The 55,771-nt window shown below is 67.5% G+C and carries 52 protein-coding genes, 1 tRNA gene and 3 pseudogenes (1 of these 56 running past the window's edge); 34 read left to right on the top strand and 22 right to left on the bottom strand.

The genetic code is table 11. From position 1 onward, the window contains the following. A protein-coding gene (ilvA, locus tag ACH4YL_RS26505; protein WP_398509936.1) for a threonine ammonia-lyase crosses the window boundary here: on the bottom strand, positions 1–878 show its 5' portion. The gene continues 352 nt to the left of window position 1, outside the view; 878 of the gene's 1,230 nt are visible here — the first part of the coding sequence; it begins with the start codon at positions 876–878; its stop codon lies off the left edge, out of view. 147 nt (positions 879–1,025) lie between these two features. Between ilvA and ACH4YL_RS26510 the strand changes: the two genes are divergently transcribed. The 4 genes from ACH4YL_RS26510 (at position 1,026) to ACH4YL_RS26525 (ending at position 2,598) form a co-directional block, all read left to right on the top strand. Next, positions 1,026–1,538, top strand: a complete 513-nt coding sequence (locus tag ACH4YL_RS26510) for a MarR family winged helix-turn-helix transcriptional regulator (RefSeq protein WP_398509937.1) — start codon at positions 1,026–1,028, stop codon at positions 1,536–1,538. A gap of 32 nt (positions 1,539–1,570) precedes the next feature. Further along, positions 1,571–2,074, top strand: a complete 504-nt coding sequence (locus ACH4YL_RS26515) for a sigma factor-like helix-turn-helix DNA-binding protein (RefSeq protein WP_398509938.1) — start codon at positions 1,571–1,573, stop codon at positions 2,072–2,074. Beyond that, a complete protein-coding gene (locus ACH4YL_RS26520) occupies positions 2,071–2,322 on the top strand; it encodes a hypothetical protein (RefSeq protein ID WP_398509939.1) in 252 nt (83 codons plus the stop codon). The genes ACH4YL_RS26515 and ACH4YL_RS26520 overlap by 4 nt, the downstream gene beginning before the upstream one ends. Positions 2,323–2,406: 84 nt before the next feature. Further along, entirely contained in the window at positions 2,407–2,598 is a 192-nt protein-coding gene (locus tag ACH4YL_RS26525) for a DUF1059 domain-containing protein (RefSeq protein ID WP_398509940.1), read from the top strand. Positions 2,599–2,727: 129 nt separating this feature from the next. Here the strand turns inward: ACH4YL_RS26525 and ACH4YL_RS26530 are convergent, their stop codons facing one another. After that, a complete protein-coding gene (locus ACH4YL_RS26530) occupies positions 2,728–3,882 on the bottom strand; it encodes a cystathionine gamma-synthase (RefSeq protein WP_398509941.1) in 1,155 nt (384 codons plus the stop codon). 139 nt (positions 3,883–4,021) lie between these two features. Here ACH4YL_RS26530 and ACH4YL_RS26535 point away from each other — a divergent pair, with 139 nt between their 5' ends. From ACH4YL_RS26535 to ACH4YL_RS26545, 3 genes are all read left to right on the top strand, one after another. Beyond that, the gene (locus ACH4YL_RS26535) at positions 4,022–5,125 is read left to right on the top strand and encodes a hypothetical protein (protein ID WP_398509942.1); all 1,104 of its coding nucleotides are present in this window, start codon (positions 4,022–4,024) and stop codon (positions 5,123–5,125) included. 122 nt (positions 5,126–5,247) lie between these two features. Beyond that, a complete protein-coding gene (gene msrA / locus ACH4YL_RS26540) occupies positions 5,248–5,949 on the top strand; it encodes a peptide-methionine (S)-S-oxide reductase MsrA (protein ID WP_398509943.1) in 702 nt (233 codons plus the stop codon). A 49-nt stretch (positions 5,950–5,998) separates the two neighbouring features. Beyond that, complete coding sequence (locus ACH4YL_RS26545) at positions 5,999–6,280, top strand: hypothetical protein (RefSeq protein ID WP_398510020.1); 282 nt, start codon at positions 5,999–6,001, stop codon at positions 6,278–6,280. A gap of 72 nt (positions 6,281–6,352) precedes the next feature. Here the strand turns inward: ACH4YL_RS26545 and ACH4YL_RS26550 are convergent. The 4 genes and pseudogenes from ACH4YL_RS26550 to ACH4YL_RS26565 form a co-directional block, all read right to left on the bottom strand. Beyond that, positions 6,353–6,472: pseudogene (locus ACH4YL_RS26550) on the bottom strand (flavoprotein); the annotation flags it as partial. A 23-nt stretch (positions 6,473–6,495) separates the two neighbouring features. Then, complete coding sequence (locus ACH4YL_RS26555) at positions 6,496–7,950, bottom strand: P-loop NTPase fold protein (RefSeq protein WP_398510011.1); 1,455 nt, start codon at positions 7,948–7,950, stop codon at positions 6,496–6,498. Further along, positions 7,938–9,426, bottom strand: a pseudogene (locus ACH4YL_RS26560) (Clp protease N-terminal domain-containing protein); the annotation flags it as partial. The pseudogene ACH4YL_RS26560 and the gene ACH4YL_RS26555, both read right to left, overlap by 13 nt. Before the next feature lie 459 nt (positions 9,427–9,885). Next, entirely contained in the window at positions 9,886–10,428 is a 543-nt protein-coding gene (locus ACH4YL_RS26565) for a flavoprotein (protein WP_398509944.1), read from the bottom strand. A gap of 132 nt (positions 10,429–10,560) precedes the next feature. On the opposite strand from ACH4YL_RS26565, the gene ACH4YL_RS26570 reads away from it, so the two are divergent. From ACH4YL_RS26570 to ACH4YL_RS26620, 11 genes and pseudogenes are all read left to right on the top strand, one after another. After that, entirely contained in the window at positions 10,561–11,745 is a 1,185-nt protein-coding gene (locus ACH4YL_RS26570) for a helix-turn-helix domain-containing protein (RefSeq protein WP_398509945.1), read from the top strand. A 111-nt stretch (positions 11,746–11,856) separates the two neighbouring features. Continuing rightward, positions 11,857–12,264: an ATP-binding protein gene (locus ACH4YL_RS26575; protein WP_398509946.1), complete on the top strand. Its 408-nt coding sequence runs from the start codon at positions 11,857–11,859 to the stop codon at positions 12,262–12,264. Between the two features lie 752 nt (positions 12,265–13,016). Then, entirely contained in the window at positions 13,017–13,304 is a 288-nt protein-coding gene (locus ACH4YL_RS26580; RefSeq protein ID WP_398509947.1) for a hypothetical protein, read from the top strand. Positions 13,305–13,611: 307 nt separating this feature from the next. Beyond that, a complete protein-coding gene (locus ACH4YL_RS26585; RefSeq protein WP_398509948.1) occupies positions 13,612–13,902 on the top strand; it encodes a hypothetical protein in 291 nt (96 codons plus the stop codon). A 1,638-nt stretch (positions 13,903–15,540) separates the two neighbouring features. After that, positions 15,541–18,150: a hypothetical protein gene (locus tag ACH4YL_RS26590; protein ID WP_398509949.1), complete on the top strand. Its 2,610-nt coding sequence runs from the start codon at positions 15,541–15,543 to the stop codon at positions 18,148–18,150. Positions 18,151–18,302: 152 nt separating this feature from the next. After that, a pseudogene (locus ACH4YL_RS26595) lies at positions 18,303–18,554 on the top strand (site-specific integrase); the annotation flags it as partial. Positions 18,555–18,903: 349 nt separating this feature from the next. Beyond that, positions 18,904–19,485 (top strand): DUF6932 family protein, encoded by a 582-nt coding sequence (locus ACH4YL_RS26600; RefSeq protein ID WP_398509950.1) that lies wholly within the window; start codon positions 18,904–18,906, stop codon positions 19,483–19,485. Continuing rightward, the gene (locus ACH4YL_RS26605; protein ID WP_398509951.1) at positions 19,482–20,390 is read left to right on the top strand and encodes a hypothetical protein; all 909 of its coding nucleotides are present in this window, start codon (positions 19,482–19,484) and stop codon (positions 20,388–20,390) included. Before ACH4YL_RS26600 ends, ACH4YL_RS26605 begins: the two co-directional genes overlap by 4 nt. Continuing rightward, positions 20,391–20,487, top strand: a tRNA-Ser gene (locus ACH4YL_RS26610). It abuts the gene before it with no gap. Between the two features lie 131 nt (positions 20,488–20,618). Beyond that, a complete protein-coding gene (locus tag ACH4YL_RS26615) occupies positions 20,619–21,074 on the top strand; it encodes a hypothetical protein (RefSeq protein ID WP_398509952.1) in 456 nt (151 codons plus the stop codon). Between the two features lie 398 nt (positions 21,075–21,472). Next, positions 21,473–21,886: a hypothetical protein gene (locus ACH4YL_RS26620; RefSeq protein ID WP_398509953.1), complete on the top strand. Its 414-nt coding sequence runs from the start codon at positions 21,473–21,475 to the stop codon at positions 21,884–21,886. A 398-nt stretch (positions 21,887–22,284) separates the two neighbouring features. Here ACH4YL_RS26620 and ACH4YL_RS26625 read toward each other — a convergent pair whose 3' ends face one another. Then, complete coding sequence (locus ACH4YL_RS26625; protein ID WP_398509954.1) at positions 22,285–23,061, bottom strand: GntR family transcriptional regulator; 777 nt, start codon at positions 23,059–23,061, stop codon at positions 22,285–22,287. A 180-nt stretch (positions 23,062–23,241) separates the two neighbouring features. On the opposite strand from ACH4YL_RS26625, the gene ACH4YL_RS26630 reads away from it, so the two are divergent. From ACH4YL_RS26630 to ACH4YL_RS26645, 4 genes are all read left to right on the top strand, one after another. Next, on the top strand, positions 23,242–23,604 hold the full coding sequence (locus tag ACH4YL_RS26630; protein ID WP_398509955.1) for a hypothetical protein: 363 nt from the start codon (positions 23,242–23,244) through the stop codon (positions 23,602–23,604). Next, complete coding sequence (locus ACH4YL_RS26635; RefSeq protein ID WP_398509956.1) at positions 23,604–24,908, top strand: FtsK/SpoIIIE domain-containing protein; 1,305 nt, start codon at positions 23,604–23,606, stop codon at positions 24,906–24,908. The genes ACH4YL_RS26630 and ACH4YL_RS26635 overlap by 1 nt, the downstream gene beginning before the upstream one ends. After that, positions 24,905–25,099, top strand: a complete 195-nt coding sequence (locus ACH4YL_RS26640; RefSeq protein WP_398509957.1) for a hypothetical protein — start codon at positions 24,905–24,907, stop codon at positions 25,097–25,099. Before ACH4YL_RS26635 ends, ACH4YL_RS26640 begins: the two co-directional genes overlap by 4 nt. Before the next feature lie 265 nt (positions 25,100–25,364). After that, positions 25,365–26,780, top strand: a complete 1,416-nt coding sequence (locus tag ACH4YL_RS26645; RefSeq protein WP_398509958.1) for a replication initiator — start codon at positions 25,365–25,367, stop codon at positions 26,778–26,780. A gap of 137 nt (positions 26,781–26,917) precedes the next feature. On the opposite strand, the gene ACH4YL_RS26650 is transcribed toward ACH4YL_RS26645, so the two are convergent. Continuing rightward, positions 26,918–28,369, bottom strand: coding sequence for a recombinase family protein (locus tag ACH4YL_RS26650; protein ID WP_398509959.1), 1,452 nt, complete (start codon positions 28,367–28,369; stop codon positions 26,918–26,920). Positions 28,370–28,437: 68 nt separating this feature from the next. On the opposite strand from ACH4YL_RS26650, the gene ACH4YL_RS26655 reads away from it, so the two are divergent. Then, the gene (locus ACH4YL_RS26655; protein WP_398509960.1) at positions 28,438–29,040 is read left to right on the top strand and encodes a hypothetical protein; all 603 of its coding nucleotides are present in this window, start codon (positions 28,438–28,440) and stop codon (positions 29,038–29,040) included. 128 nt (positions 29,041–29,168) lie between these two features. Here ACH4YL_RS26655 and ACH4YL_RS26660 read toward each other — a convergent pair whose 3' ends face one another. Next, positions 29,169–29,942, bottom strand: coding sequence for a polysaccharide deacetylase family protein (locus tag ACH4YL_RS26660; protein ID WP_398509961.1), 774 nt, complete (start codon positions 29,940–29,942; stop codon positions 29,169–29,171). Between the two features lie 257 nt (positions 29,943–30,199). Between ACH4YL_RS26660 and ACH4YL_RS26665 the strand changes: the two genes are divergently transcribed. The 5 genes from ACH4YL_RS26665 (at position 30,200) to ACH4YL_RS26685 (ending at position 34,981) form a co-directional block, all read left to right on the top strand. Continuing rightward, positions 30,200–30,379, top strand: coding sequence for a hypothetical protein (locus ACH4YL_RS26665; protein ID WP_398509962.1), 180 nt, complete (start codon positions 30,200–30,202; stop codon positions 30,377–30,379). 326 nt (positions 30,380–30,705) lie between these two features. Beyond that, positions 30,706–31,938, top strand: coding sequence for a CmpA/NrtA family ABC transporter substrate-binding protein (locus ACH4YL_RS26670; RefSeq protein ID WP_398509963.1), 1,233 nt, complete (start codon positions 30,706–30,708; stop codon positions 31,936–31,938). Further along, complete coding sequence (ntrB, locus tag ACH4YL_RS26675) at positions 31,935–32,831, top strand: nitrate ABC transporter permease (RefSeq protein WP_398509964.1); 897 nt, start codon at positions 31,935–31,937, stop codon at positions 32,829–32,831. The genes ACH4YL_RS26670 and ntrB overlap by 4 nt, the downstream gene beginning before the upstream one ends. Continuing rightward, complete coding sequence (locus tag ACH4YL_RS26680; RefSeq protein ID WP_398509965.1) at positions 32,828–33,616, top strand: ABC transporter ATP-binding protein; 789 nt, start codon at positions 32,828–32,830, stop codon at positions 33,614–33,616. Before ntrB ends, ACH4YL_RS26680 begins: the two co-directional genes overlap by 4 nt. A 1,083-nt stretch (positions 33,617–34,699) precedes the next feature. Next, a complete protein-coding gene (locus tag ACH4YL_RS26685) occupies positions 34,700–34,981 on the top strand; it encodes a hypothetical protein (protein ID WP_398509966.1) in 282 nt (93 codons plus the stop codon). Between the two features lie 464 nt (positions 34,982–35,445). Here the strand turns inward: ACH4YL_RS26685 and ACH4YL_RS26690 are convergent, their stop codons facing one another. Then, positions 35,446–35,781 (bottom strand): hypothetical protein, encoded by a 336-nt coding sequence (locus tag ACH4YL_RS26690; protein WP_398509967.1) that lies wholly within the window; start codon positions 35,779–35,781, stop codon positions 35,446–35,448. A 2,063-nt stretch (positions 35,782–37,844) separates the two neighbouring features. Here ACH4YL_RS26690 and ACH4YL_RS26695 point away from each other — a divergent pair. Further along, positions 37,845–38,447 (top strand): GPP34 family phosphoprotein, encoded by a 603-nt coding sequence (locus ACH4YL_RS26695; RefSeq protein WP_398509968.1) that lies wholly within the window; start codon positions 37,845–37,847, stop codon positions 38,445–38,447. A 33-nt stretch (positions 38,448–38,480) separates the two neighbouring features. Here ACH4YL_RS26695 and ACH4YL_RS26700 read toward each other — a convergent pair whose 3' ends face one another. Then, entirely contained in the window at positions 38,481–39,431 is a 951-nt protein-coding gene (locus ACH4YL_RS26700; protein WP_398509969.1) for a hypothetical protein, read from the bottom strand. A 316-nt stretch (positions 39,432–39,747) separates the two neighbouring features. Here ACH4YL_RS26700 and ACH4YL_RS26705 point away from each other — a divergent pair, with 316 nt between their 5' ends. Together ACH4YL_RS26705 and ACH4YL_RS26710 are read left to right on the top strand one after the other, a co-directional pair. Continuing rightward, entirely contained in the window at positions 39,748–40,560 is an 813-nt protein-coding gene (locus ACH4YL_RS26705) for a class I SAM-dependent methyltransferase (RefSeq protein ID WP_398509970.1), read from the top strand. A 218-nt stretch (positions 40,561–40,778) separates the two neighbouring features. Next, positions 40,779–41,177, top strand: a complete 399-nt coding sequence (locus ACH4YL_RS26710; protein ID WP_398509971.1) for a helix-turn-helix domain-containing protein — start codon at positions 40,779–40,781, stop codon at positions 41,175–41,177. An 8-nt stretch (positions 41,178–41,185) separates the two neighbouring features. Here ACH4YL_RS26710 and ACH4YL_RS26715 read toward each other — a convergent pair whose 3' ends face one another. The 3 genes from ACH4YL_RS26715 to ACH4YL_RS26725 all read right to left on the bottom strand — a co-directional run bounded on the left by ACH4YL_RS26715 (position 41,186) and on the right by ACH4YL_RS26725 (position 42,980). Next, positions 41,186–41,785 carry a ClpP family protease gene (locus ACH4YL_RS26715; protein WP_398509972.1) on the bottom strand — a complete coding sequence of 200 codons (600 nt, stop codon included), beginning with the start codon at positions 41,783–41,785 and terminating at the stop codon, positions 41,186–41,188. 1 nt (position 41,786) lies between these two features. Then, positions 41,787–42,446 carry a ClpP family protease gene (locus tag ACH4YL_RS26720; RefSeq protein WP_398509973.1) on the bottom strand — a complete coding sequence of 220 codons (660 nt, stop codon included), beginning with the start codon at positions 42,444–42,446 and terminating at the stop codon, positions 41,787–41,789. A 135-nt stretch (positions 42,447–42,581) separates the two neighbouring features. Next, positions 42,582–42,980, bottom strand: coding sequence for a PPOX class F420-dependent oxidoreductase (locus tag ACH4YL_RS26725; protein WP_398509974.1), 399 nt, complete (start codon positions 42,978–42,980; stop codon positions 42,582–42,584). A gap of 280 nt (positions 42,981–43,260) precedes the next feature. Here ACH4YL_RS26725 and abc-f point away from each other — a divergent pair, with 280 nt between their 5' ends. Beyond that, on the top strand, positions 43,261–44,892 hold the full coding sequence (abc-f, locus tag ACH4YL_RS26730; protein ID WP_398509975.1) for a ribosomal protection-like ABC-F family protein: 1,632 nt from the start codon (positions 43,261–43,263) through the stop codon (positions 44,890–44,892). Between the two features lie 181 nt (positions 44,893–45,073). After that, entirely contained in the window at positions 45,074–46,570 is a 1,497-nt protein-coding gene (locus tag ACH4YL_RS26735; protein WP_398510012.1) for a hypothetical protein, read from the top strand. Between the two features lie 50 nt (positions 46,571–46,620). On the opposite strand, the gene ACH4YL_RS26740 is transcribed toward ACH4YL_RS26735, so the two are convergent. The 3 genes from ACH4YL_RS26740 to ACH4YL_RS26750 form a co-directional block, all read right to left on the bottom strand. Continuing rightward, the gene (locus ACH4YL_RS26740; protein WP_398509976.1) at positions 46,621–47,208 is read right to left on the bottom strand and encodes a TetR family transcriptional regulator; all 588 of its coding nucleotides are present in this window, start codon (positions 47,206–47,208) and stop codon (positions 46,621–46,623) included. 244 nt (positions 47,209–47,452) lie between these two features. Further along, positions 47,453–48,718, bottom strand: a complete 1,266-nt coding sequence (locus ACH4YL_RS26745) for an Ig-like domain-containing protein (RefSeq protein ID WP_398509977.1) — start codon at positions 48,716–48,718, stop codon at positions 47,453–47,455. A gap of 152 nt (positions 48,719–48,870) precedes the next feature. Next, the gene (locus ACH4YL_RS26750; RefSeq protein ID WP_398509978.1) at positions 48,871–49,272 is read right to left on the bottom strand and encodes a hypothetical protein; all 402 of its coding nucleotides are present in this window, start codon (positions 49,270–49,272) and stop codon (positions 48,871–48,873) included. 109 nt (positions 49,273–49,381) lie between these two features. Here ACH4YL_RS26750 and ACH4YL_RS26755 point away from each other — a divergent pair, with 109 nt between their 5' ends. Then, positions 49,382–49,654, top strand: coding sequence for a hypothetical protein (locus ACH4YL_RS26755; RefSeq protein WP_398509979.1), 273 nt, complete (start codon positions 49,382–49,384; stop codon positions 49,652–49,654). 22 nt (positions 49,655–49,676) lie between these two features. Here ACH4YL_RS26755 and hutH read toward each other — a convergent pair whose 3' ends face one another. From hutH to ACH4YL_RS26780, 5 genes are all read right to left on the bottom strand, one after another. After that, positions 49,677–51,218, bottom strand: coding sequence for a histidine ammonia-lyase (gene hutH, locus ACH4YL_RS26760; protein ID WP_398510013.1), 1,542 nt, complete (start codon positions 51,216–51,218; stop codon positions 49,677–49,679). 99 nt (positions 51,219–51,317) lie between these two features. After that, a complete protein-coding gene (locus ACH4YL_RS26765; protein ID WP_398509980.1) occupies positions 51,318–52,484 on the bottom strand; it encodes a diguanylate cyclase domain-containing protein in 1,167 nt (388 codons plus the stop codon). 49 nt (positions 52,485–52,533) lie between these two features. Then, positions 52,534–53,328 (bottom strand): enoyl-CoA hydratase/isomerase family protein, encoded by a 795-nt coding sequence (locus ACH4YL_RS26770; protein ID WP_398509981.1) that lies wholly within the window; start codon positions 53,326–53,328, stop codon positions 52,534–52,536. A 72-nt stretch (positions 53,329–53,400) separates the two neighbouring features. Further along, complete coding sequence (locus ACH4YL_RS26775; RefSeq protein ID WP_398510014.1) at positions 53,401–54,495, bottom strand: adenylate/guanylate cyclase domain-containing protein; 1,095 nt, start codon at positions 54,493–54,495, stop codon at positions 53,401–53,403. A gap of 267 nt (positions 54,496–54,762) precedes the next feature. Continuing rightward, entirely contained in the window at positions 54,763–55,656 is an 894-nt protein-coding gene (locus tag ACH4YL_RS26780; RefSeq protein ID WP_398509982.1) for a biotin--[acetyl-CoA-carboxylase] ligase, read from the bottom strand. Positions 55,657–55,771: the final 115 nt, after the last annotated feature.

The following is a 55,771-nucleotide window of genomic DNA, read 5'->3' on the forward strand; positions in this document are numbered from 1 at the left end:
GCCACCGGACTGGCCCCGGCGGGCTCGACGACGAGCTTGGCCCGCTCGAGACAGAGCAGCAGTGCGCTGGAGAGCGCGTCCTCGGAGACCGTACGGACCTCGTCGACCAGATCGCCAATGATTTTGAACGGCACGTCCCCGGGACGGCCCACCTTGATGCCGTCGGCCATCGTCACCGGAGCGTCGATCGAGACCGGATGCCCGGCCGTCAGCGAGGGCGGATAGGACGCCGCGCCCTCCGCCTGCACGCCGACCACCCGCACATCGGGACGCAGCGCCTTCACCGCCACCGCGATGCCCGCCGCCAGTCCCCCGCCGCCGATGCCGACGATGATCGTCCGCACCTCCGGGCACTGCTCGAGGATCTCCAGACCGACCGTGCCCTGCCCGGCGATGATGTCGGGATGGTCGAAGGGGTGGATGAAGACCGCGCCCGTCTCGTGCGCGTACTCCTGGGCGGCGGCCAGCGTCTCGTCGATGACATGTCCGTGCAGCCGCACATCGGCGCCGTACTCCCGCGTCGCGGCGACCTTCGGCAGCGGTGCGCCGACCGGCATGAACACGGTCGAGTGCACTCCGAGCAGGGACGACGCCAGCGCCACACCCTGCGCGTGGTTGCCGGCCGAGGCGGCGACGACACCGGCCGCGCGCTCCACCGGGGAGAGCCCGGAGATCCGTACGTACGCGCCGCGTAGCTTGAAGGAGCCTGTCCGCTGAAGGTTCTCGCACTTGAGGTGGACAGGGGCGCCCACCAATTGCGTCAGATGCCTGCTGCCTTCCATCGGGGTCGTCCGCGCGACACCCGAGAGCATCTTCTGCGCCCCGCGGACATCGTCGAGGATGACGGGACGCAAGGTGCCAGGCGTACTGAAGCTCATGACAGCAAGTCTCGCAGCTCACCGGCGGGGCAGCTGCCCGGATCCCGTGCTTCCCCACTGGTTTGCGCAGCTCCGGTACGCACCGGGTTTTTGCCGCGTACTCTGTCCCCCACCAACCGACCACCGCACGAGAGAGCCCCCCTAGCCATGCCCACTTCTCAGGACATGACGACCCATCTCGACCCCGGCCTCCTCGATGCTCTCCAGCACCAGGTCGCCGTCTTCGCCCGCCGCGCGGAACAGACCCGGCTCGGTGGGGTCGGACAGGTCCGCAACTCCATGGACCGCGCCGCCTATCTGCTGCTCAACCGGCTCGACCGGGAGGGCCCGATGGGTGTGAAGGCGCTTGCGGCGGGCATGGGCATCGACTCGTCGACCGTCACCCGCCAGGTCGCACCGCTCGTCGACACCGGCCTGGTCAAGCGCACATCGCACCCGGAGGACGGGCGCGCCGTGGTCCTCCAGCTCTCGCCGCGCGGCCAGGCCAGGCTCGAAGAGGTCCGCTCCTCGCGGCGCGAACTGATGGCCCAGGTGACAGAAGGCTGGACGGAGACGGAGCGTGAGTCGTTCTGCACGCTGCTCACCCGTTTCAACACCGCGCTCTCGGCCCGGCAGGCCGGTCTGCCGCCGGTGGAGACGGAGACGCCGCCGACCTCTTGACCCCGGCCGCGTAACAGCCTCTATATGAAGAGGTGAGCGATCGGCAGACGGCAAGGGGGCGTCGGCGTGCCCGGGAGTTCGAAGCGTTCGTCGCGGGCGCGGCCGGCCGGCTGCTGCATGCCGCCACTCTCCTCACGGCCGAGCCCCCGGCCGCCAATCCGCACGCCCAGCAGCTGCTGACCGCCGCGCTGGCCCGTACATACGCCGACTGGGACCGGCTCCGCGGCGAGGATCCGTACGACCGCACCCGCCAGGAGCTGGCCACCCGCTTCGCGCGCGCCGCCTGGCGCTACCACCGCGTACGGGGCGGCGTGCTGGACCGCCTCACCCCACAGGAACGGCTGATCCTGGTGCTGCGGCTGTACGAAGGGGTGGCCGAGGAGCAGACCGCGGCGCTGATCGGGCTGCCGGCGGAACGGGTGCGCGCGATCTGCCTCCGGGCGGTCTCGACGATGCGCAGCAAGCCGCCGTCGAAGCCGGCGAAACCCACGAAGCCGACGAAGCCGACCGGCTCACCGGTCGAGGCGGCGCCATGAACCACCAGGGCCGCAAGGAGGACGAGGTCCGCCGCCTGCTGGAGGCCGGGCATCCGCCGGTGCCCGCGGATCTGGCGGCACGCGCCGCGGAGCAGGGCGGCCGGCTGCTGCGCCGCCATCGCACCGTGCGCCGGACCCTCTGGCTGCTGGTTCTCGTGGCAGCGCTGGCTTTCGCGGTCTGGGCGGCGGTGGCGGAGCCGTGGGCGGTGCCGCCGAGCGATACGACGCCTCCGTTCGAGGGCTGGTAGCCCGCCCGGTTTGCGCAGGTCGACCTGACCCGTCCGGATCTATCCTGGACAGAGCGGCGTACTGATCGAGCCGAGGAGGTCGCTATGACCAGGAAAGTCGCCGACTGCCGCAAGTACCCGAGCGAGATGAACTGCTCGCTCACCATCTCGGGTGAGGAAGAGGAAGTCGTACGGGCCGCGGCCGAGCACGCCGCTTCTGTCCACGGACACACGGACGACGCGGAGCTGCGCAAGTGGGTCCGTGAATCGCTGGAGGACGAGAAGATCCCCGCCTGAACCGGCTGAACCCGCTGACCGGTGTCGACTGACCGGCCTGTGTCTGCTGACGGATCTGTGTCTGCTGACGTTCGCCGGACGGGCTCGCGACTTGCGAGCCCGTCCGGCGTTCGCGTCGACAGGACTTGATCAGCCCAGCGCCTGCTGCATGTCCGCCAGCAGATCGTCGGCCGACTCGATGCCGACCGACACCCGCACCAGATCCGCCGGAACCTCCAGCGCCGAGCCCGCCACCGAAGCGTGCGTCATCCGTCCCGGGTGCTCGATCAGCGACTCGACGCCGCCGAGGGACTCGCCGAGCGTGAAGAGCTTGGCGCGGTTGCAGACCTCGACCGCCGCCTCCTCGCCGCCCTCGACCCGGAAGGAGACCATGCCGCCGAAGGCCTTCATCTGCTTCGCGGCGATCTCGTGGCCCGGGTGCTCGGGCAGACCCGGGTAGAGCACCTGCGTGACCTTGGGGTGGCGGGTCAGCATCTCGGCGAGCCGGCCTGCGTTCTCGCTGTGCCGGTCCATGCGGACGGGCAGCGTCTTGATGCCGCGCAGCACCAGCCAGGCGTCGAACGGCCCGGCGACCGCGCCCATCGCGTTCTGGTGGTACGCCAGTTCCTCGCCGACGGCCGCGTCCGCCGCGACCAGCGCACCGCCGACGACGTCCGAGTGCCCGCCCATGTACTTGGTCAGCGAGTGCACCACGATGTCCGCGCCGAGCGCGATCGGCTGCTGGAGATAGGGGCTGGCGAAGGTGTTGTCCACGACCAGCCGGGCGCCCGCGCCGCGGGCGATCTCCGCCACCGCCGGAATGTCGGTGATACCGAGGAGCGGGTTGGACGGGGTCTCGACCCAGATCACCTTGGTCCTGGGCGTGACGGCAGCGCGTACCGACGCCGGGTCGGAGGTGTCGGCCACCGACCACTCGACGCCCCAGCGCGAGACGACCTTCGCGAAGAGCCGGAAGGTGCCGCCGTAGGCGTCGTTCGGGATCACCACATGGTCGCCGGGCGCCAGCAGCGTACGCAGCAGGCAGTCCTCGGCCGCGAGCCCGGACGCGAAGGCGAGCCCGCGCCGGCCGCCCTCCAGCGCCGCGAGGTTCTCCTCCAGCGCGGTACGCGTCGGGTTGGCGCTGCGGCTGTACTCGTATCCGCCGCGCAGTCCGCCCACGCCGTCCTGCTTGTAGGTGGACACCTGGTAGATGGGCGGGACGACCGCGCCCGTCAGCGGGTCGGCGGTGTTGCCCGCGTGGATGGCGAGGGTTTCGAAGTGGTGGAAGCTGTGCTGGTCGCTCATGAGCCCCGAGCGTAGTCCCGTGGCGGACGGCCCGCGGCCCGGGCGTGGCTGGGACCGGACGGCGCGGCTCGGACCGTAGGGCCGTGGCTCGGACCGTAGGCCGTGGCTCGGACCGTACGGCGTCCGGGACAATGGCTTCATGGAGATTCTCTGGTTCCTGATCGCGGTGGGTCTGCTGGCCGCGGCCTTCGGCCCGTTCCTGATGCGCCGCCGCCACGGCATCCGCCAGGTCGCGCCCGGCTCGCCCGACGCCGCCGACCCGGACACCTACGGATTCGTACGGCAGGAGGAGCTGGACATCCGGCTGCCCGGCCCCGACCAGGATCTTCTCGACGTGCTCGATGTCGTCCAGGCAACCCAGGAATGGCGGGCCGCGGCCCAGCTGCTCGCCGGCACGCCCCGGGAGGGCGAGGTGCGCTGGCAGCGCGTGCAGGCCTTCGCCGGCGCGGCCTCGCTGGAGCTCCAGCAGAAGCCGGGCGTCGGCGGCGCGTGGCTGCGCGCCTGGCGCTCGGAGTCACCGAAGGACGCGGGCGGCGCGCAGGTGCACGCGGAGTTCCTGGTGCAGCAGGCGTGGCGTTCGTCGACGGCGGGGACGGACGACTTCCGGATCATCCTGGAGGAGGCCCGCTCGGTCTGCGGCGACGCGGCGCTGCTCGCGCCCGGCGACCCGATCCCGTACATCGTCGAACTCGCCGTCGCGCGCGGACTCGGTTACTCACACGAGCAGTTCGACCAGGTGTGGGCCAAGGTCATCGACCGCGCGCCGGAGCACATGGGCGCGCACCTGGCGGCGCTGCACTTCCTGTGCGAGAAGTGGCACGGCTCGCGCGAGGAGGCGGACCACTTCGCAACGACGGCCGCGGCCCGCGCCCCGCAGGGCTCCCTGCTGGCCGCGCTCCCCCTGTTCGCGGTGTACGAGCACGTCCCGGACGTGATCCTGGTGCAGGGCTTCTACCAGAGCGCGGTGGTCACCAAGGCGATGGAGGGCGCGCTGTACGCGGTCAACTCGGCCCGCCCGGACGACCCGATGCTCGCGCACGTACGGCATCTGCTGGTCCTCTTCCTCGTCCGCTCGGAGCGCTGGGCGGAGGCGATGAACCAGCTGGTCCGGGTGGACGGCCATGTCGGCGCACTGCCGTGGACGCACAGCGGCGACCCGGCGGCGGACTACACGGTGTACCGGAACCTGGCGGTGGCGGGCTACGAGTCGAACGGCGGGAGCCCGGCGACGCTGCCGCACTGAGGTCGGTGCGGCACTGAGCTCGCTGCCGCAGGTCATGCGCTGACCTGCGGGTCTCGACCCGCCAGGAATCTCTGCGCGCCCCCGCACGTTCACCAGACACCGACCCCCGCGAGGAGCCCAGCATGTTCCTGTCCCGCCGCGTCCCCGAGCTCCCCACCGAGGCCCAGTCCCTCCCCGGCCGCGCAACCCCCGAATTCTCCGTCCCCGACCGCCACACGGTCCTCGGCAACCCTCTGCAGGGCCCGTACCCGGAGGGCCTGGAGGTCGCGGACTTCGGCCTGGGCTGTTTCTGGGGCGCGGAACGCAAGTTCTGGCAGACCCCCGGCGTCTGGACGACCTTGGTCGGCTACCAGGGCGGCCACACCCTGAACCCCACGTACGACGAGGTCTGCTCGGGCCGGACGGCCCACACGGAAGCGGTCCGCGTGGTCTTCGACCCGAAGCTCGTCCCGTACGAACAGCTCCTGAAGGTCTTCTGGGAGAACCACGACCCGACCCAGGGCTTCCGCCAGGGCAATGACGTGGGCACGCAGTACCGCTCGGCGATCTACACGCACTCGGAGGCGCAGGCCTCGGTCGCGGAGTCGTCACGGGAGGCGTACCAGAAGGTCCTGACGGGCTCGGGCTACGGCACGATCACAACGGAACTGCTGTCGGCGGAGGGTCGCCCCTTCTTCCCCGCCGAGGGGTATCACCAGCAGTACCTGGACAAGAACCCGGCGGGGTACTGCGGGATCGGCGGGACGGGCGTCAAGCTAGGTGACCCGTTCGAGACGAACTGGGGGGCGTCCTGCCCGACGGGCCTCACGCCGGCCGATGACTGAACCTGCTACGTCGCCCACCGGCCTGCTGCACGCTGCGGCAGTTCGGTGGGTGGACACAAGCGAATACCCCTCGGTTGTCGAGGTCGTCTTCGTCGATGCCGAGGGCGTGCGGCACTCGATCATCGACAAGACGCCCCTGTTCTGGGACGCGGACGAGGAGCCAGAGCCGAACGCAGAGCTTCCCATCGCGATCCGTCTGGATGCGATGCTTGTCGAGTCGGGCCTACCTGGCAACCGAGTGCGCGTGGCCGTTGACCACCGATCTGTCAGCGACGACGGGCACGCGGAGTTCACGGTCTTCGCCCATCAGGTCACCGCGGAAACCTCCTGAGCGGCACCCAGGGCAGGCGCCCCTGGCCAGGACGGGCGTCAAGCTAAGTGGTCGGCTCCGGAAGTCCCTCAGGGTGATCCCCAACGCCCATTGGTTGATCGTGTTGAAGGTGGCGGGGGCCAACACGGCGACATCAGCCGGCGGCCACACGTCGGGGTCCTTGGGCAGCTTGTAATCGTGAGCGAGAACCATTCCGTGATCCGGAGCTCGTCGAATCAGCTATCGTCAACCGCATCGTTTGAAAGGCGACCGCTGACCAATTCGGCAAGTAGCGCTTGGCGAGTTTCCTTGTCTCCAATGCTTCGGAGCAATGAAATGAACGCGCTATTGCGGGCGAGGATCGGGAAATCTTCGGGAAGCGCAGCCTCCAGTCGTCGAACCTCTCGCATCAACTCTTCGCCGGTCGCGGATCTATCTGGTGCAGGGATGCCGTGCTTCTGGAATGTCCTACGCGCAACCGTCCACCACGTATGATTGGATGACGGAGGGGCTGATGCCTTGGCGCGCACCATCGCATAGTCGAGAAAGTCTCCAATAGGATCATTGCTCGATTCATCGGTCACCATAAAATCGTAGAACGATGTATATAGGTGCTGCAGGAGTATCGCCGTTGTAAGCAACGAGCTGTCCAATGGCATTGTGTGCCATGCAGGATTCAGGCGATACTCCAGAATGAAGCCGTTTATGATTCGCTTGATTCTGCGCGGGTTACTGCCGGCGCGCTCAAGGAGAATTCTTGTGACTATATCGTCCATCAAATGCGATGTTCCAGATCGTTGTCCGTAACCTGCTATTAGTCTCTTGAGTTGCTCCTCGTCGGGTGGCGAGACTCTGTACGCAACCTGGACAATCTTCTCGAGGTAGGCGCGCCCCTCGCCCACCTCTCCACGGGCTGATGTGGAAACACTCCGGGCAAGGACTGAAAAGTCACATGCCAAGATGAAGATGAGCCCGGGGGCATCCAGATACAATTTCACGGCTTCGCACACTTCGATGACTACACTGTCGGAGCATCGATCGAGATCGTCAACAAAGACCACTAGGGCGCGATTGGGGCGACCTGTGTCCTCCACCCAATCTGACAGCATGCCTGAAATCAGGTCACGCATTTCATTGCGCGACTTCGCGTCGATAGTCAGCGTCTTCCACATTTCATCAATCAACCGTGAGACGCCAAAAAATCGAGCAATAATCGCCGATATGATCCAGGCAATGCCAAGCATGCGTCGCCGTTCAGCCAAACGGCGTACCGAGCGTCGCACCACGTTGCGGTCAAGGCGTCCGAGAACCGACTTAATCAATCCTTCGAGTGCACTACTGCCATGGGCTGTCCACGCATTGAATCGAACGCAAAAAATTTCTGGCTGGTCGACTAGTCGAGACTCGATCAGCCGCATTAGTGTGCTTTTGCCTACCCCCCACCCTCCGTCAATGGCCAGCACGAAGGGGGAAGCCGTTCTCGAGGCAGTTACTATCGAAGCGATGCCCGTGGCGATCTCGTCGGCGCCCAGAAGGTCATCGTCAGACTTATCGGGTGGCTCGTCATTCAGTAGTACATAATGTTGACTAATGTCACCGCTTTCACTCTCGTTCGAGGTGGAGGACCGACTGACGTCGGAATGCAGTCCAAGGATTCTCCGCACTGGCACGCCGGATAGTGTGGATACCACTTCAGCGATGGCATCTTCATCAACCTCGGCGACGACGTCCATGTCGTCGGCCTTCCACTCCTTCTCCCGCGCGGCTTTGGCGGCTAGGAGCTGTTTCTCCTTGTCGCGCAGAGAGGCGGCCTTCTCGAAGTCCTGCGAGTTGATCTCGAACTCCTTGTCCCGGCGGACAGCGGCGATCTTCTCGTCGAACTCGCGCACGTCCGGTGGTGCGGTCCATCGGCGGATGAGTATCACGGAGCCCGCCTCGTCCAGGAGGTCGATGGCTTTGTTCGGGAGGAAGCGGTCGGAGATGTATCGGTCGGCCAGAGTCGCCGCGGCAATCACCGCGGCGTCCGTGATGGAGACGCGGTGGTGGGCCTCGTAACGGTCTCGCAGACCCTTGAGGACCTCGATCGTGTGCGGCACCGACAGCTCGGCGACCTGGATGGGTTGGAAATGGGGCTCCAGAGCCGTGTCCTTCTCCAGGTGCTTGAGGTACTCATCCGGCGTCGTCGCGCCGATGGTCTGCAGCTCACCGCGGACCAGCATCGGTTTGAGGATCGAAGCGGCGTCGATGGCACCCTCGGTGGCTCCTGCACTCACCAGGGTGTGAAGCTCGTCAAGAAACAAAATGATGTCACCGCGGGTGCGGATCTCCGCCAGGGCCCGCTTCAAGCGCTTCTCCATGTCATCGCGGCTATCGACACGCGCAGTCAGTGCGTCCCAGTCGAGGGTGTAGAGCTGTTTGTCCCGGAGCGGCCCGGGCACCTCACCTACAGCAATCGCCCGGGCGAGACCGTCCACGACGCTGGTCTTGCCAACGCCGGGCTCGCCGATCAGGACGGGGTTGTTCTTCGTACGGCGCGAAAGGACCTGCATGACCCGTCCGATCTCCTTCTCGCGCCCGATGACCGGGTCGAGCCTGGACTCACGAGCGGCCTGCGTCAGGTTGTGGCCAATCTGGTCCAGAACGAGTGAGGTCGAGCGAGCAACCTCGGCGAGGCCGCCCGCGCCGGCGGTCTCCACGTCCTGATCACTGGAGAGCAGATCGATGACCTGCTGCCGCACCCGGTTGAGATCGGCGCCCAGCTTCACGAGGACCTGAGCGGCGGCGCCCTCGCCCTCGTGGATCAGGCCGAGCAGGATGTGCTCGGTGCCGATGTAGTTGTGGTTCAGCTGAAGGGCCTCGCGGAGCGACAGCTCCAGGACCTGCTTGGCACTGGGAGTGAAAGGAATGTGGCCCGAGGGCGCCTGCTGACCTTGGCCGATGATCTCCTCCACCGGCTGGCCCTCGTCGACGATCTCCTCCACCTGCTGGCGGACCGCCTCGAGCGAAATCCCGAGGCTCTCCAGGGCCTTGGCGGCGACACCCTCACCCTCGTGGATCAAGCCCAGGAGGATGTGCTCGGTGCCGATGTAGTTGTGGTTGAGCATCCGGGCTTCTTCCTGAGCCAGGATGACAACCCGCCGCGCGCCGCCGGTGAACCTCTCGAACATTTCGCTGCTCCTCACAGAGCACGCGGGGCTGCAGCTGACTATTTCGACCACCCGAGCGTCGCTACAGCTGCTCGCACTGATCTGGATCTCGTCGGCGAGACCGGGCCACTCCAGCCATATCGCCACCGCCCGCCACGACGGGCTCCGCACGCAGCTGCGCGAGGCCGGGCTAGGTGCACAGACTGGTGGGCTCTATTGGACACGGCGACCTCGACGGCACCGACGGCTTCCCGTGATCATTGAGGGGCCCAGAGCACTCTGCGGGCCCACGCCCTCCTGATCACCACGCTACGCCGAATGTGTCGATGTGCATGTCGGCTGGTGATCAAGCGCTGACCGGACTTTGGTGTGCGCGTGTGTGACGTGATCGAGGTCGGCGGAACGGCTTTGGGCTGGAGCTGCTTTGCCCGGCTCCGACCGAGGAGTGACCCCAGCCCAGCCGTGTCACCGTGCGTCGCTTCAGCCGATGGCCGACTCAGCGGCTGCCAGCGCGAGGTGCCACGGGTACGCGTCCGGTCGGCCCTCGCCGGGCTTGTTCGGGATGAACCCGCCTTCCCCGTAGAGCACTTGGACGCCCATGGCGCGGAGGGCTACGACGCTCTGCTCGAACTGCGTGTGCTTCACGTACGCGGCGTTGACGCACGGCATCGTGATGACGGGGATGCCCTTGCCGGTTCCCTCGGCCACGAATCCGACCACGAACTTCTCTGTGATCCCCAACGCCCATTGATTGATCGTGTTGAAGGTCGCAGGGGCCAGGACGGCAACATCTGCGGGGGGCCACACGTCGGGGTCCTTGGGCAGCTTGTACCGGCTGCGCACCGGGTGCCCGGTCAGCTCCTCCAGCGCCGGCAACTGGTCGTCCAGCCAGCGGGCGGCGGTGGGCGTCAGTCCCAGACAGACATCCCACCCTGCCGTCTGTGCCGTATCGATGACACCGGCGACATTGAGCACCGGAGGGGCAGCGCTGGCCAGCAAGTACAGGACTCGGTTCGCAGTCATGGCCGCAGTCCACCTTGGATGTTCCGGCTTCCGCAACCGCAGTTGGCTGAGGTGTTGGGGACGGTTTGCAGTTCGGCGTATTGGTGGGACGGGTAGCGTTTCCCGTGAGCGCGTCACGGAATGGAGCCCGCAATGCCTCTCACCGAAGGTGAGCACACAGGCAACCGGATCGCGTACCACCGCAAGCGGGCCGGGCTGACCCAACGCGGCCTGGCGCAGAAGATCCCGTACTCGTACAGCCTTCTCACTCAGGTCGAGAGCGGTCACAAGCCTGCTAGTCCTGACCTGGTCGCGACGGTCGCCAAGGTTCTGTGTGTCGACGTCACATCGCTGACGGGTCAGCCATACGTGACCGAACTTCAGCAAGATCGTCTGGCCGAGCTGGTCCGGCCCATCAGGGAAGCCCTAGATCTTTATGACCTGGGGGCGGATCCCGCGATCACACCCCGCCCCACGCCTCAGCTCGTGGCGGCTGCCGAGAACCTGTGCCGATTGGTGCGCGCGACGAAGCTGCATGACGCTGCGCTCGAACTCCCTGATGTCATCGCCGAGATCACCACTGCCGCCTACCGTGCGCCGTCTTCGGAAGTCTGGGCCGCGCTGTCCAGTACGTATCGCACCGCTCACGACCTCACCGTGAAACTCGGCTACTACGACTTGTCCACCGTGGCGCTCGACCGCATGGACTGGGCCGCTGCACGTGCTTCCGATCCCTTGCTGGCGGCCGTCCGGCAGTACATGCGGGCGCTGGTGTACTTCCGGGAGGGCGAGTACACCATTGGCCAGCGCCTCATCATGGCTGGTCAAAACACGTTGAGTCAGGCTCACGCATCTCGGGAGCGCTTCGCCGTGGCGGGTCAGCTCCACCTCGGCGCTTCGATCATCGCCGCTCGCGCTCATGACCACAGTGAGGTCACGGCACAGCTGGCAGAGGCACGCGCGTATGCCTCCCGCGTCGGCGAAGCGTCAGACGTGCTGTGGCTGTCGTTCGGTCCGACCAACGTGAGGGTTCATGCGGTGTCAGCCCACATCGAGATGGGCGAATTCGGCGAAGCGCTGCGCCAGGCAGAAGAGGTGCGCATACCGAACGACTGGGCGGTGTCCCGGGCTTCTCACTTCTACGTGGACCAGGCTCGCGTACAGATGGAGGCCGGCCGCACTGAGGCTGCGCTGAAGTCCCTCGTCACCGCGCGGCGGTTGGCTCCACAGCAGACCCGATATCACGCGGGCGCTCGGGAGACCATCCGTGGCCTGGTGCATCTGGCTCGGCGCACTCCCGACACCCTTGATCACTTGGCCGCATGGGTGGGGCTGTAGGACTCTCACACCTGCCCCCGACTTTCACTGAACTGTGAAAGTCGGGGGCTTTGTATGTCGCCAGCATGGTTGAGGAGCCGGTTACCGATCACCGGACCAGAGGTGGGCGACATGCAGGCGAATGAGAGACCAGTGGTGCGGCGTTGGACTCGGCATCCAGCAAGCGTTGGCAGGGCGCGTACCGAGCTCAGGGAAACCCTGGCCAATTGGTGCCTGAACGCAGTCGAGGACGTGGCACTAGTGGTGCTGTCCGAGCTGATCACCAATGCGGTTCGGCATGCACGCGTTTCCCCTGGGCGCGAGATCGAGACGCGCTATGTGCGTGAAACGGACGGCGTCCGCATCGAGGTTCACGACGCTGCTGATGAACGCCCGGCAACTCGCGCGCCCGGCGAATCCGGCGGCTGGGGCCTTGGCCTCGTCGACGAGCTGTCCGACCGGTGGGGCGTCGACGATCGGGCTGGGGTCGGCAAGTCGGTCTGGGCCGTGATGACGGTCTCCGAGGGAGGTGAGGCGTGATGGCTCGTGTGATGGCGCTGCGGGTGCAGCGTGGGGACTGGGTGAGCGCTCACGGGCGGTGGCGTGAGGTCAAGGCGGTCCGCTCCGACCGGTTCTCCTCAGGAGGTCTGCAGGTTGTCCTGATCTTCAAGACGGGTGCTGCGCTACGGGTGAATGCGGCCGAATTGCTGACGGTGGATCGCGGTGGCCGCGTCTCCCTCAGCGAATCAAGAGGAGGGCGGCGCTGATGGCGGCGCGTGCGGTGTTCCGGTTCGTGGACTGGGTGTTGCAGGTCGATGCCTCAGGCAGCGGACCGATCTACGAGGCGGAGTGCACGACGTGTGGCGAGTCATCGGGAGCTGCTGACAGCAAGGAGGCTCCAGAGGTGTGGTGTCTGCGGCACGCGGGCCGGTCTGGCCATACGGGGTTCCGGGCACTGACGACCTCGTTCTTCCGGGCCTCGTGTGCCGAAAACGGCGATGCACGCTGATGAGGCAGCGATTATTCGCCTTCGGAATCGTCGTCTTCTGGATCGCGGTGTATCTGCCGTTGGCAGTAGTCAGTGATCCCGGTTCACGGATCCTCTAACTTCCGGTCCTCGTAAGCCCGTTGTGGGCCGGACCGCCCCATCGCCTGGACAGCATGCGGGGCGGTCCGGTTTGGGATGCAGATGCAACCCGGTGCCGATGGTACCGGGGTCGTCGTCGTGCCCACGCTCGATGCCTCCCGATGCTCGGAGTCAAGCCAACGTGCGTGGAAGGGATTTGAGGCAGATGCACGACCCAGAAGACGCTGGATTCGAGAACGAGCCGTTCGACCCTGACGACGTGCTGTGGGTGCGCGGGGTGGACTACCTGGCGGGCTGGCGGTACGCGACGGATGCCGGTAGCGCGCTGGTGGGTGCGTTGGCTGCGGCCGGTGTCGACACGACCGGGCTCATGTGGCAGGCAAGTACGGCTGCGGACGGGGGCGGGAGGCTGCGTGTGGTGCTGCCGGCCGCTGCGGCTCATGACGTGGCAGCACTGGTACGGGCGGTTGCTCGGTTGGGCAAGGCGGGCTGAGGCGGCTCGCTTCCTTCGACACCGCTCACCGCTTGCGCAGCGGAGACATCCTCGGCGCAGTCCTGGCCGTAGACATGGCGCATGCTGCCGCTTGTCACGACTGACGTGCGCACGCTTTCCAAGTCTGTTGGTGATCGAGCGGGCCCCATGCGGGGGCGTTCACCTGGGTTCATGAGCGGTTGGCCCGTGCGGCGAGCTGACTTGCGGTCCCGTCTGAACGGCCATGAACGGGGCTGAATGAGACGGAAACTGAGACGGAGTCCTACGGACGGGAGGTGTGTCAGACCTGTGGTGCATGCTCCCGAACATGGGATACGAGCTTCACATGACACGAGCCTCGCACTGGTTGGACAGCGATGAATGCCCCATCACGCTTCACGAGTGGATCGAGTTCGCACACGCCAGTGCCGCACTCCGCGAAGACGGCTACCTCGATCTGCGCAGCGTGGGCCGGCAGCCGATGTTCACCTGGAGCTCGGGTGGCGCCGCGGTTGGGCTCCACTGGTTCGAGGGGCGAGTGACCTTGTCTGGGGCCCACGCGCACCTTGTGGACCTGGTCGGCCTAGCTGACCTTGCTGCGGAACTGTCGGCGAACTGATCGGTGACGATGGGGAGCAGTACCAGAACTCCGGTCGCCATGGCGGCGGTAAGTGCTGAGCTTGGGAATCACCTGCCGCTTCCAGCGGAGATACTCGCTGACCTGTGGAAACGATACGAATCGGGGTGTGCTCCAGCCTCTCCTTGGTCCTTCACGATGCCCGGCCCACACGCTTTCATGGCCTGCGGTTGCTGGGGTCGCCGCTGCGTCGGGACCCACCTGAACGACGGGCTTCGGTAAGACGCGTGGGCAAGCTCGACAGGCTGTCGTCGATGGCACTGCCCGGAACGCTATCCGACAGTGATCGGCGCACTATCTAGCCGGGCGAGTTCCGTGTCGTTGGGTGCGTACAAGATGAAACGGACTATGTAACTACCAGGCGTGCTGATATTGATGTAGCTGTCAATTGCGCCTTCATCTTGGTCCGTGTCGGGCCGGTAATATCCGACGTAAAATGGCTCCCCTTGACTGTTGGTTGCCGGATTAGTAATAACCGCATAACTGTCGCACTCTTGACCGTCGTATCCTTTTATTGAAGCCTTAACGTTGAATGTGCAGCACGGACGTCCCTTGCTTAGCGTGACGGATTCGATCGACCCTCCCGTGGCGGGGGGATCTCTAAATGGACTATCGTCCGATGTGGCCAGCCAGACAACTAGGGCAACAATCACTGGCGCATCTATCAGACTAAAAATCGTAGCCAACCTATTCGATCCGTTGGGCTTCCCGCCGTTCGAACCTTCTCCCGTTGGGCTTCCTGAAGAGCTTCCTGCCACGCTGGCCCACCTCCGCATTCGGGGTCTATTTCCAGATGGAATTAGTGTGAAGTAGATGCGGCCGTAAGGTGGCTGGGGAACCAGAGATCGCTTCCATTCCCTGCGCATTTCATAGATGCCAGGTAACCAGCGAGGAGACACCGCGGACTTGAGTGTTTGGTAGCGGTGTTAGCGCCATCCTGCCTGGCGTCAGGGGAAACGCAAGTCTCCGTCGGCGGTACGCAGCGGCAGAAGGAATGCCCGCCGCCGTCGATGATGCGGCGCAACGGAATAGATTCCGACGTCTCATGGTGCCGTGCGCTAAAGATGATTCGCGCGAGAAAATCAATCCCGTCCTTCCCGGTGGCGTCGCTCGCCGCACTTCGGTCAAATTGAATAACTTATGGTCTCGATCAAATCGGTAAATGGGTGCTGCTATCTACATAAACACGGTGATCCCAAAATGGAGGCGGTGCACGCTGAGGGGCCGCCTTGTTACTCCCAACGGGTGGCTCGCCCCCGAGGTGATTGGGCCGAGTGCGTGGGTGCGGAGGTGAGCGCTTCAGCTGGTTGTGACCGCTCTTCCGTGTCGGCTAAAGGCTGGAGGAGGAAGGGGCTCTGAGCACGGCGAATGAGGCGCGGCCGCACATCTGGCGCTTGATCGTTCTGATCCCGGGCCTGGTGGCCCAAAAGTACGGGGCCGAGCATTCCAACGACGTGTTGTGATGGGCTCGACTGATTTTTCAGCGTGTTAGGACGCGGAAAGGCAGGTTCAGCGGCCGCCGAGGGTTCGGTACTTCGTCAGAGCGGTCCCCCTGCTGGCCCACGCGCATCGGACGTTCTTCGTATGGCACGAGTTGGAGCGGTCCCCGATCCTGGCGCTATGTCAGATGCGGTGGAAATTCGCGTGCACGGCGTCAGCGGAACACCGGCGGAGGCTCTGCTCCAGGTCACCGACCTGAGACAGGTCGACGGCGACGACACCGCACGGTTTCTGCGGCGCTCCACGCCGCCGCCCGAACCGCCGGTGAGAGAGGCATTCCACTGGGGGAACATGACGTCGGGGTCAGTGTCCAAGGCACTGTGGCTGCTGCTCGCGCCATTCGGGCTGGTGAATCTTGCTCGCTATACCCTCCCCATGGCCGTCAGAAAGGACCCGGGAGAAGAGGCTAAGGAACGAAGGCGCTGGGCGCGGGTGACGGCCGACGTGGCGCTGCGGCTGCTCGGACTCGCGCTGACACTGATGCTTACGGCGGCGGTCGCGTTCGTCGCGCTCGATCTCGTCGCCTGGCAGTGCGGCAACAGCACGCGATGCATCGCCGACAACGGCTGGCTGCCACTCTCGGACAAGCAGCCCACGAGTTGGGCGCTTCGGCTGCTGCTTGCGGTCGCCGCGCCGGTCGCACTGATTGCGCTAATGGTCCAGTTCGGCCGCCAGGTCTACCTGTACCCGCCGACCCAGGTGCCGCCGACGGAGGATCAGCCAGCCGATTCAGTGCAACGGCCTGAGGAGTGGCGCGACGGTGTGGGAGGCCTCGCCCACAAGGAGTTTTGGGCCACCTCTCCGCGTGCCCCCATGCTGCGGCTCTTTCACACGACAGGATCGGTTGCCCTGCTCGCGATCCTCGTCGCCTATGCGTTGGTCGAGCCGGTTGCCGGGCTATGCGGCGGCGACAGTTGGGCAGACGAGGCGCTCTACGCTGTGTTCGGCGCCGCCGCGCTGATCGGACTGCTCTGTGTTGCCTTAACGGCAGCGGGGTACCACCCCAAGGGCGATGAGCTCAAGTTCGATCCCACGGGCAAGGACGCCATTCAGGTCCCGCGCACATGCCGAGTGCTTCGCTGGATCGCGTGGGGCGTGTTGCTCGCTGGGATTGTTATTGCCGTCTTCTTCGGCCCGCATTACTCCTCCCAGGCCACCGGCGATGAACCTGTAAATCTGAACGGCTTTGAGTGGGTCTTCAACGTCTTGTATGCAGCCACCGCGGTGCTACTGATTCTGCTGCTGGTGATGACGCTGGTGCTGCGCCCCGTGCTGCGGGCCGACGGTCTGCCGAAGCCGTTCCGGCCGATGTGGGGCGGTATGGCATGCCCCGCACTCGCGAGTTTCGCGGTCCTTCTGGCTACCGGATTCACCGCCGGGTTCGCTATCCAGACGGCTCGGCTGCTGGGCCATCTCGTTCAGCCGAAGGAGGATCCACCGAAAGACAAGTTCTTGCTCGTCCTTCCCGACGTTTTCCATGTCACCGCGCTCCTATGGGCGGGCCTGGTGGTGGTCGCCGTGCTGTGCGGGTTCTACCTGGCCTTCCGGTATGTCGTCCACGGGCTAGGCCGCTCACTCAAAATCAGGGTCCGGACGGACTACCTAGACGTCCCCGCACAAGATCTCCCCGAACGCACCGTGTCGAGGATCGCTAAATCCTGGCGCCGGGCTTCCCTGAAGTACCGGCTGCCCGCCGTCCTGGGGTGCTTGTCCCTCCTCGGCTTCATCTTTTCGCTGGGCCAGGGATCCCTCGCCGGGAACGCGCTGCTGCCGGGGCAGGACGAGGGATTCGAGCGAGTCCAGGATGCGTTCTACGACCGCGTCTGGCTCGGCGTGAAGTTCTTTGGGCTGGCCGATGACGTTGGGGTTTGGGCACTGACCGGGCTGGCGGCCGGCCTCGTGTTCGTTGGCATGAGAGCCTTCCGCAGTCCTCAGTGGCGGCGCACAGTCGGCGTGGTGTGGGACCTGCTGGCATTCTGGCCGCGTCTGGCACACCCGATCGTGCCACCCCCGTACGGCGGTCGATCGGTATTGGCGCTGACCAAGCGGGTCCAGGACAAGACCGCCGACGGCGGGAAGGTCGTGCTGTCCGGACACAGCCAGGGCAGCGTCATCTGCGTGGCCGCCGTACTCCAAGTCGCCGCCGCAACGCCTGAGCAAGCAGGGGAACCGAGAAGGTCCAACAAGCCGACGCAAATCTCCAGAGTCGCTCTGCTGACGCATGGTTCGCAGTTGATGTGGGCCTACGCTCGCCTGTTCCCCGCGTACTTGGGACAGCCGCTGCTGCGAGACATGTACAACACACACCTGAACCGGCGCTGGCTCAATCTGCACCGCTGGTCCGACTACATCGGTGGCCCCGTCCTTGCTTACCCCGCCGCGGGACGTGTGCGCCCCGAACTGGACGAGGGGTGGACCGACATCGATGGGATTCCTCATACGCCCGACCCGGGTTGCACCGGGCAGGGCGCTGATGTTTGGTACCGCGCCGTGGGTCCGGAGATCCAGTTGCGCGACCCGCACCGGATCGTCGCCGTCGACGGCAGACCTGTGGCACCGCTGCTGGCACACAGCTCCTACTACGCCGATCCAGCCTATGACGCGGCCGTGCAGGAGCTGGTTCGTCAGATTGGTCAAAGCGAGTCTGCTCGGCCTAGCGCAGCATTCACGCGTCACGTGGGCAGACTTCGAACGTGGCTCCGTCGACTGCGATGGTGGTCCGGCAGCTGACGACGAAGAGTTCGCTCGTCTCGGTGTCCGTTCGGGGTGATCTCCAGCCGTATGGTGAGGAGTCGCAGTTGCCGGTTGGCCGACAAGGCCTAATAACGAGCCGCAGGCGAGGGCCCGGCGGGAGCAAGTGCGTTTGCTCGCTGCTGAGTTGACCGATGCGGCCGGAGGAACAGGCCGAGCTGCGTTGCAAGGACGTAGACCTGGATGCGATGACCGTTCGCATACGCAGGGCCGCGCCCGAGCTGACGACCGGCCGTCGCGCGCCTGGCGACACCAAGTCGGAAGCAGGCAAGCGGCTCGTTGTCCTGCCGGCCTCTCTCCGCACGGACCTTTGGCGGCATCTCGACTGGTACGCCAAGAAGGGGTCGGACGGACTGCAGTTCGTGGGGGAGAAGGGTAAGCCGCCGCTGGCCTGGGGCTTCTCCGTGGAGCGGGTGACGGGAATCGAACCCGCGCTCTGAGCTTGGGAATCGCCGCGCTTCGGCGGCCCGATCTGCCTCCTGACCAGGTGCAACGGGTGCTGGACTGAAGCCCGAAGGCCTGGTCCAGCATCCGCTGTTGACCGTGGTTCCCCGTCTCGTCGGGCACGGATCGGGCACGGCCGATAGCTTCCCTGTGCAGGAGCAAGGTTCACGCGTCTCCTGAGCCGCCTCGAATAGGAGCACGTGCCGCTACTCCATGTGACGAACCCTTGCCGGATCGTGTCGTATCGGAGGATCATGCTCCGGGACACCTATGCACCTAGGGGGGTACATGGTTCCGGAGTGGGGCGATCGCGGCTTTCTGCCGCCAGGTAGGTACAGACTGGACCCTGACGGTGCCGAGCGACTGCTTGTTACAGACGAGCGGTTCAGCGGTTCGGAAACGCGCGAGCAACTCTGGGCCGGGTTGGAGACCTACCTCAGTCGCTTCTTTGAACTTGAGGAACGTCACGGGGGCGTCATCGGTGATCAGGCACTCGTCCATGCCGTTTGGCTGGGTGGCAGCTACGTCAGCACAAAACTGAACCCTCAGAACGTCGATCTCACGGTGCTGATCGACGAGGGGGCCGTTGCTTCCATGAAGGGGTTGGCCGGCACCCGGTGGCTGAGTTCGGCCTTCAACCGCAACGCAAGGCTCGCCGAGCTTGGAGTGTCTCCGCTACGGGTTGGGTATCGACCTGTCGTCTCTGTCTTCCGTGCCGAGCTGCTAGAGCCGGACGATCAGGCGTACCTTCGGGAGCGAGGAGCGTGGGACGACTGGTGGCAGCGTTGTCGGCCCGATGGGGTAGACAAGACAGAGCCAACGCTTGAGACAGTGGCGCCACGGCGAGGCTACGTGGAGGTGACGCTATGAGCACGAGCTGGAGGCAGCGTGCCCTTGAGCGGAACCGGCAGGCCAACCGCCATTTCTTCGCTGACCTGGATGACGACCACCAGGACAGCGACAGTTATGACGAGGAACTACGGCGCTTCTGGCTTGAGGCCGCGCGACACTATGACCCGACCGCAAGCCTGGACGAGGAGCTGACCGTTCGTCTCAAGGGAGATGCGGCAGATAGGGGTGCACTAGATTTTAGAATTGGGGATGCACTCCTGAAACCGCTGAGGGATGGTGTCAGTGCTGCGGCTCGAAAGGATATTGAGCTGGAACTGACGGGTCTTTCTCAGGGGAGTACCGTGCTGCATGTCCGTCCACGGGTGCCAGATATCGTCGAAATGGATGGACAGGGAGAGTTTTCGCATGTCGACGCGTCAGTCGCCGACCCTGCCATACGAGATCTGCTGAAGCTCGTAGACGCAGCCGAGAATGAACGTGACGTTCGGCAGTGGGAACGCATGGTGCCAGGTCTTGACGGTGTAGTGGAAGCCCTGGATAAATTCGACCTGTCTATGGAAGTGCGCTGGCGGAGCCTAGACGGAGCAGTGCGCTCCTCGTCTCTTTCCGGTCGAGGGAAGGGCTACGTGCGTAGCCTGCGAAACCTTGAGATGCACAAATCCAGGACTGTAGTTACGGGGCGCATCACGGAACTCCGCGAGTCGGGTTTGGTCAAGGTTAAAACCGGCGTGAGTCGCAGGTCGACGGCTTATGAGGTGCGCGTAGAACCCGAAAGCTTGATTGGCATGCACTTGGAATTGGGCATGACGGTCTCCTTCGTGGTGCAGGTCGTCAAGAAGAAAGACAAGATCGGGCGCGAGCGGTCGACCGAGTACCTCTTTCTGAGGATGGGCGAGGGGCAGGCAAGCTTCACCGAGGAGTAGGCGGTGGAGTCTCAATGGGCGAGTCAACCCCCTCGGCGATCTTGAAAACCGTCGTGGCAGCGATGTCACCGTGGGTTCAAATCCCACACCCACCGCAGGTGAACGGCCCCTGACCAGGGAAAATGGTCAGGGGCGGTGCCATATCCAAAGCGCTGTTAGTCCCTGTGATTCCCCGTGGCTTCCCGTTGCATCGGGCACGCCAGGGGCACGAACCTTCTGCCGGGGGGCATGGTGTCGGACGCAACGGACTGGCTTAGCGCGACTGGCGGCATCGTCGGTGCGATTGGCGGTCCTGCGGGAATCTGGGCCGCGTGGAATCAGCACAGGATCGAGAAGCGCCGCCGTTCCGCCCCGCCGGCAGAAGTTACCGACTGCCTCCTCAAGGTGATCCACACTGCCTCCCAAGCCACCTTTGCGTACAGGGACCGAGCATGGTTCGACGCTGCTGGCGGCGAGCAGGCCAACCGTCGGCTCAGCGAGTTGGAACCCGCAGTGCGCGATGAGCGGCTTGCCGCACACCTATCTTCCGTGGGCAGTTATTACCTGCTCATGGCTCGCCAGGTGACTCGTACGGATATGGACGCCACTGAGGTGGCTGAGACGGTCCAGGACCAGCGCGAGATGGCTCGTATGCTCAAACAGCGCGCTGAAGAAGCTCTCGCGGACGTCAAGCGCTTGTCCTAGCGGGTGGCTCAACGTCGACAACCACCGCAACGGGCAGAGGTCGGTGGAGTCTTAATGGGCGAGTCAAGCGCCGCTGGGTGCGATCAGTAGCCGAAGAAGTGACACGCCGGGTTCCCGACCTGCGGCCACGTTATTAATCAACGCTGTGACCTGCTGCTGAGTTGTCGGCAGTTGTCAGCGTTGGTCATCGTTGAGCGCCCTTCCACGGCCCCGAGACGGCCCCGTGGAGGGCGCTCCGTGATGTGAGCTGGTCCGGAGCGGTCATATGGGTCGATGGCTTCGGCCGTCGGTGGTGCTCGCGCGATGACGAGTCCTCCTAATGGGCTTCTTGGTGTGCGCGTCCAACCACTAACTCGCAGAGTTGGGGTCCAACGGCAGGATTTCCAGAGGAGCCACCCATGCCCATGGAGCAGCTGAAAATACGCGTCGTTCTGCAAGACGCCGCCCCATACACGAAACACCTAGATGCATGGGAAAGCCTGAGCAGTGCACTTGCCGATCGCGAGGATCTGCGAGACAGCGTTCGTAGAGTTGATTACAACGATGGAGTGCTCCGGGGCGCCCTGCCGGAGGCCCTTGCGATCATCCTCGGACCTGGGGTACTGACAGCGGCAAGCACCGTCATAATCTCCTGGCTTCGCCATCAAACCAGCGATATCAAGCTGCATGTCACTGGTCGAAGAGGTCAGGAGGTCACCTTGGAGGGCGCCCGGGTTCGCGAGGCCGACAGAGCCCAACTTCAAGCGCTCGCGAGCGAGCTCATCACACAGCTCGGTGAAGATCCAAGTGATCGGCCGACGCCGCCAACTTAAATGGTGAGCGCAAACGGGTGAGAACATCGACCAAGGGCGGTGGAGCGGGTTTGGCCGGTGTCCTGCCCGGTTTGGGGTCGAGCATGATCAGGGGGCCGTACGCTGGCCGGCAACTCGGGCAGGCTGTGATCCTGCCCGGAATTTGAACGAGTGGCCCCCTGGTCTTGCTCGACGCGGGACCCGAACCGGGGAGGTGGCTAAAGCCGTGGAGCCGACCGCCCCAGCCACAGCGGGTTTCTCCCCACCATGGTGCTCGCTCTAGCCGCGCGACCGGCGTAGCCGGGGACGGAGCGGGGCGGAGACAGGAGCGTCGTCCCCGGCGGTGAGCCGGGGAGCGCGCGGCGAGCGGAGCGAGCCGCCTTGAGTAAGTGAAGAAGGTTTGGACCGATCCGGCGTTGTCAGGTGCGGACGGCGCGGAGTGTGCGGGGGCTGTCGGCGGTAATGCGGTAGGTGAGTTGGGCCTGGTTGCCGCTGGTGCGGAGTTCTTCGAGGATCAGGGGTCGAAGGTCGGTGCCGTGGGTGACGCGCATGGCGTGGATGACCGGTGTGGCGTCGGGGAGTTCCAGGGCGCTGCGTTCGTCGGCCTGGGGCATGCGGGCACGCACTGTCTCGGACCAGGTGAGTTTGTGTCCGGCGGCCGTGAGGGTCGCGTAGATCTCCTCCACCGGAGCGTCGGGGGCCTCGGCGAGCTGCGGCACGTCGTCGGCGGTGGTGAAGGGGATCAGCACGCGGTGCAGTGCGCGGGCTTTGCTGGCCGGGTCGATCAGTACGCGGTCGACGCCGAAGAGGGCTTCTCCTTCGGTGAGTTCGAGCAGCGGGCCGGTTGTTTCGGTGGTCACGGTCCGGTAGAGGGTCGGCTCGTGTGCCTGCTCCCACGGGGCGTGGTCGGCCGCATAGGTCTTGCCGGTGCGGGTGATCGTGCGCTCGATGGTGAGCGGCGGCGTCGGCGCGCCCTTCACGAAGCTGCCCTTGCCGTGGCGCACCTCAATGAGTCCTTCGGACCGCAGTGCCGCGATGGCGTTGCGCACGGTAGGGCGGCTGACTTCGTAGCGGTCGATGAGCTGGGCTTCGGAGGGGAGCGGGCTGCCGGGTGGGAATTCGCCGTCCGCGATGCCTTGCCGGATGGCGGCGGCGACCTGCTGGTACAGCGGTCCGGGGCGCTCGATGCCTGCCATGTGTGTGGCCTCCGCTCGTGGACGCGGGATGAGTGGGGCGGCTGGCGCCCGTCGTATTACGTCACTCGTCAGCATAAGTGCTTGCGTTCTCACGTCAAGCCATGCATGGTTGGCACTCGTCAGTACGAGTGACGTCAGGTCAACTCTGGCGTCTGGATGGCCAAGGGAGGCCAACTACCCATGCAGTCCATACCTGTGGACACATCCCGGCTCGGCGTACTGCGGTGCGCTGTCGGGCCGGAAGCGAAGGTCAGCAACTTCGAGACGAAGGAGGTGAAGAAGGACCGGGACGGCAACACGATCTACACCGTGGCCGTCACGGTCCGGCAGGACGGCCGCCGCGTATCGGTGATCGAAATCTCGGTGACCGGGGAGCCGAAGGGCATCACGGAGGGCACGGAAGTAAGGGTCACTGGGCTGGAGGCGTTCGCCTGGGCCATGGGCGACCGGCACGGCATCAGCTTCCGCGCCGCTGCCATCACGCCCGTACCGGCTGGCGGCGGGTCGGGAACTGCTGCTGCCAGTAAGGCGGGTGGCCTGTGATGGGACCGATCCTGCTCGCATTCGCGCTCGCGGCCCTGGCATGGTTACTGGTCGCCGGCTCGGCGCTGCGGGAGCGGCATCCGGTGTGGTTCTGGTACCTGACGGGATACCCGGTCGCCGTGGTGCGGGTGCTGTTCACCTGGCGCAAGGTCGCGCAGTTCAACGGCCTCGCCCTCGCCCGCAAGCCTTCCCGGCGGGTGCTGGGGGATCTGGAGGTACGGGGCGAGCCGCTGCGCCCGATTGCCCCGCGCATCTCCTTCCCGCGCGCCACACAGACCGGCCTGTCCCTGGTGGTGCGGCTGCATCCGGGTCAGACGCCGGGGCCGTTCATCGCAGCAGCGGACGCGCTCATGCACGCCTGGCGTATGCACGGGGTGCGGGTGACCTCGCCTGTGAGGGGAACTGTGCTGATCACGGCGACTGCTCGGGATCCGCTGGAGCGGCCCGGCCTCGCGTCCGCTCCTGCTGAACTGCTCTGTGCGCTGATCGGGGCGCTGGAGTCGGGCGGGGCGTGGGTGATGGACCTGCGGCAGGTTCCGCACTGGCTGATCACCGGTGCGACTCAGTCGGGCAAGTCGACCCTGCTGGCTCGGCTGGTGTGCCAACTCGCCCCGCAGCCGGTGGCGCTGGTCGGTATCGACTGCAAGGGCGGCATGGAACTCGGTCTGTTCGGCGAGCGCCTGACCGTGCTCACCACCAGCCGGCGTGAGGCGGTTGCCGTGCTCGGTGCGCTCGTGGTCGAGATACAGGACCGTATGCGGATCTGCCGTGCGGCTGGGGCCCGCTCCATCTGGGAACTGCCCCACAGTGTGCGTCCGGTGCCGGTCGTGGTCATTGTCGATGAGCTGGCGGAGCTCTACCTGACGGACGGCACCCGGGAGGGTAAGGCAGAGGCGGAGCAGTGCTCCACCTACCTCCTGCGGCTCGGGCAGCTCGGCGCGGCGCTCGGCGTGCATCTCGTGGTCGCCGGGCAGCGCGTCGGCTCCGACCTCGGGCCGGGAGTGACCGCGCTACGTGCTCAGCTCGGCGGCCGGATCTGCCACCGCGTCAACGATCCCGGCACCGCGGAGATGACCCTGGGCGACCTGAACAAGGACGCCGTGGCCGTCGCGCAGTCCATCACCCCGAACGAGAAGGGTGTGGCCGTGTGCACCGGGACGGAAGGGGGTTGGGACCGGGCCCGCTCTCACCTGACCACGATCGAGGAGGCCCGCAAGACCGCCTCGGCCTTTGCCGGAATGACGCCCGAACTACCGGGCCTGGACCGTGCGTTGAAGGTCTCGGGTGGAGGTGAGCAGGCGTGAGTGAGGCAGCTTCGATTCCCTTCGCGGTCATCTTCGGGATCACCACCGTCCTGCTGGTCCGCTCCCGCGATGTGAAGGCGTGGGAGGCCGTCATGGTCGGCCTGTTCGGTCTCTACCTCGGACAGACCCCGGTCATCTTCACCGTGGATGGCCTCGTGACCTGGATCCTCTCCGGCTTCACCCACACCTGACAGGGAGCCGTATGCCGATGCGCCGCGTGCGCTGCCCCGTCTGCAAGGGCGAGCGCTACCGCAGGACCCGCACCGGACACCGGCGGCGCTGCCGTTGCTGCCGGGGCACCGGAACCATCCGCTGACCGATCAGCCAACTCACCGACATACAGGGAGTGATCGACATGGACGCAACCCACCCACCATCCGTCCGCGCCGCTTCGGCGGCCCACCCAGGGAGGTCCCCACCATCACCGCCGAGATCACCTCGGCTGACAGACGCGCCGTGCTCGACCGCGCGGCGCGTCTGCGTCAGCTCACCGACGTCGACCGAGACGCCATCCGCCTCGCCCAAGACCCGCAGTTCGCCCGCTGGCTGGAACAGATCACCGCAACCGGCGGCTGCGCTCACCCGATCCACCTCACCGGGGCAACCACCGTCCGCGACACCTACAGCGGCGAGATCCTGCACCACTACGACACGACTGGGGAACCGGGCGAACGCCTCCTGGTCCGGTGCCGTAACCGGCGTGGCACCGTATGCCCGCCCTGCTCCCGCCTCCATGCCGGAGACACCTTCCACCTGGTGCGCGCCGGACTCGTCGGCGGCAAGACAGTGCCCGACGATGTACGCGCCCATCCCCGGCTCTTCGTCACCCTCACCGCCCCCGGCTTCGGCCCCGTCCACCACACCACCCCCGGCACGGAGCGCTGCCGCCCCCGCCGCAATGCCGGGCACTGCGAACACGGACGGCCTACCGGCTGCGCTGCCCGACATGCTGATACCGATCCGCTCGTCGGTCAGCCGCTTTGCCCCGACTGCTACGACTACCCGGGCCACGTCCTGTGGCACGCCCACACAGGCGAACTGTGGGCACGCTTCGCCCGCAGTGTGCGCCGGGCGCTGGCCTCGACTGCCGGGATCGTCCAGACGCGGTTCCCCGAGCATGCCCGGCTCTCCTTCGCGAAGGTCGCCGAGTACCAACGCCGTGCGGCCATCCACGTGCACGCCGTCGTGCGGCTGGATGGGCCCGCCGGCCCCAACACCCCGCCCCCGCCCTGGGCAACTACCGACGCGCTCACTGCTGCCGTACACACCGCCGCTCAGGGCGTCGAGCTCCGCAGTCCCCATAGCGCGGCCATCGGCGAACATGCCTTGCGCTGGGGAGCGCAGCTCGACGCCCGACCACTGCGCGCCTTCGGCGAAGGCGAAGGGCTGGCGGATGACGCCGTCGCCGCGTACGTGGCCAAGTACGTCACCAAAGGAGCGGCCGACACAGCCGCCGGCACCGACTACCGGCTCACCTCCGCCGACGACATCGAGACCGCTCCGGTCTCCCCGCACCTGCGGTCTCTGATGCGTGCCTGCTGGCGTCTTGGCGGACTGCCGGAGTTCGAACACCTGCGGCTACGTGCCTGGGCTCACAGCCTCGGCTACCGCGGCCACATCCTCACCAAATCCCGCGCCTACTCCACCACCTACGCCACCTTGCGCGCCGAACGCGCAGAGCACCAGGGGCACCACCAATCGCTGGACGTTCTCGGCACTGCAACGGACGCCCACTGGCGCTACATCGGCTCCGGCCACACCTCGGGTGCCGCCCTCATTGCGGCCGGGATCGCTCAAGACCAGGCGGCCAATCGGGAGGCTGCACGCGAGGCGACGTCACAACCCGCCGGGGGCGCTATTGGTGCCGGATGAGCTGAGAAGGAGAGTTGCCGCGTCCCGTGCCCGTCAGGGTCTGCCGCCTGTGATTGAAGACCTGGCCGTCATCGAACGCGTGGCTCGGGTCTTCAATCTCATCGCCCCGACGGAGCAACCCGCTCTCGGCCACGGGGTCACGCGATCCAGTCGAATACGAACCGGTCCGGATCCCATCGCTTACGCGGATTCGCCGGGCGTACCTCGATCGACCGCACACAAGCCGTAATGATCGCTCGTCGCTGGGAGTTGTTCATGTGCTTCCAACGCGCCTGCATGTCCTCGAAGGCGCCGACGAACCCCATAAGTACGGCGGCACGGGACACCTTCGCGAGCTTCCCCCGATTGCGCTCCAATCGTTCCTCGATCGGGAGGCGCGCAATCATCCACTCCTTGCGGCTGATGCGTCGCTCGCCCATGTCCCTGGCCAGCTCTTCTAGTTCTTCCTCATCGGTCCGGATCTCGTCGTACAGCTCGCGGCCGCCGTCGTCCTGACTGCGCAGCCGCTCTACAAACGCAGGCGACTCCAGCGCCGCCAGCACCATGTCCCGAACATGCTCATCAGTTCGCTCTGCATTGGTCGCGGTGCCCGCGCACGCGTCCGTGCCTGGAGTGTTGGGGCACACATAACGCGGAACCCCGCTCCGTGGACGGCCGTTCATCCGCCACCCGCAAGCCTTGCCGTCCGCCTTCGGCTTCCCGCATCGCAGCACACCGGAGAGCAGATAGCTACGCCGTGTCGTCCCCTCCACCCTCTCCCGGCGGGTGGAGTCGGCCAGGATCCTTCGCACCCGGTCCGAGTCCTCATGGCTCACAATCGCGGGCCACACGGCGTCCGCCACGATCTCTCCAAGCAGCGGCCTCGTTCCCTCCCACGAGTCGCGCGGCGTGTGCTCACGACGGCCGCTGATCCGGGCAGAGGCCAACAGGCGGCGCAAGCCATGTGCCTTCCACGGCTTGCCCGCGGGACTGACGATGCCGCGTGTATGCCAGTCACGGCTGATGCTGGCCAGACTCTCGTTCGCGAGCACGCGCCGGACACCCTCCCGGATCACTTTGGCTTCGCTCTCGCGGATGGTCAGCCGATCGTCTTCGTAGCCAAAGGGACGCTTCCCGCCCCCGGCTATCCGTCCCGCCTCGGCTGCCTGGCGGCGCTGCCGCGTCTGGCGCTCGGCCTTGTGCTCCGCCTCGTGGCGGGCAGCGGCACCGAGCATCCGAGCGACCATGCGACCGGTCGGCGTTGCGAGATCGATTTCACCGCTCACCGTGGCCAAGTCGATGCCGTGTCGGTCCGCGAGGTCGATGACGTCTTCCAACTCACGTGGGGAGCGTGTCAGCCTGTCCACATGCCACACGGTGATCGCGTCGATCTCGCCTCGGCGCACCTCCGCCAACAGCTCCTGCCAGGCAGGGCGGGGGGCTCCCGAGTAGGCGCTCACGTCGTTGTCCGTGTGGATGGAGACGACATCCCAGCCCATGCGGACGCACAGCGCCCGACAGTCCTCTTCCTGACGGGCAACTCCGAGTCCGGCCCCGCCTCGGTCCTGGCTGATCCGGCAGTAGATCGCTGCCTGCTTCGTGGTCGCCATGGGTCACATAGATACACTCTCGTAGGGACCGGCGTCAGCTGCCCGATCGGTGTCGCGAAGGCGGAGGGGTGAGCGCTGGCGTCACCCCCGAACTGCTGGCGGGGCTGTGGCAGGAACGGCGGCCGTCGGGTCCGCCCATCGCCCACACGTTCCGCAGTAGGTACTGCGACCGGTGGGTGCGCTTCCACAGCCTCCCCGAATCGAAGCGCTACCCGGAGTCCGAGGACGAGTACGCGATCCTGCTGGACCGGTACAACACGATTCTCGACGAACTGTTCGCGGGCACAGATGTGTTCGTGGTGACCATGGACTGGTCGCACACGCCGACCGGGCCCGCCGGCCACCCGACCCACGAGATACGACAGAAACTGCATGCCCACGGCATCCTCTGGTGGACCGAGTCGGAGCAGGACGATCCCGACCCGGAGTTCCCCGCCTACACACGCCTGTACGCAACCCGACGCCCGTGGGAACGCGGCTGCGTCGATGAACTGCTACGCGCCGTCGCGGACGAGGCGGTCGTCGAAGCGTTCTTCACGGATACGGAACTTCGACGCATCCACCACCCCTACGACGGCGGCGCAGACGTCGTCCTCACGACAACCGCAGAACGAGACCGGCTGCGCGGCCGACACACCGCCTGGCTCCCCAGCAACACAGCGGGGCTCTGACACCCGCAGCAGGAAGGCCGACGCCACGACAGCGCATCCGGCAAGGTGGGCGGTCCGCAGGCTCGGACAGGTCATGACGTGGGTTCCCAGTACTTGAGATCTCGAACGCCGGGACCGACCAGGGCCGCTCAACGCACCGGGAAGCCGCAGGAGTAGCCCTGCTCCTTGAGCCAGGGGAGGATCCGGCGCAGGGCCTCGACGGTCTGGGAACGGTCGCCGCCCGCGTCGTGGAAGAGGAGCGTCGGCCCATTGGGCAGCTCCCGCTCGACGGTGGCGACGATGGCGTCCGTGCCCGGTCGTTCGAAGTCCTTGGTGTCCACGTTCCAGCCCAGGGGGCGCATCCCCCGGGAAGCGGCGAGCGTACGGCTGTGAGGGGTGAAGGCCCCGCCGGGCGCCCGGTAGTACATCGGCCGTACACCTCCGGACGCCTCGGTGATCATGCGTTCGGCGTCGCGTATCTGCTGCGACTGGTAGGCCTGGGACTTCTTGTCCATGGTGGTGTCGTGCGACACCGAGTGGTTGCACAGCCGGTGCCCGGCCGCGACCACCTTCTTCACGAGGTCCGGGTGGGCCTGCGCCTGCCTCCCCACCATGCAGAACGTGGCCTTCACCCCGTACTCCCGCAGCACGTCCAGCACTTGAGGGGTCCACACAGGGTCGGGGCCGTCGTCGATGGTGATGTTGACGCCGCGCGTCCCCTTGTCCGAGGCGTGCGCGATGGTCACCGCGACCTGCTTGACGTCACTGCCCGGCGTGGCCGACGCGGCCGCCTTTGGCGACGAGTCGCCCACGGCGCTGGCCTGCGCCGTCCACACCGAGGCACCGGTGGCGAGCACCGTCACCCCGAGCGCCGCCCCGACCAGCTTGCCGTACCAGCCCCGCCCACCACCGTGCCGTGCCATATCCGCCCCGCTTTCGCCCAGTCCCTGGCCGATCCCCGGTCACTTTGCGACCACCTGGCAGGACGAAGGGCGGCGGCCACGGGATGCGTCCGTTACCGATCACGGACAATCTCGGGGGAGTTCGCGGACAACTCGGCCGGCAGCGGCCAGACCCGGGCCAGTTGGCCCGTTCTCAGGGCGGCGGCCACGGTGCGGGTGTCGTTCCACTCAGCCTCCCCGGAATCTGGACGGCCGACTGGATGGGCTACCCCGGCCCCATGGACTCGACCGGCGCCTCCTATCAGGAGGACGTCGTGGAGTTCACCGTGCGGGCATGCGCGGCAACGACAGTGCTTGGCCTTCTGCTTCGGGGCTGGGTGACCGCTGCGAGTCAGGCTGCTCTTCTCGGCGGCAACGCACTGTTCCTCGCCTCTCTGCCGACGTACTGGAACCCTTGAGGCAGTGACAAGCGTGCGACGTGCGACGTGCGACCCGCCGGACAGGCCGTAGCTCACGATTCACATCGCGGGGTCCAACAGGTCACATGGCAACGCAAGCTCGCAGAGACCGGTGTTTCCTGCCCGATCGGTGTTGCCCCCGCGGGAGGGTGATCACGTAGAGGCTGGTCAAATCGACGGCTCCCGCGCCCCTCCGCGCCATGGCTGCAACGTCAGACCGGTTACCGCAACCTCACGCCGGGCGCCTACCGGGATGCGAGATGTGCGATTTACACCCTTGACATCTGCGCAATTCCGCCGTCTCGGGCGGCCCGTAGGTTCCGGCCATGGAAAATAACCTCGGGCGAAGACAGCTGCTACGCCTCGCCGGATCAGCCGCAGTCGCCGCCTCGCTCGGCAGTGCTCTCGCCGCCTGCGGAACGAGCAACAGCACTCCCTCGTCATCGAAGCCCGGTCGTAAGGTGAAGCTCGGCTTCATCGCGTTGACCGACTGTGCGCCGCTGGTGATGGCAAAGGAACTCGGGTACTTCGCCGAGCGCGACCTCGACGTTGAATTGATCAAGCAGGCCTCCTGGCCAGCCACTCGGGACAATCTTCTCAACGGGCAGATCGATGCCGCTCATGCCCTGTTCAGCCTTCCGCTCTCCGTTGCGGCGAAGGTTGCGGGCACAGGCTCGACCGACCTCAAGATCGCCATGGTGCTCAACAACAACGGCCAGGCCATCACCCTCAAGAAGGACTTCGCCGACGCCGGGTACGGGAACCTCGGCGCCGCCCGGGAGCTGCTGGAGAAGAAGGCGCCCACGCTGGCCATGACCTTCCCCGGCGGCACGCACGACACATGGCTGCGCTACTGGCTCAAGGCCACCAAGGCGAATCCGTCCAAGGTGAAGATCGTTCCGATCCCGCCGCCCCAGATGGTCGCCAACATGAAGGTCGGCAACATGGACGGCTACTGCGTCGGGGAGCCCTGGAACGCCGTTGCCGTCCAGCAGGACATCGGCTTCACCCACATCACCACCCAGGACATCTGGCAGCACCATCCCGAGAAGGCCCTCGTCGCGGGCGCCAGGTTCGCCACGCAGAAGAAGGACGTCCTGGCCGATGTGATGGGGGCGGTCCTCAAGGCCGCCAAGTGGCTCGACGACCTGGACAACCGCGCAAAGGCGGCGACGACGATCGGTGCCGCGCAGTACGTCAAGGCGCCGCCGAAGGACATCGAGGGCCGGCTGCTGGGCACCTACGAGCTGGGGGCAGACCTCGGCGAGAAGAAGTTCAGCGGCGACCAGATGATGTTCTTCCGCAATGGCGAAACCTCCGCGCCACGGCGCGCGCACGCCATCTGGTTCCTGAGCCAGTACCAGCGATTCGGGCTCCTCAACGAGGCGCCGCCGTACGCCAAGATCGCTGACGAGATCATCCTGCGCGACCTGTACGAGGAGGTCGCAAGCAAGGAGGGCATCGACGTCCCGGGAGACGACATGAGCCCGTTCCGCGTGAAGCTCGACAGCACGATGTTCGACCCCAAGAAGCCAGAGGAGGAGGCGAAGCGGCGATGACGATCTCGCTGATCAAGGCGGACGAGGGGGAGCCGGCGGGGGCGCCCGACCCTCAGCCGGGGCCGCCCGGCGCCTCCGGTCCTCCATCGCCCACCCCCGGCGTCTGGGCCGGCCGGCTCGCCGAACTGGGCCGCGGCCTCGGATGGGCCGTGCTCGGTACCACGGCCGTCCTGCTGCTCTGGCAGCTGGCTGCATCCCGCTCGACCGACGTCCCGGCCCCAATCGACGGGGCCCGGACACTGGTCGACCTGCTGGCCGATCCGTTCTACGACAACGGCCCGAACGACAAGGGGGTCGGGCGGCAACTGGGCACGTCCCTGCAGCGGGTGTTCATCGGCTTCGCACTGGCCGCTGTGGTCGGGGTGTCGGCGGGGATGCTCATCGGCGCGAGCCGCCGGGCCTGGCTGGCGTTCAACCCGGTGGTTCAGGTGCTGCGTCCTGTGTCGCCGCTGGCCTGGTTCCCGATCTGGCTTGCCGTGCTCAAGGATGCCGCCCAGGCCTCGATATTCGTCATCTTCATCACCGCGCTGTGGCCCACGCTGATCAATACCGCAGCCGGCGCAGCGGACATCCCGAAGGATCATCGCAATGTCGCGCGGGTCTTCCGCTTCGGTCGCCTCGCTTACACGAGGCATGTGCTCGTGCCGAACGCACTGCCGTCGATCATCACCGGTCTGCGGCTGTCGATGGGCATCGCGTGGATGGTCATCGTTGCGGTCGAGATGCTCTCCGGAACTTCAGGGATCGGGTTCTTCGTATGGGACTCGTACAACGCCGGGAACCTGAGCTCGGTCGTTGCCGCGATCGTCCTCATCGGTCTTGTCGGTCTGGTCCTTGACGTGATTCTGGTACGGCTCTCGCGCAAGGTGGCCATCGAGGAGGTTCAGTCATGACGGTCGAGATCCGCGGTCTGCACAAGACGTTCCGTCGGAGGGGATCGGCCGCGCAGCACGTGCTCCGGGGGGTCGACCTGACCGTCGAAGAAGGGGAGTTCGTCTCCTTCATCGGCCACTCGGGCTGCGGCAAGTCGACACTGCTCAACATGGTCGGTGGCCTGGTCCGCCCGGACGAGGGTGACATCGTCGTGGACGGTCAGCCGGTTACCGGGCCGGGTCCTGAGCGGGCGATGGTCTTCCAGAACTATTCCCTGCTGCCCCGGTTGAGCCTTCTCGCCAATGTGCGCGAGGCCGTCCGGGCGGCACGCCCGGACTGGTCGAAGGCGAAGGCCGACGGGATGGTCGAGCGGTATCTGACCGCCGTCGGACTGTGGGAGCACCGCGACAAGCGCCCGGGACAGGTGTCGGGCGGCATGGCGCAGCGCGCCGCGGTTGCCAGGGCATTTGCCGTGGGGCCCCGCACGCTGCTTCTGGACGAGCCGTTCGGCGCGCTGGACGCGCTCACCCGCTCGCGTCTGCAGCAGCAGCTCATAGAGCTGTGGGGAAACGAGTCGGAGACCGAGAAAGTGCTCATGGTTACGCACGGGCTCGACGAGGCGATTCTGCTCGCCGACCGGGTCGTGGTCATGTCGAACCCGCCCCACCCATCGGTACGCACGATCATCCCGGTGCCGATCCCGCGTCCTCGGGACCGCACGACCGTCATCAACCACACGGCATACGCCGGGATCCAGGAACAACTGGCCGGTCTGCTGCTCGCCGACGAGGCGGTGGCCGCATAGCCCGGCCGCTCGCGGGATCGATACAAGTCTTGCCGAGCCATCGATAGGTGTGAGGTGGCTGCGGTTGGTGGTCTCAGCTTGCGACGAAACGCCTCCAAACAGGCTGAGACCACCGCCCGCAGCCACCTCCCGCCTGTCGTGGGGCCACCGTCTGCTGTGACGATCTCTGTCAGCGACGGCGACCAGGACGCCGCGGCCCGACTTCCCTCCAGGAGCGTCCTTGTCCGGCCGGGGACGAACTGCTGGCCCACGTGCATCCGTGACCGGGCGAGCCCGCCGAACGAGCAACTGTCGCCCCTGGGTCACATGGCAGCCTAGGATCGGCGGGACGGGTGTCAAGCTAGGTGACCCGTTCGAGACGAACTGGGGGCGTCTTGTCCGACGGGCATCGCGCCGGCTCCGGAGGCTACGGACTAGTAGTCGACGGCGCCCCGCCCCGTGCTTCAAGACAGCGGTCGTGGCACCAGGCACCTGTCGCAGTGCTACGGCCGGCTTGAGCGGCACAGCGCGCATGAGCGAGGTTGTTGCAGCTCATGAGGGTGTGGGGGTGGGGGTCGCCCAGGACCTGCTCGCCCTGGGCGAGGGTGGTCTCGTACAGGGGGACGGCGCCCGTAGTTGCTCTCGCATGACGCGTCCCGGATGGCCTGCTTGGACCAGTTCATCGACTCACCCCTCTGGGCCGCGGTAGGTCCCCGGCCGCGCCACTCCGCGTCGGAATATGCCTGATGCATGCGGGTATGCACTGCGGGCATCCAGTGTGGCCCAGAACACAGCGATCATGCTCTGGTCTTGGCGCTACGAGACGTGAGGCGACGAGGCGGTGACCATGTCTGTGACGAGGGCAGAAGGGCCGGGGAGCGGGACTCCTGCCGCGCTGGAAATCGGCACGCCGGCTGTCGACACGAGGCGAAACAAGGTCGGTCGAGTGATGGGCCGTGTCGGGCCGAGGGTCCAACTGCGCCCCTTAGAGGGAGGTCGCGAGGGGGACGTAGAGCCGCAAAAAATGCATGAGGCGAGTGCGGATGAGGCGCTGAGCGCGCGGGTGGCTGAGACCAACAGGCGTAGCCAGAACCGGGGGTTCTGATGGCTCCGCACACGATCATCAAGGCGGCAGAGTGGACGCTGACGGCGGAGTCGGGGGAGGGTGCACCTCAGGCGACCTTCTCGGCGATCTGCCTCAAGTGCGGCGCTGAAGCTGAGCCCGCGGACGGCGAGCGGCTACCGGTGGAGGTGTGGACGCTCAAGCACACGGGGCTGCATCCGACGCATCGCCAGTTCAAGGCGGCGACGGAGTACTTCTGGCGGGTGGACCCGGCGCCCGGCAACCCCTATCTGGCCGCTGAAGGTCAGGGCGTTCAGCCGTGAGACAGCGATCGTTTCCGGCGTACTGATCCACGGTGACTCTGTCCATCCTTTGCGGCGATAGTCGCTAAAGCGGTGGAGTCCTTCCACCGGGGTGGCGTGGCTGGGGCCCGCGAAACCGCTGACCTTCTGGGCGTTTCGAAGAAGGCAGACCTCTGACCTGCCAAGTGCCTACGTTGCGTTCAGCGTTCCACTCTGCGCGAGATCCGGCTTGACCGCTGATTACCGCCCCTTCTGGTGCTGATTTGGGCGGTGTCTGCGAGAAGCGATGAGGCAGACGCCCCTGTCCGCACCCCGGGTCCCATTCTCTACCGTGCGCGTGACCTGTTCAGCGTCAGGGTAGTAACTCATGAAGACGAAACTGCCCGTGTGGGTCCGGAAATAATGCCGCGAAAACGCCGGGGCCCTGGATGAACAGAGGCCCCGGCGTCGTCGGTCCGCCCTGAGCGGGCGGGCATATTGAGGGGTTACTTGCAGATTGACGCGATGCAGACGTTGATGTTCTTGACCGTGACGCTGGGGTTGAAGGACTTGTAGGTGTTCACGGTCACGTTCTTCAGGGTCGTGACGTTGACGGTGGCCTTGTTGAAGTTGTTCTCCAGCACGCTGAGCTCGTTGCCGGTCAGCGTCCGGTTTCCGGTGATCTTCACGATAACCGGGCCAACGTTCGTGTTGTTGCAGGTGACTACGTTGGCGAGGCCGTTGCTGCAGCTGTAGTTGCCCGTAGCGGACGCGGTGGTGGCGCCGACCAACAGGGCGGGGAGCAGACCCACGAACAGGGCAGCAGGAACAAACTTCTTCACGATGTTGTCCTTTCTCTCGCATAACTGAACTGGGCGCTAGTGCCACGCCTGGCTTCGGATTGCCAAGCTTCAGTCCACACCGAATCCTTGGCGACGGAACGCCCACTGCACCCGGCGCCAGGAAAGCGTCACCCTGATAGGGGCAACTCCCGGTTGCCGTGTCGAAGGCATCCTCGAAATGCGTTCTACCCCGGGGAAGGTTTTCGGAGCTTTCAGGTGTCGCGCGCCAGTTCGGTGTGGATTTACGGTGAGTCGTCTGCTGATGAAGTCGATCACCGCGAGGTGGATCACGGCTTGGACCGGTGCGCGGATTGGTTTCGCAGTCGAGGGCGAGGCGTCGGTGGTGCATGTGCCGGCCCGACCGCCCCAGCCACGTAGTGGCCGTCTTCGCCTCGGCCAACTTCGCCTCGCTCCAACCGCGCGACCGGCGCAGCGGGCCCGAGCGGTGGCCGATCTCCGGCTCAGGTGTGCTGGCGATGGGCAGGGGGCAGCGTTTGACTCTGCCGCGGATGACCAAGGCAGCCAGAGCAGCGCAAGCTCAGTCAGACGAAGAGTCATCTCGATGTAGGTGCCCATGGTGGTCAGGTTCTGGCCGCTGGAGCGGAAGACCACGGAGTTGATCACCACCCGTGCGACCTTCTCGACCCGGCCGCGGCTGACCCACTGCGCCGGCGGACCGGTGAGGTGATCGTGCCTGAGGTCTGGGCCGGTGACATAACCGCCAGCCTCCGCCACCCTTCCCGTCTGTCCGCCAGCGGGTCAGCGTTGTCGGGTCAGCCGTTTGACCTGCCGGGCTCACAAGGCCCGCATCACGCAGGAGGTTTGTGTTGGCACTGACTCATTGGAAGAGGGCGACGGAGTGGCTGGCCGCCGCTGCGGAGGATCCGCGAGCTTGCAGGCGTGACTGGCAGCGCGGCGGCACCGGCATCCATCTGTTGGCCGCCGGACGCTTCTGGGACGTGCTGATCGTCCCCGCGTGCCTGGGTCTGCGTGCGACAGACATCCTCGACGATCTTCCTTGCGCTCCCGGCCCTGTGCTGCTGGACGGCAGACGGCGTGAGGTTGGCTTCTTCCTGCCTCTCGATCCTGCGGCCACTTGGGTCGGTGATCGCACCCGCCACGTCACCCAGGGAGGATGGATCACCGCGCCCGCCCCCCACTGCCGCTGGGGAGACTTGCGATGGCTCGTACCGTCCAACGGAAACGGCATCCTGACGCCGCCCGACACCATCGAGCTCGCCCTGTACCGGGCCACGCAGGAACTGGCCCGCTGCCATGGCACCCCCGCCCACAGGTGCCGGCCTCCATATCGCAGTGCCGCGCAGTACACCCATCACGACCGACAGCCCAGGCCGCCGGGATGGGTGACGAGCAAGGGAGGACGGTCGGACTGATGGCAGGCTGTGTTGGCCGCGCGAGCTGAGTCCGTTAAGCAGGTCACGACCGAGGCGTAATCGATCACCGTCAGCGGCGGTGTGATAGCCGCGTGGGTGTCGGTGTGGCGTCGGGCAGGTCCAGGGCGCCGCGCTCGTCGGCCTGCGGCATGCGCGCTTGTACGGTCTCGGACCAGGTGAGTTTGTGCCCGGCGGCGCTGCGTAGATGTCCTCAAGCGGGGCGTCCGGCGTTTCGGCGAGTGGGCCGACACGGCTTACACACAAGGCCGCTATCACCTCGCGGAACCGCCGTCGTCCTGACTGCGCAGCCGCTCTACAAACTCGGGCGACTCCAGCGCCGCAAGAACCATGTCCCGAGCATGCTCATCCGTGCGCTCTGCATTGGTCGCGGTACCCGCGCACGCGTCCGTGCCCGGGGTGTTGGGGCACACATAACGCGGAACCCCGCTCCTGGGACGGCCGTTCATCCGCCACCCACAAGTCGCTGCTCGCTTCGTGGTCGCCATGGATCATGTACGTACCCTCTCGTGGGGATGGGTGTCTCGTGCCCGAACGGTGTCCAAGGCCGAGGGCTGACGTCACCCAGGGGCGCCGGATGCGGAGCCACTATGTTTGGTACCCGCCTCTTGGCCGGGTATCGCCACCCCTGCCTCCGACATGGAGCCCGTCATGACCACACCGCGTGACCTGTTGATCGTCAGCATGGACGTCGCGTCCAGTCGCCCCGTGGAGCGGGGCGACCTGTCGCTCGCCCTCGCGGGAGCCGAACTGGTCGACCTCGTCGACGCCCAGGCCCTCACGCTGGACGACGACCGCATCGTGCCCGGCCCGCCGTCGGAAGTAGCTGATCGCCAGTTGAACGACGCAGCGTCGTCGCTCAGCCGACAGACACCGTACGAGTCGGTCGAAGACTGGCTGTGGCGCCGAGGCCGTGGCCTGTCCTCGACCTATCTCGCCGCCCTGGAGGCGGAAGGAGTGGTCGCTCGGCAACGCCATCGCTGGGTTCCCCTCCGGACCGACCGAACGGCACTGGTCGACTCACCGGCCCGCCGCCACGCCGCCGAACGCTGGACGTCGGGCGAGCCCGTCCTCGCCGCGCTCGCGGCAGCCTCGGGAATCCATGAGCCGTCCGAAGACTCCGAGGATCTCTCCGACGACGCCGTCGTGACCGTACTGGCCGCCGTCAACAACGCGGTGATGGAACTGGAGGCCGTACGGCAACGGCGAAAGATCGAAGACGCGGCCTTCGACAACATCTGGCGAGGCCCGTGACAAGGACACATGAGGATGGTGAGCCGTGACGAGTCAGTGGTCCGCGCTCTTGTTGCGACGATGAGAGACCTGTTCCCGTGCCGTGCGCCAACGTGACCGTGTCTGCTCGACCACGCTGTCCCACTGCTGGCGTACCTCATGGTCCGAAGGGCGCCGGCCGTGACGGATCCGACTGAGCTCGTCTCGTACTTCTCGTCCTACTGCGGCCGATGCGACGAGGAGGAGCATGCCTGCGAAGAGGGCCGAGATCATCGCGAAGACGGCACCGACCACCCCGTAGCGTGAGGCGGACGAGTTGAAGAGACGCGGCAGGTAGAGGGTTGCGGCCACGGAATAGACCGTTGCCAGAACGGCTGCTGTGACGCCGAAAGGGATCAGGTCGGGCCAGGTGATCCGCTTTGCTGACAGGATCCACCCGCTCCAGACAAGGAACACGGCGGTTACCGATGCCTCGCCGGCCGCGGTCACCAGACCTAGCCCGCTGCCGCCATGGAATGCGGAGAGCCACCCGGTGACCACTGCGTAGCCACCAAGTGTGAGGATCCACCACAGGCCGTTTCGTGTGTTGCGCACGCTGAGGGGCTTGAGTTCCCATGTCTGTTCGAAGAGCCGCTGCGAGGCTCGCGCGAAGCTCAGCACCGAGATCGTCAGGAACACCACCCCAAAGATGCCCACGCTCGCGTTTGAGCTCTCGGCAGGGGAGAAGAGGGAGTTGACTGCTTCGGCGCCCTCTCCGGTGAGGCCGTAGCGCTTGATGATCCGCTCCGCAGAGTCGTAGTCGACGAAGTCGCTCAGGACGGCGCTGACGAGGATCGCGAGCGGAACCAGTGCGGTGAGAGCACTGGACGCCAGGGCCATCGAGCGGTCGAAACCAACAATCTTCTGGAACCGGTTGATGACTCGCAACGCGAAGGCGGGACGCAGCCAGAACGTCAGCGTTCTGACCAGACGCTCGCGATTGATCCTCGCCGTCCTGCCCTCCATGAAGATCGGAACCTGTATGGCGGCGCGAGCCTAACGGACGGTCACGGCGTCGATGACGGGCGACACGGATGTTTCGCTCAAGGGCTGTGAGCGAGGCTTGACATGGACGTGGAGGACGGCCGGAGAGCCGGGCCGATGGCTCTGCATACGCATTGCCCGGTGCGGAGCTTGTCGAGTTGCTTCTCGAAGGCCTTTGTCTCCGCCGTCAGCTGTTCGCGTGCGTCGTCCTGCGTCTTGTCGCCCTGGTCCTTGAACGCCTCGGTGAAATGCTGCGGCGCTGTCGCATGTGCGTGCCCCGTCGAGGATCGTGGTGGCCATGAAGGGACAGACGCCCGACAAGTGGACAGCCGGAGAAGCCTACGACCGGTACATGGGCCGCTGGAGCCGTCCGGTCGCGGATGAGTTCCTCGGGTGGCTCAACTGCCCGGACGGCTTGCGGTGGCTGGACATGGGATGCGGTACGGGGGCGTTGACCGCATCCGTGGTTGACCGATGTCGGCCCCGGGCGGTGCTGGGACTCGACCGGTCCGTCGGGTTCGTGGCCTCGGCCCGTGGCGCCAGGGATGCACCGGCGCACTTCGCGGTGGCCGACGCGCAGTCGCTGCCGGTGCGCGACGCGGTTTTCGATGTGGCCGTCAGCGGACTGGCGCTCAACTTCGTTTCCGCTCCGGATGCTGCCGTGGCCGAGGCGACCCGCGCCGTGCGGCCGGGTGGGCTGGTCGCCGCCTACGTCTGGGACTACGCCGAGGGCATGGGGTTCCTGCGCTGCTTCTGGGATGCCGTGGTTGCGGTGGACCCGTCGGCTGTCGCACTCGACGAGGGCCGACGATTCCAGATGTGCCGGCCGGATCTGCTGCGAGCGCTGTGGACGCGGGCGGGACTGGTCGACGTCGCGGTCGCGCCGGTTGTGGTGCCCACCGTCTTCGCCGGCTTCGCGGACTTGTGGGAGCCATTCCTGGCCGGGCAGGGCCCCGCCCCCGGCTACGTCACCGCACTCGATCCGACCGCTCGGGACCACTTGCGCGACGCGCTCCGCGCGTCCGTGCCGACCCGGCCTGATGGGACGATCGCGTTGACCGCGCGGGCCTGGGCGGTCCAGGGCCGAAGGCCGCGCTCCCCCGGCATCTGACGGAGTGAACGGAGTGTGCCCGCTCCCGTCGCTCGTGCTGGCCGTGCCGTTCCACGTCAGCGATGGCAACGCCGCTCATATGCCGTTTCCCGTACGGCGGTTGAGGCGCGGCGGGCCGCGACGGCGTCCGGCCGAAAGAGAACGCCGGGCAGGCGGATTTCGCCGGTGGCGCAACCCGCCTGCCTCCCGACCGGGCCCAATCCTCATACGCTGAAGAGGTGAGCAGCGACGCGCCGAACCAAGCCCGTGTCATCCCATTGCGCCCGGCTCCCGCGGCGCCGGCCCCCACGGGTCCTCCTGCCGCCAAGGAGCCGCTGTGGCGGCACGTCGTCGGTGACGTGCTGCGGCGGGAGCGTCTTGCGCAGGAGCGCACGCTCAAGGATGTGGCCGACGCGGCCCGGATCTCGATGCCGTATCTCTCCGAGCTCGAGCGCGGCCGCAAGGAGGCCTCGTCCGAAGTCCTCGCGGCCGCGGCCCGTGCCCTGGGCCTCGGGCTGGCCGATCTCCTCGCCCTGACCCAGAGCGAGCTCGCCCGTCTCGCGCAGCCGAGGCCGAGGGCCAATCGCCGTAGCCCGCACGTGACGTCGCTGCACGGCGGCGTGCTCCTTGCCGCCTGACCCTCCCGTCAGGCCACCAGCCGCCGGCTGAGCACCTCGTCCGCCAGCCCGTACGCCACGGCCTCCTCCGCGGTGAAGAACTTGTCGCGGTCCATGTCCGTGCGCAGCGTCCCGGCATCGTGGTGCGTATGCCGCGACAGGACCTCCTCGACCTGCGAGCGGATCCGCAGCATCTCCTTCGCCTGGAGGCTGAGGTCCGAGACCGTCCCCTGCCGCCCGCCGCTCGCCGGCTGCCCCAGCAGGACCCTGGCGTGTTCCAGTACGAACCGCCGCCCGGGATCTCCGCCGGCCAGCAGTACCGCCGCGGTCGAGGCCGCCTGTCCGACGCAGAACGTCGAGATCGGGGCGCGTACGAAGGTCATCGTGTCGTAGATCGCCATGAGCGAAGTGAACGAGCCGCCCGGCGAGTTGATGTAGATCGCGATCTCGCTCTCCGGGCTCGACGACTCGAGGTGGAGCAACTGCGCGATGACGACGTTCGCGACCCCGTCGTCGATCTCGGTGCCGAGGAAGATGATCCGCTCGGACAGCAGCCGGCTGAAGACGTCGTACGACCGCTCGCCCTGCGGTGTGCGCTCGACGACGTTCGGAATCGTGTACTGCCCCATGTCAGACCCCCAGCCCCACCGGCCGCCGCGACGCGGCGGGCCGCACGTCGTCGAGCGACTCGACGACGTGATCGACCATCCCGTACTCCTTCGCCTGCTCGGCCGTGAACCACCGGTCGCGGTCGCCGTCGCGCGAGATGGTCTCCTCGCTCTGCCCGGTGTGCTCGGCGGTGATCCGCTCGACTGCCTTCTTCGTGAACTCGAGGTTCTCCGCCTGGATCGCGATATCGGCGGCGGTCCCGCCGATCCCGGCGGACGGCTGATGCATCATGATCCGCGCGTTCGGCAGCGCGAAGCGCTTGCCCGCGGTCCCGACGGTGAGCAGGAACTGCCCCATGCTCGCGGCGAACCCCATCGCGAGGGTCGACACGTCGTTGGGGATCAGCCGCATCGTGTCGTAGATGGCCAGCCCCGCGGTCACCGACCCACCCGGGCTGTTGATGTAGAGACTGATCCCGGTCCGCGGATCCTCCGCCGACAGCAACAGCATCTGCGCACAGACCCGGTTCGCGGAGATCTCGTCGACCTGGGTGCCGAGGAAGACGATCCGCTGGGTGAGGAGCTGCGCGGCGAGGTGGTCGTCGAAGCGGGAAGGGGGTGTGTCGCCGTCGTCGGCGCGGGGAGCGAGGGCTGGGTCCCAGCCGGTGAGGAGTGGTGACACGGTGCCTCCTTGTCGAGCCCGCGGCGACGTTCGCAGCGGTCTCTCCACTGTCGGAGGCCGGGACGGGCGCGTCAGGAATCTCGGCCCGCAGCAGATTCGCTGAGGGCAGAGGTCGCGGCACCCGGTCCGCACCGCTCACGGCGCGAAGCGCAGCACCTTCTCCGGAGTGATCCGGACGATCAGCCGGACCTCGTCCGGCTTCTCCGCCGGCGGCTCCACCCCCAGGTACTTGTGCGAGAGCTCGTACGGCAGACGCTTGTCCTCGTCCGGGAGCAGTTCCGCGACTCCGCGGATCTCCGCCGAGCTGTACGGGTTCGCCAGGTCGAAGACCGAGACGCTGACCCGCGCGTCGCGTTCGATGTTGCGGGCCTTCTGGCGGTGCGCCGTCGTGGAGAAGAGCAGTGCGTCGCCGTCGCGTTTGATCCAGACCACCGAGGAGTGCGGTGCGCCGGAGGGGCCGACCGTGGAGACGGTGGCGAAGTTCTTGGCGTCGAGCAGTGCGCGGACGGTCTCGTCGAGAGCGACGGTCGGCATGGCGTCCATCCTCCAACTAGCGGGTGCGTAAAGGGACTTGGGGTCACTCCGGGGAGCCACCTGTGATCATGGAGAACGCGCCGCCGGAAAATCGCATTCCCCGGCGGCGGGTCCTGGTTAAGCTGGATGCATGGGTTCACACACGCACTACTTCTTTCTCTGATTCCGGGCGCGGACGCAGCGTGACTCTCCGCTGAGCACCCTCCGCTGACGTCCCCTTTCTCCCGGTCCGACAGAACCCTCCCCTGCCCTGCAGGCATGTCACATTCAGGGAAAGACCATGCGCGAACGCGCCCAATTGACCATGAAGGACGTCTCCAAGGCCTTCGGGACCCGCCCCGTACTCGACCAGGTGTCCGTCACCGTCCGGCCCGGCGAGCGCGCCGGTGTCATCGGCGAGAACGGCTCCGGGAAGTCCACCCTCCTGCGGCTGATCGCCGGGGACGACGCGCCCCATTCCGGTGAGATCACCGTCGGTGCGCCAGGCGGCGTCGGACATCTCGCTCAGACCCTTGCGCAGACCCTCGGGCTCGGGCCCGACCACTCCGTGCAGGACGCCGTCGACACCGCCCTCGCCGAGTTGCGCGAGATCGAGCGGCGGATGCGGCTCGCCGAGAAGACCCTGGCGGACGCCACCGACGACGAGCTCACCGCGTACGGAGATCTGCTCAACGCCTTCGACGAGCGCGGTGGATACGAGGCCGACGCCCGCGCCGACGCCGCCCTGCACGCGCTCGGGCTCGGGCGCGTCGCACGGAAGCGGCGGATCGGGACGCTCTCCGGCGGGGAGCAGTCACGGCTCGCGCTCGCCTGTGTGCTGGCCGCCGCGCCCGAGTTGCTGCTGCTCGACGAGCCGACGAACCATCTCGACCGGCAGGCCACCGAGTGGCTGGAGCAGCAGCTGCGGGCGCACCGCGGCACCGTCGTCGCCGTCACCCACGACCGGGCCTTTCTCGAACGGATCGCCACCACCATCCTCGAGGTCGACCGGGACACCCGCACCGTGCACCGGTACGGCGACGGCTGGCAGGGCTACCGGACCGCGAAGGCCGCCGCCCGCCGCCGCTGGGAGCAGGAGCACCAGGAGTGGCTGGACGATCTGGCCCGTACTCAGGAGCTGGTGGCGGCCGCCGGGCAGCGGCTCGCGGCGACCGGGAAGGATCCGCACGAGGGCTGGGGCAAGCACCGGCGTTCGCACGAGGCAAAGCTCTCCGGGCAGGTCAGGGCCGCACGGCAGCGGCTCGACCGGCTCAGGCGCGAGCCCGTGCCTGCGCCGCCCGAGCCGTTGCGGTTCGCGGCGCGGCCGGTCACGGCGGGCCGCGAAGGGCTGCTCGCCGAGCTGACGGACATCGCGGTCGGCGACCGGCTGCGGCTGCACGGGCTGCGCGTGGAGTCCGGCCGACGGCTGTTGGTCACCGGCCCGAACGGCGCCGGCAAGACCACGCTGCTGCGCGTACTCGCCGGTGATCTGCGGCCCGACGAGGGCACGGTGCACCGCCGGGAACAGGTCGCGATCGGCTATCTGCCGCAGGAGCTGCCGGCCGTGCCCTCGCGCCGGCCGCTGCTGGCGGCCTATGCGGCGGGCCGCCGCGGACTGCCCGACGAGTACGCCGACGAGCTGCTCGGCCTCGGCCTGTTCCGCGAGGAGGACCTGACCGTGCCGGTCGCCGCCCTCTCCGTGGGCCAGCAGCGGCGGCTGGAGCTGGCCCGGCTGCTGGCGTCGCCCGCCGATCTGCTCGTACTCGACGAACCGACCAACCATGTGGCGCTGAGCCTGGTGGAAGAGCTGGAGGCGGCGCTGGCGGCGTACGAGGGAGCGGTGGTGGCGGTCTCGCACGACCGGCGCTTCAGGAGCGGGTTCGTCGGAGAGCGGCTTGAGTTGAGGTCCGGCCGGGCGGCGGACGCGGCCTGAACCGGCGCGCCAGTGTTCAGCGGGCCCGCGATGACACACCGTTAGTGTGTGCGCGGTGGGGATCAGCGAGCGGGCCGAGCGGCCGGAGACCGTGGGCACGGACAACGACGAGCAGGAGCAGAAGCAGGAGCGGGACGCACCGGCGTGGTGGCGCGTCCCGCTCGTCGCGACGGCCGTCGTCGTGCCGCTGTACGTCCTGTGGGCGGGCCTGCTGGCGACCGGCGGCGGCGATCTCGCGGCGCAGCTGGCATGGGCCGGATTCATGGAGCGGCATCCCGGCTCGGCCTACAACCTCTCCTGGTACGGCGGCACCCACACCGCCAACTACAGCCTGCTCACTCCCCCTTTGATGGCGGTCTTCGGGGTGCGCGCGGTGTCGGTGGCCGCGGGGCTCGCCGGGACGTGGGTGCTGGCGTGCCTGTTCGTACGCAGCGGGGTGCCGCGCCCGGTGTGGCCGGCAGTCCTCGGTGCGGTGGCGCTCTGGTGCAATGTCGCGTCCGGTCGTACGACCTTCGCGCTCGGCGTCGCGATCGGGCTGGTGGCGCTGCTGTATGTGCGCAGGACGGCCCTGGCCGCCGTGTGCGCGGGGCTCGCCACGACGGCCAGCCCGGTGGCCGGGCTGTTCCTGCTGGTGGCGGGGGCGGCGTATCTGCTGGACCGGCAGTGGCGCAGAGGGCTGGCGCTCGCGCTGCCGCCGGTTGTCGTGGTCGGGGTCGTGACGCTGCTGTTCCCGTTCACCGGCGAACAGCCGATGGCGACCGGGAAGCTGTGGATGCCGCTGGCCGTGGCCGTCGCGGTGGCCGTCGCCGCGCCGCGCGAGTGGCGCGTGGTGCGGTACGGGGCCGGGTTGTACGGCGTCGGCGTCGTGCTGACGTATCTCATCGCCTCGCCGATCGGCACGAACGTCGAGCGTCTGCTGGGTCTGGCGGGCCCGCCGGTGCTGCTCGCCGCGGTGCTCGCGGGCGGGCTGCCGCGGCTGCTGCGGGCCGTGCTGGCACTGGCGCTGGTCATGAACACGTACTGGCTGATCGACAAGACCGAGGACGACCTGGCCGTCTCCAACGACGTGCCGTCGTGGGCCGCGCACACCGACGGGGTCGTACGGGCGCTGGAGCGGCTCGGCGCGGACCGTACGCGCGTCGAGGTCGTCCCGGCCCGCAACCACCGCGAGGCGACCGTCCTCGCTCCGCACATCAACATGGCGCGCGGCTGGAACCGCCAGCTCGACGTGGAGCGCGGGCGGCTGTTCTACGACGGCTCGCTCGACGAGCGGACCTACCGGCAGTGGCTGGACCGCTGGGCGGTGGGCCTGGTGGTGCTGCACCACGGGAGGCCGGACGGCCCCGCCGAGGCGGAGGCGGCGCTCGTCCGCAGCGGCCCCGAATGGCTGGACCGGGTCTGGCAGGACGACGGCTGGACGGTCTACCGGGTGCGGGACGCGGTGCCGCTGGTGTCGTCGCCGGGGGTGGTGGTGCGCGGCGACGACGCGCAGCTGGTGGTACGGATGCCGGTAGCCGGGTCGGTGACGGTGCGGGTGGCGTACTCGCCGTGGCTGCGGGCGAAGGGCGCGTGCCTGCGGCAGGAGGGCGAGTGGACGCGGCTCACGGTCCCGCGGGCCGGCGAGTACCGGCTGGACTCGGGCTACCGGATGCCGCGCTCGGCGGACTCGGTCTGCTGACGCGCGGACGCGCGGTCCTATGGCCGAGTCACGGCCTGTCGGCCACCCGGCTACCGGTCCTGGCCCGCGAGCCTGCGGACCAGGCGGACCAGTGCGGCCCGTTCCGACGTGGGGCCCGGCTTTCCGCCGTAGATCATGCGGACCGCCTGCGGGACGCTGAACCACCAGGCGCCGAGCGCGAGTACGGCGTAGAACAGCGCGTCGGGATCGAGGCCCGGGTCGAGCGTGCCGTTGCGCTGCGCCTCGGCCAGGGCCCGCACCCTGGCGCCGTAGGTCTCCGTCCGCCTGGCCTCGTTCAGCGCGGGCCCGCCGGTGTCCCGCAGGCCCTCCCAGTGCAGGAGGCGGATGAAGTGAGGGTGCGCGCGGTGGTAGTCGTACAGGCGGCCCGCGTAGTCGCCGAGGTCGGCGGCCTGTTCGACGGTGACGGGGAAGGCGGACGCGATCCGTTCCAGCTCGGTCTCCAGCACATGACCGAAGAGCTGCTGTTTATTGCCGAAGTACTGGTAGATCCGCTCCTTGTTGACGCCCGCGCGGGTGCCGATGCGGTCGACCCGCGCTCCTTCGAAGCCGTACTCGGCAAATTCGTTCACGGCCGCGTCGAGCAGGGATTTGCGGGTGCGTGCGGTGTCCCAAGCCATGCGATCATGGTACCGACCTCCAACCAGTCATTTGGAAACGCCCCCGTGATCTTGGGCGGCCTGGCTAGCCGTCAAACATTGAACGAAATGGGCGAGTTCAAGCCAGCTCAGACCAATTTGTTCGATCACTGCCACACTGGCGCGTGCCCGGCATAGGTTGTCCCGCGCAAACGAAAAGGCGGCGGCACCCACGGGGGGTGGCGCCGCCTTTGTCCGTTCGGCGGAGATCAGGATCAGCGGCGGCTCAGACCGCGGAGCCGGCCTTCCAGGCGTCCCAGCTCATGTTCCAGCCGTTGAGTCCGTTGTCCGGCTGAATCGTCTTGTCCTTGGAGTTCTTGACGATCACGACATCGCCGACGATGGAGTTGTCGTACAGCCAGGCGGCGGGCTGGTTCGGGTCGCCCGCGCCCTCGACGTCGTTGAGACCGACACAGCCGTGGCTGGTGTTGGCGCTGCCGAAGATCGAGTCGGCGCCCCAGTAGTTGCCGTGGATGAAGGTGCCCGACGTGGACAGCCGCATGGCGTGCGGGACGTTCTTGATGTCGTACTCGCCCTTGCCGTCGTCGTCCGTGAAGCCGACCGTCGCGCCGTTCATCCGGGTCTCCTTGAACTTCTCGGAGATCACCATCTGGCCGTTGTACGTGGGGTTTTCGGCGGAGCCCGCGGAGATCGGGATCGTCTTGACGGTCTTGCCGTCCTGCGTGATCTTCATCGTCTTGGTGGCGGCGTCGACGGTGGAGACCTGGTTGCGGCCGATCTTGAAGGTGACCGTCTTCTGCTGGACGCCGAAGACGCCGTCGGCACCCTCGACCCCGTCCAGGTTCAGCTTCAGCGTGACGGTGGAGCCTTCCTGCCAGTACTGGTCCGGGCGGAAGTCCAGACGCTGCCCGTTGAACCAGTGACCGACGACCTCCTGGCCACTGCTCGACGTGACGGTGATCCCGCCCTGCACGGCCTTCTTGTCGGTGATCGCCTTGTTGAAGTTGATCGACACCGGCATGCCGACGCCGACGGTGGAACCGTCTTCCGGCGTGAAGTTGCCGATGAAGCTGTTGGCGGGCGAGACCGTGGTGAAGGAGGAGTTCTCGTGGGCCTCCAGGCCCGCGGCGTCCTTGGCGGTGGCGGCGATCTTGTACGTGGTGGAGCGGTCCAGCTGCTCGTCCGGCTGCCAGCTCTTGCCGTCGGCGGCCAGCGTGCCCTCGACGGCCTTGCCGTCGGCGGTGGTCATGGTGACCTCGGTCAGCGTGCCTTCACTGACGGTGACCTTGGTGCCTTTGTTGATGCTGGCGTTGGTCGCGCCGTTCTTCGGCGAGATGGCTATTCGGGCCTTGGAGACGTCCTTCGCCGCCGCCTCGTCGACCTTGGCCTGCGAGTCCTTCGAGCCGTCGGCGCTGCCGCCCTTGTCCCCGTCGCCGCTGCAGGCGGACATCACGAGCACGCCGCCGAGCACCGCGGACGCGACCATAAGGCCCCTGCGCCGCTTGCTTCCCGTCATCACACGCTTCTCCATCGTCGCCGAATCCCCTGACCCCTAAAACAACACTCATTCCGGGCCGTCCGGTTCCACTTCCCCCGGGGATGTGGCCCACACCACTCACCGTCACGGAAACCGCCGGGCCCCGGTTCACGGCGACGCCTCCGGGGCCCGGGCGCTACAGGCGCCTACACCCGCTCGCGGTCCCCGACACCGTCGTCGTCACCGTCACCGTCACCGTCACCGTCGTCGTCGCCGTCGACGTCCTCGTCGTACTCCCCATCTTCCTCGCCGAGCTCCCACTCCTCCGCATCGGGGTCGTACTCGATCTGCTCGCTGCTCCACGACGCCTGCGCGAGCTCCACTCCAGGCACTCCGCCGACCAGGTCGAAGGGGTCCACGAGATAGGCGATGGCCTCCGCCTCGTCCTCGCGCACCGCGGACTCGGCATGCGCGCGCTCCTCGTCCGGCATGAACTCGTCCGCCGCGATCTTCGCCAGCGCCTTGCCGGTCAGCTCGTCGGGTGCCCCGATCTCGAGCACCAAATCCACCCGCAGCCGCACATACCGTGATTCCTCAGAAGTGGTCATACGACGGAGAGTAGAGCTCGGGCCCCGGTCGGTTTCCCACGACCCGCTGCCTTTCACTAGCATCGGCGCAACCGGCCAATTCGAGGAATCCTCAAGGAGGATCGAGTCAGTGTCCGTCGCGCGCCGCCCCCTTCTGACCGCCACTGCCGCAGGGTCTTTGCTGTGTGCGCTGTGGTTCGTACCGTCAGCGAATGCCACGGCCGAGGCGGAGGGCATGGCGAAACAGCAGACGGGCGCGGGGGCGACGTCCCAGGACCTGAAACTCGCGGACACGGGCTCGTTCGACACGACGCCGTATCTGATCGGAGGGACGGCGTTCCTCGCGGTCGGCGTGGGTTTTGTGAGCTACGCGGTGCGCCGGCGCGGACCGGCGCACCTGTAGCTCGACTGCTTCAGCGGGCCTGTCAGGCCAGCGGGCCCGTCACCGGTTCCACCGCCGCGACGAGCCTGCCTGTCCGTACGAACACGTCCGCCGCCTCCAGGTCGGGCGCGAGGAAACGGTCCGGCCCGGGTCCCTGTACGCCCGCCGCGCGCAGCGCGTCGATCGCGGCCTGGGAGGCGGGCGCCGGGGTCAGGCCGTGGCGGAGCTCGATGGCGCGGGTCGCGGCGTAGAGCTCGACCGCGACGATCCGGCTCAGACTCGCGACCGCGGTGCGCAGTTTGCGCGCGGCCGACCAGCCCATGGACACATGGTCCTCCTGCATCGCGGAGGACGGGATGGAGTCCACGGAGGCGGGCACGGCGAGCCGCTTCATCTCGCTGACCAGCGCCGCCTGCGTGTACTGAGCGATCATCAGGCCCGAGTCCACGCCCGCGTCGCCGGCGAGAAAGGGCGGCAGTCCGTGGCTGCGGTTCTTGTCGAGCAGCCGGTCGGTGCGGCGTTCGGCGATGGAGCCGAGGTCGGCCGCGGCGATGGCCAGGAAGTCGAGTACGTACGCGACGGGCGCGCCGTGGAAGTTGCCGTTGGACATCACCCGGCCGTCGGGCAGCACCACCGGGTTGTCGACGGCGGAGGCGAGTTCGCGGTCGGCGACCAGGCGGGCGTGGGCGAGCGTGTCCCGGCCCGCGCCGGCGACCTGCGGGGCGCAGCGCACGGAGTACGCGTCCTGGACGCGCGGTGCCTCGTCCTGCTGGAAGTGGCCGGTGAGCCCGGAGCCCTTGAGCACGGCGCTCATATTGGCGGCGGCGGCGCTCTGGCCCGGGTGCGGGCGGATCGCGTGCAGCTCGGGCAGCAGCACCTTCTCCGTGCCGAGCAGCGCCTCCAGCGAGAGCGCGGCGGTGATGTCGGCGGACTTGTACAGCCGGTCGAGGTCGGCGAGGGCCAGTGCCAGCATGCCGAGCATGCCGTCGGTGCCGTTGAGGAGCGCGAGGCCCTCCTTCTCACGGAGCTCGACGGGCGCGATGCCGTGCGCGGCGAGCAGTTCGCCGGCCGGGCGCAGCTCGCCGTCGGGGCCTTCCGCGTCGCCCTCGCCCATGAGCGTCAGCGCGCAGTGCGAGAGTGGCGCGAGGTCGCCGGAGCAGCCGAGTGAGCCGTATTCGTGGACGACGGGCGTGATGCCGGCGTTCAGTACGTCAGCCATCGTCTGCGCGACCTCGGGCCGTACGCCGGTGTGGCCGGAGCAGACGGTCTTCAGCCGCAGGAACATCAGCGCGCGGACGACCTCGCGCTCGACGCGCGGGCCCATTCCGGCGGCGTGCGAACGCACGATGTTGCGCTGGAGCTGCGCGCGCAGTTCATGGCTGATGTGCCGGGTGGCGAGCGCGCCGAACCCGGTCGAGACGCCGTAGACGGGCTCGGGCTTGGCGGCCAGCGCGTCCACGATGCCGCGGGCGGCGGCGAGGGCGGCGACGGCCTCGTCGGAGATCACGATGCGGGCGCCCTCGCGGGCCACGGCGACGACGTCTTCAGCGGTGGTACCGGACGTCCCCACCACCACGGTATGCATATCCATATTCAGCAGCGTACGGACTGAATCGCAACCTGTCACTAGTGGTGCCCCGGTTGACCCCTTACGCAGGAGCGCAGCCCTCCAAGGCGAGGTGGCTCAGGGCTCGCTCCACGGTTCCTGGTCGTCCTCCGGCCGTACGCCGCGGAAGCTGCGGCGCTCGTGCTGCGCCCGCGGCGGCGCGTCCGCGAGACGCAGCACCGTGCCGTCACGGCCCGCGACCACCGGCTTCGGCGAGTGGGCCGCCTTCGCCCGGTACTGGGCAGCGTCCGCGAGCCGGAACAGCCGGCGGGCCGAGCGGACCTGGCCGATCGGGTCGCCGGTCGAAGCGACGCCACAGGCCACGCCCTCGCCGAGCTCCAACTCACCGGCCCGTACGCAGAGTTCGTCGGCGACCCGGACCACGTCGTCGGCGGCGGGGCCGACCGTGACAAGGCAGAACTCGTCGCCGCCGAGCCGGGCCGCCAGCGTTCCCGGCAGCATCGCTCCGCACAGCGAGAGCACCGAGCCGAAGCGCTCCAGCAGCCGGTCGCCGACCGCGTGCCCGTGCGTGTCGTTCACCCTTTTCAGCCCGTTGAGGTCGCAGACCACCAGGCTGACGACGGAGCCGTCCTGGCGCTGGCGCTCCAGCGCCTCGTCGAGCCTTATGTCGACCGCGCGGCGGTTGGCGAGACCGGTCAGCGGGTCCGTGAACGCGAGCCGGCGCACCTCTTCCAGCCGCTCGCTCTGCGCGATCCCGGCAGCCACGACCGAGGCGAGCACGGTCGCGAAGTCGGCGTCGTCCCGGTCGAAGACCGGCGAGCCGATCGGCCTGGCCACATAGAGCTCGCCCCAGGCCCGCCCGTGCAGCACGATCGGCGCGACGACACAGCAGCCGCGGCGACGCCTGCGCAGGGCGGCCACCCTCTGGTGGCAGTACCCGTGGCCGGGCGTCGCCGGTCCGTCGACGGTCTCGACCCAGGCGTCCGGCTCGCCGCCGCCGGCCCAGCGTTCGTGCAGAAACTCCGTGATCTCGGGGAAGCGGTTGACCGGGTACGTCTCGGACTCCGGGAACTCGTCCTCGCCCGGGGCCCGTTCGCCCGCGTTCACCAGCACCTTGAGCCGTCCCAGTTCCCGCTCCCACACGGACAGCGCCGCGAAGGAGCCGGACAGGGCGTCGCACGCGCCCAGCGCCGCCGCCCGCCAGAACTCGCGCGGCGTGTGCGCGGACGCCATCGCCTGCGCCAGCGCCACCACGGCTCGCAGCCGCCGATCCTCAGCCATCATCCCAGCTTAGGGAGGTTTCGACCGATTTGATCAGTCGGAGTAGGCCGGGCTATTCGCCGGGCCAGTCGGGCGTGCGCTTCTCGTTGAAGGCGGCCACGCCCTCGGCGCGGTCCCCGGAGAAGGCGACCGAGCGCCATGCCGCGTCCTCCACCTCGAGCCCGGCGCGCAGATCGAGCCCCTGACCCAGCCGCATCGCGCGCTTGGCGGCGCGCAGGCCCACGGGCGAGTTCGCCGCGATACGGTCCGCGAGCTCCAGCGCCCCGGTCCTGGCGTCCTCCACCAACTGGTCGACGAGCCCCAACTCCCGTGCCTCGGCGGCCTCCACGCGCCGCGCCGTGAACACCAGCTCGGCGGCCCGGGCGGCACCGACCCGGCGCGGCAGCAGCTGCGTACCGCCGCCGCCGGGGATGACGCCGACGGACACCTCGGGCAGCCCGACGACAGCGGTCGCGTCGGCCACGATCAGATCGCAGGCGAGCGCCAGCTCGAACCCGCCGCCGAGGGCATAGCCGTGCACGGCGGCGACGGTGGGCATGGGCAGTTCCAGGACTCCGGTGTACGCGGCCCGGGCGGTCGGCCGCTGCCGCACCAACTCGGCGTCGGAGAAGGAGTTGCGCTCCTTCAGATCGGCGCCGACGCAGAAGGCGCGGTCGTTGGAGGAGGTGACGACGGTGACGCGTACGTCGCGGTCGGCGGCGAGTGCGTCACAGGCGGCGCCGATGGAACGGGCCATGTCGGTGGAGACGGCGTTCATCGCCTTGGGCCGGTCAAGGACGAGCTCGGCGGTGTGCTTGCGCGTACGGACGAGGACGAATTCCCCGAACCGCTGCTCGGACTCGTTCATGCGGGTCACCCTCCCGGTTAACGATGGTTCACCGGATCATAGGCGGGTGCACGGCGCCCGGGCAGACCGGGCTCAGCCGCGGCGCGAGAGCAGCCAGGGCTCCACGACGCCGAGGCCGCGCACCGGGCGCTGCCACATCGGCTGGAGTGCGAAGCGGTACGGCGGGGCGGGCTCGCCCTCCTTCTCCGCGGTCGCCGCCTCCTCCGCCGCCTGCGTCTCGGAGACCGGCGCGTCTCCCGTCCGTACGAGCTCCTCCGCGAACGCCCCGTCCACCAGCACCGCGTCCTTCGGCGCTATCGACGTCAGGCGGCTCGCCAGGTTCACCGTCGTGCCGAACACGTCGCCCATGCGCGTCGTGACCGTGCCGAACGCGATGCCGACACGCAACGCCGGCATGGACTCGTCGTTCGTCATCGTGTCGATCAGCCGCAGCGCGATCTCCGACGCCGTGCCCGCGTCGTCCGCCGCGTACAGCACCTCGTCGCCGAGCGTCTTGATCAGCCGGCCGCCGTGCGCGGCCACCAGGTCGGCGCAGGTGGTCTCGAAGGACTCGACCAGCTCGCCCAGTTCCTCTTCCTCGAGACGGCGCGTCAGCCGCGTGAAGCCGACCAGGTCCGCGAAGCCGACGGCGAGCCTGCGGTCGACCATCTCCTCGTCGTCCGCTGCCTGCACCAAAACGCGTCCGGTGGCCGCGGCGAGCTGCCGCCGCCAGACGTACACCAGGAACTCCTCCAGCTCCGGCAGGAGCAGCTCCACCAGCGGATAGGTGACTTCCGTACGGGTCATCCCGGGCTCGGGCGGCTCGGTGAGGCCCTCCAGGAAGGAGTCGATCTGCCATTCCGCGAGCCGGGCGGTGGTCTGACCGGTCGAGCGGGCCACCTGGACCGCCATCGGCTCGCTGAGCAGGCCAGCCTCGACGAGACCGGCGAGCCGCCGCAGGGCCAGTACGTCGGCCTCGGTCAGCGCCTTCGCCTGGCCGATGTCCGCGAAGCCCATGGCGCGCCAGAAGCGCGAGGCGAGCTCCATGGAGACACCGGCGGTGCGGGCGGCCTGGAAGGCGGTGTAGCGCCGCTCGGCGCCGAGGATCAGCTGTTCCAGACGGATGGCGAGCGGGTCGTCGGTCGGCTCGTGGGTGTGGTCGACGGCGTGGTGCGGCGTCGGATGCACCGAACTGGTGCCGGAACTCGCACCGGCGGCCTGACCCGCACCGGAACCCGTGCCGACGGACCCGTTGGAGTCCGCCGACGGCGACCCTGCGGACTCGCTGGACGAGGAGTCCGACGGTGGCCGCGCGCCTGCTCCGGACGTGGTGTCGTCGACGGTCACCACCCGCCTCCTGCCCGTTCCCTGCGCACTGCCGTGCCGATCTGTCTCTCGATCGCCTCAACGATACGGCAGGTGTGCCCTAGCTCACGTCCGAGTCGGCGTGCCGGTTCAGTCGGCCGGGCGCAGGTGCACGATGTCTCCCGCGCTGACGGCCTCCCGCGTGCCGTTCCCCGTGGCCAGCACGAGCCGGCCGTCCCCGTCGAGCGCGACCGCCTCGCCGGTCACCGAGCGGTCACCGGGCAGCTCGGCCCGTACGGTACGGCCCAGCGTGGCGCAGCCCGCCGTGTACGCCGCCTGCACGCCGGAGGCCGCCGGATCGCCGCCGGCCTTGCGCCACTCCCCGTACCACTGCTCCAGCGAGCGCAGCACGGCCCGCAGCAGCGGGTCACGGTCGGTGGAGACCGCGTTCGCGAGCGCGAGCGAACCGGCGGCCGGAACGGGCAGCTCGTCGGCACGGAGCGTGACATTGATGCCGATGCCGATGACCACCGCGTCGTCCCCGGCCCGCTCGGCGAGGATCCCGCCGGTCTTGCGTTCCTCGCCGTCGACCTTTACCAGCAGGTCATTGGGCCACTTGAGGGACATGTCCACGCCGGCGGCCCGGCTGAGCCCGGTCGCGGCGGCGACTCCGGTGAGTAGCGGCAGCCAGCCCCAGCGCTCCACCGGCACCCCGGCGCCGGGCTTCAGCAGCACGGAGAAGAAGAGCCCGGAGCGGGGCGGCGACGTCCAGGTCCGGTCGAGCCGGCCGCGGCCCGCCGTCTGCTCCTCGGCGACGAGCACCGCGCCGTCTTCCAGCTCCGCGGCCCGGGCCGCGAGGTCGGAGTTCGTGGAGCCGGTCTCGGGCACGATCTCCAGCGAGGTCCACAGACCGCCGGGCTGAAGCAGGGCGCGGCGCAGCACGGTGCCGCTCAGCGGCGGGCGCTCCAGGTCGGACCAGCGGCTCTCGTGCGCGTCGTCGTGAGCGGGGTCATGAGCGTTCTCAGGCGCATTCTCAGGCGTCATGCAAGCCAGCCTAGGTGTGGTAAACGCCGCACTGCCGAACGGTATCCACGCCGATACGCTACGAGTCAGTAGCAACCGAGTGAATCAGCAGCCACCGACCCCGTGACCAGCCAGG

The sequence above is a fragment of the Streptomyces sp. NPDC020681 genome (assembly GCF_044334895.1).
Taxonomy (GTDB): domain Bacteria; phylum Actinomycetota; class Actinomycetes; order Streptomycetales; family Streptomycetaceae; genus Streptomyces.

What these genes read in the sequence shown, in the direction of transcription:
- ACH4YL_RS26510 (WP_398509937.1), top strand. Translation starts at nt 1,026, where the DNA reads ATGCCCACTTCTCAGGACATGACGACCCATCTCGACCCCGGCCTCCTC.
- ACH4YL_RS26520 (WP_398509939.1), top strand. Translation starts at nt 2,071, where the DNA reads ATGAACCACCAGGGCCGCAAGGAGGACGAGGTCCGCCGCCTGCTGGAG.
- ACH4YL_RS26525 (WP_398509940.1), top strand. Translation starts at nt 2,407, where the DNA reads ATGACCAGGAAAGTCGCCGACTGCCGCAAGTACCCGAGCGAGATGAAC.
- ACH4YL_RS26530 (WP_398509941.1), bottom strand. Translation starts at nt 3,882, where the DNA reads ATGAGCGACCAGCACAGCTTCCACCACTTCGAAACCCTCGCCATCCAC.
- ACH4YL_RS26535 (WP_398509942.1), top strand. Translation starts at nt 4,022, where the DNA reads ATGGAGATTCTCTGGTTCCTGATCGCGGTGGGTCTGCTGGCCGCGGCC.
- msrA (WP_398509943.1), top strand. Translation starts at nt 5,248, where the DNA reads ATGTTCCTGTCCCGCCGCGTCCCCGAGCTCCCCACCGAGGCCCAGTCC.
- ACH4YL_RS26565 (WP_398509944.1), bottom strand. Translation starts at nt 10,428, where the DNA reads ATGACTGCGAACCGAGTCCTGTACTTGCTGGCCAGCGCTGCCCCTCCG.
- ACH4YL_RS26570 (WP_398509945.1), top strand. Translation starts at nt 10,561, where the DNA reads ATGCCTCTCACCGAAGGTGAGCACACAGGCAACCGGATCGCGTACCAC.
- ACH4YL_RS26575 (WP_398509946.1), top strand. Translation starts at nt 11,857, where the DNA reads ATGCAGGCGAATGAGAGACCAGTGGTGCGGCGTTGGACTCGGCATCCA.
- ACH4YL_RS26580 (WP_398509947.1), top strand. Translation starts at nt 13,017, where the DNA reads ATGCACGACCCAGAAGACGCTGGATTCGAGAACGAGCCGTTCGACCCT.
- ACH4YL_RS26585 (WP_398509948.1), top strand. Translation starts at nt 13,612, where the DNA reads ATGGGATACGAGCTTCACATGACACGAGCCTCGCACTGGTTGGACAGC.
- ACH4YL_RS26590 (WP_398509949.1), top strand. Translation starts at nt 15,541, where the DNA reads ATGTCAGATGCGGTGGAAATTCGCGTGCACGGCGTCAGCGGAACACCG.
- ACH4YL_RS26600 (WP_398509950.1), top strand. Translation starts at nt 18,904, where the DNA reads ATGGTTCCGGAGTGGGGCGATCGCGGCTTTCTGCCGCCAGGTAGGTAC.
- ACH4YL_RS26605 (WP_398509951.1), top strand. Translation starts at nt 19,482, where the DNA reads ATGAGCACGAGCTGGAGGCAGCGTGCCCTTGAGCGGAACCGGCAGGCC.
- ACH4YL_RS26615 (WP_398509952.1), top strand. Translation starts at nt 20,619, where the DNA reads ATGGTGTCGGACGCAACGGACTGGCTTAGCGCGACTGGCGGCATCGTC.
- ACH4YL_RS26620 (WP_398509953.1), top strand. Translation starts at nt 21,473, where the DNA reads ATGCCCATGGAGCAGCTGAAAATACGCGTCGTTCTGCAAGACGCCGCC.
- ACH4YL_RS26625 (WP_398509954.1), bottom strand. Translation starts at nt 23,061, where the DNA reads ATGGCAGGCATCGAGCGCCCCGGACCGCTGTACCAGCAGGTCGCCGCC.
- ACH4YL_RS26630 (WP_398509955.1), top strand. Translation starts at nt 23,242, where the DNA reads ATGCAGTCCATACCTGTGGACACATCCCGGCTCGGCGTACTGCGGTGC.
- ACH4YL_RS26635 (WP_398509956.1), top strand. Translation starts at nt 23,604, where the DNA reads ATGGGACCGATCCTGCTCGCATTCGCGCTCGCGGCCCTGGCATGGTTA.
- ACH4YL_RS26650 (WP_398509959.1), bottom strand. Translation starts at nt 28,369, where the DNA reads ATGGCGACCACGAAGCAGGCAGCGATCTACTGCCGGATCAGCCAGGAC.
- ACH4YL_RS26660 (WP_398509961.1), bottom strand. Translation starts at nt 29,942, where the DNA reads ATGGCACGGCACGGTGGTGGGCGGGGCTGGTACGGCAAGCTGGTCGGG.
- ACH4YL_RS26665 (WP_398509962.1), top strand. Translation starts at nt 30,200, where the DNA reads ATGGACTCGACCGGCGCCTCCTATCAGGAGGACGTCGTGGAGTTCACC.
- ACH4YL_RS26670 (WP_398509963.1), top strand. Translation starts at nt 30,706, where the DNA reads ATGGAAAATAACCTCGGGCGAAGACAGCTGCTACGCCTCGCCGGATCA.
- ntrB (WP_398509964.1), top strand. Translation starts at nt 31,935, where the DNA reads ATGACGATCTCGCTGATCAAGGCGGACGAGGGGGAGCCGGCGGGGGCG.
- ACH4YL_RS26680 (WP_398509965.1), top strand. Translation starts at nt 32,828, where the DNA reads ATGACGGTCGAGATCCGCGGTCTGCACAAGACGTTCCGTCGGAGGGGA.
- ACH4YL_RS26685 (WP_398509966.1), top strand. Translation starts at nt 34,700, where the DNA reads ATGGCTCCGCACACGATCATCAAGGCGGCAGAGTGGACGCTGACGGCG.
- ACH4YL_RS26695 (WP_398509968.1), top strand. Translation starts at nt 37,845, where the DNA reads ATGACCACACCGCGTGACCTGTTGATCGTCAGCATGGACGTCGCGTCC.
- ACH4YL_RS26700 (WP_398509969.1), bottom strand. Translation starts at nt 39,431, where the DNA reads ATGGAGGGCAGGACGGCGAGGATCAATCGCGAGCGTCTGGTCAGAACG.
- ACH4YL_RS26705 (WP_398509970.1), top strand. Translation starts at nt 39,748, where the DNA reads ATGAAGGGACAGACGCCCGACAAGTGGACAGCCGGAGAAGCCTACGAC.
- ACH4YL_RS26715 (WP_398509972.1), bottom strand. Translation starts at nt 41,785, where the DNA reads ATGGGGCAGTACACGATTCCGAACGTCGTCGAGCGCACACCGCAGGGC.
- ACH4YL_RS26725 (WP_398509974.1), bottom strand. Translation starts at nt 42,980, where the DNA reads ATGCCGACCGTCGCTCTCGACGAGACCGTCCGCGCACTGCTCGACGCC.
- abc-f (WP_398509975.1), top strand. Translation starts at nt 43,261, where the DNA reads ATGCGCGAACGCGCCCAATTGACCATGAAGGACGTCTCCAAGGCCTTC.
- ACH4YL_RS26740 (WP_398509976.1), bottom strand. Translation starts at nt 47,208, where the DNA reads ATGGCTTGGGACACCGCACGCACCCGCAAATCCCTGCTCGACGCGGCC.
- ACH4YL_RS26745 (WP_398509977.1), bottom strand. Translation starts at nt 48,718, where the DNA reads ATGGAGAAGCGTGTGATGACGGGAAGCAAGCGGCGCAGGGGCCTTATG.
- ACH4YL_RS26750 (WP_398509978.1), bottom strand. Translation starts at nt 49,272, where the DNA reads ATGACCACTTCTGAGGAATCACGGTATGTGCGGCTGCGGGTGGATTTG.
- hutH (WP_398510013.1), bottom strand. Translation starts at nt 51,218, where the DNA reads ATGCATACCGTGGTGGTGGGGACGTCCGGTACCACCGCTGAAGACGTC.
- ACH4YL_RS26765 (WP_398509980.1), bottom strand. Translation starts at nt 52,484, where the DNA reads ATGATGGCTGAGGATCGGCGGCTGCGAGCCGTGGTGGCGCTGGCGCAG.
- ACH4YL_RS26770 (WP_398509981.1), bottom strand. Translation starts at nt 53,328, where the DNA reads ATGAACGAGTCCGAGCAGCGGTTCGGGGAATTCGTCCTCGTCCGTACG.
- ACH4YL_RS26780 (WP_398509982.1), bottom strand. Translation starts at nt 55,656, where the DNA reads ATGACGCCTGAGAATGCGCCTGAGAACGCTCATGACCCCGCTCACGAC.